Below are 52,816 nucleotides of genomic sequence, written 5' to 3' on the forward strand. Positions count from 1 at the left end.
AAGCCCATCTTCTCCCCCCGCTCACAAAGCACCTTCCTCGAAAACCTCTCGCTCAACGGAAACGTCCGGCTCGCCTGCCGCGCGGCGGGGGTCTCAGCCCAGACCGCCTATCGTGCGCGGCGCGCCTCGCCCGCTTTCACCGCGCTATGGGATGCGGCGCTGCTCTCCGCGCGAGCCCATGCGGAGGAGGTGCTGGCCGACCGTGCGCTCAACGGCGTGGAGGAGGCGGTGTTCTACCACGGCGAGGAGGTCGCCACCCGGCGGCGCTATTCCGACCGGCTGTTGCTGGCGCATCTGGCGCGGCTCGACCGCCTGGCCGAGCGGGCGGAGGTCACCTCCGCGCTCTCCGCACTCGACGATGTGATCGCTGCGCTTGGGCGGGGGGAGGAGCTTGGGGAGAGAATCCCTGAATCCGTTCATGCCGAGCCCTTCGACAGCGCTCAGGACAGGCCTGTCGAAGCATCGTCCTTTACTTCCTCCGTCAGTGCGAAGGGAAAAACGGCCCTTCGACAGGCTCAGGGCGAACGGGAGGGGGGACAAGCTCAGCCCGAACGGGGAATGGAAAAGGGCGAACGGGGCGGGGAACAAGCTCAGCCCGAACGGAAAAGGGGGCGAGCGGACGAACGGAATTTTTCCGATATGGACCCTGTTCCATGTGTTCCATCGAGTAGGATTTCCCCCTGTGAGAATTGCGGCGGGAAGTGCGGCGATCCCCGCGCCCGGCTGAGCGAGGAGGATTGCCAGTGGCTCGGCAACAGGCTCGCGGCGATGGATGCGGCGCGGCCGCGCGGCGCGAAGCCTCCATATGAACTGGCGCAGGAACTGGAGCTCGCCAATCCGCATATCGACGCCGAGATGATCGAGGAGGTCCAGCTCGCCGCTTTCGAAGCGGGCGAGGCCGAGTGGTGGCTGGTTGTGCCCACGCCCGAGGACCGGGAGGAGGCCTCCGATCCTTTCTACGCTGCCGGCCTTCGGCCTGGTTGAGCGCGGGTTACTCCGCCGCCGGTGCAGCTTCGGCGGGGGTCGCCGGGCCGGTGCCGCCGTTGAAGTCGGACGCGATCTTCCAGCTTCCGTCGTCCTGCTTCTGCCACACGGTCAGGTTGACGCCTTCAACGCTCATCGGATTGCCGTCGTCACCGGAGAAGGTGAAGGTGTAATGTGACTGGGTTACCGCCAGCTCGCCGCTCCCGGCCACCCAGCTCTTGTCGCGGGTGATGCTGATTCCGCTGTTGGCATCCTTGAACATGCCATCGAATTCGGCGTTGATCGCTTCGCTCCCATCCGCGGGCGCGCCGCCGGCATTGAAGAAGGTGGCGTCGGGGGCATAGACCCCCGTGGCTCCGGCAAGATCGTCGGCATTGAAGGCGGTTTCTTGCCCCTGCTCGACCTGGGCGATCGCGTCGAGCACGGCCTGCGGATCGGCAGCGGGGGCTTCGGCCGCCTGATTGCAGGCCGCCAGCATCAGGGCGGGGGCGAGTGCCCCCAGGGTCATGGCACGCATAGTCTCATCCTCCGGACAAGGAGCGCGACCCGATGGCGCGCTATCAGCACCCATTTTGCCGCGCGGTCAATGGGGCATTGCCCGGGGAGCCCGGCGCCGGGCGCCGCGCCACTACCCCAGCAGGGCCTGGAGCGCCTTGAGGCCTTCCTGCTCCTCCTCGCTCAGTTCCTGTGCGGGGCAGCGCGGATCGGTCTTCTGCAGCGCGCGGATCATCGCGTCGTTGAGCGGGATCGGGTCGCAGCCGTGATCGGTGCTGCAGATCAGGTCCCATTGCGGCTCGGCCTTCTCGTGGCACTCGAGGCAATTGCCGCCGAAGCGGTTGACCACGTCGGCATGGCCGCGGGTGAGGATTTTCGTGCCTTCGGGCGAGATGTCGAGGTCGAAGAACTCCCAGTCCTTCGTCTCGGCGCTGAAGCCGGGCGCGCGTTTCACCATGGCTTCGGTCGGGACGAGCTGGACCACCGAGCCTGCGGGATACGTCCCGCCGGTGTCCGATTGCGCGACGGCTAGCGTCGCATCGAGATCGCCATTGAGGTTGCCGACGAAGAAGCGGCCGACCGCGGTAAGCTCGCTGATGCAGCCGAAGCTGTCTGCATTGAGGTTTTCGGAGGCGAGTGTGGTGGAGGCGGCGGTCGCATCGGCCTCGTCGCTCGCGGGTTCGCCGCATCCCGAAAGCATGAGGGCGAGCGGGGCGGCGAGCAGGATGGGGCGGCGGGTCATGGTGTAAACTCTCCCTGTTGTGTGGTGGCAGTTGAGCGCGTCGGAGTGGGCGGAGTCAAGCGGGTGAGGATTTGCGCAAGAGGAAAAGGAACTCGCGCACCGACTTGTCGCGATTGGCGAGATTGCGGCAACCGCGGAAGGTGGGATATTCCTGGCTCGTCACGCGCAGGGTTCCGAAGCGCTGGAGCATTTCCGTCATGGTGTCGGGCGCGATGAAGCCTTCCGAATTATACGAGATGACGACGAAGCGCGCCTTTACCTGTTCGACGCAATGGGTCAGCGCCTCGAGGGCTGTGGCAGGACGATTGAAGGAGGAGCGGTTCCAGCCTTTTGGAATGCCCGAGACGCGGCTGGTCTCCTGCGGCTCGGTATATTGCGCGATGGCGTTCAGCATGAAGTAGTTCGAGCCATAGGGGTGCTGGTTATAAGGTGGATCGAGATAGGCGCAGTCGAGCGGCTCCATCTCCTCGACCAGCCGCTCGGCGGGTAGCGAAGTGATGCGGATCTCGCACGGCGCCTCGAAGAGGACGGGGCGCTCTATGCCAATGGGGGCGAGGATCCGCTCGAGCGCATTGCGGCCCGTTCCGCCATATTGCCCCTTGCCCGTGCGGTCCTTGTAAAAGCCCTTGAACACGCCGGCCGTGTTCACATGGCGCGAGCAGGCTGAGAGGAACGGGCCCATCAGGAGGTCAGCATAGGGGGCGGGCAGGGCGCGGATCGCCGGGGCGCAGGAGTCGATGATCTCGGCATTGCGCACAGTGTAGAAGACACGGTCGCTGGCGGTGATCTCCGCTTCGCTGGCGGGGGCGTAAAGTCGCCGGACGAAGCCGTGGCGGGAGGAGCGCTCTTGCGCCAGCGCGGCGATCGCATCGGTGTGACGGGCGAGTGCGGTCTCGTCGATGGCGGATGGATTGGTGAGGAAGCAGCGGTTGATCGACCGGGAATAGTCTTCGAGGTCGTTGGCCCAGACAAGCGAGGCGCGCGCTTTCATCAGCCGGGCGACGACCCCGCTACCCGAAAACAGGTCGAGCATAGTCAGGCGGCGCGGGCCGAGCTCCTCCTGCACGGTGGCGAAGGCGCAGTCGATGAGCGGGAGCAGTGCGCGCTTATTGCCGATATAGGTGATGAGCTGGCGGGTCAGGAACTCATCCGGCGCAGAGGCATAAGGCAGAGCATCGAGTGCGGGATCGCGAACTTGCCTGGCCATGTGCATCGGGTGGTTATGCCACGCTTGCTGCGTGCGCGGCAATCTTGCTTCCCCGACTCGCTGCTGAATTGTATAGGGAAACCATCGGGGCTGGCCTGCGGATGATGGGTGTCAGCGGGGATGGTCCCTATAGGAGAGGGACTATGCAACGTGCGATCATTGCGACGATGGCGGTAGGATTGGGCCTGATGGGCACTACGGCCATGGCGCAAGACAATCTCGCCTATATAGGAACCAGCCTGTTTGGTGAGCTCGAGGCAGGTGGCAAAGGCGCTGGCAAGGATGCAAGCGGCGATTTCTCTGCCGAAATGAATCTCGCCACCGGGCGCTTCTGCTACATGCTCGAAGTCGTGGGGCTCGACGTATTCAGTGCAGCACATCTGCACGAAGGCGCGAAGGGCAAGGACGGCCCGCCGGTTATCGAATTGCAGCTGATGGGCGATGATGGGGAAGACATCTGCGTCGATGTCGATCCAGCGTTGCTCAAGAAGATCGCGAAACGAAAGAGCAATTATTACGTGAATGTCCACACGGTGGAGTTCCCTGCCGGCGCTATCAGGGGGCAGCTCGACGAATAGGCGCGCGGGCGAAGCGCAAGGCTCTGCCGCGTTGCGCGGTGGTGCCGAAGGGTCCGGTCAGACTTCTTCGCGTGGTCTCGTCTGGCTACCCTGAAAACGCAGCAGGTGTATCGCAGCATCGATATGTGCCGCTGCGACATGCGCGCCCAGTTCATCCAGTTGCGAAATCTGTGTTTCGAGCGCTGCGACGATCGGCCCGAACGCCTCCGCCGCGCGCGTGTTTGCGCCGTTTTCCAATGCTCTTCCCCCAGTGCGACCGCGTTTATTCAGTTCTTAACGCAATTCACCCGTTACAATAGGCGAAAATCCGCAATGCTCAAGAGCAATGCGACCGGGCGGGCCCCGGCGAGCGCGCGCGATTTCCACCGATTAGCGAGGCTTAAATTGCGTCTGCAGAGCCGACTCAGCGTCGCAACCAAGGTCCAAGTGCAAGGATTAGTTGGCGAACTTCTGTTGCAGTTCGTACATGGCGAGAGCTGCCTTGGCCGCCTCGCCCCCCTTGTCTTTCTGAGCGGGATCTGCCCGAACCAGCGCCTGATCCTCGTTCTCGACCGTCAGGATGCCGTTGCCGATAGCGATTCCGTCCATCGTCAGCGCCATGATTGCGCGTGCGCTCTCTCCGGCGACAATCTCGAAGTGATAGGTCTCGCCTCGGATCACCACGCCGATTGCGACGAAGCCATCGTAGCGATCGCTTTCCACCGCCAGTGCAATGGCACCGGGGATCTCCAGCGCACCCGGCACAGTGATGATTTCGACCTCATGCCCGGCCGCCTTCAAGGCATTGGTCGCGCCTTCGACCAGCATATCATTGAGATGGCCGTAGAAACGGGCCTCGACGATCAGGAAACGTGCCATCTTGTCACTCCGGAATGGGCATATGGTCGACGATATTGAGGCCGTAGCCTTCGATCGCGACAACCTGGGGCTGCGTGTTGCTGAGCAGGATCATCTCGTGGATGTCGAGGTCGGCCAGGATTTGCGAGCCGATGCCGACATTCCGCACCTCTTCATCCTCGCTGTAGCCTGCACTTGTTGCAGGGCGGCCAGTGATAATGACGATCACGCCCGAGCCGTGTTCCCCCACCGCCTGCATCGCGCGCTGCAGAGTGCGCTTGCGTGGCCCCGGCTGGCCCAGAACGTCGTCCAGAATCGAGATCGGGTGAACGCGGGTCAGGGTCGGCTTGCCAGGAACGACATGCCCCTTCTGCAAGACGTAGGACTCCGCCCCATCCACCTTGTTGCGGTAGGTGATGAAGCGCCATTGGCCCCCATAATCGGATTCGAAGGCGCGTTCACTGATCCTCTGGACCAGATGGTCGTTGCGGCTGCGATATTCGATCAGGTCGCGGATCGTGCCGATCTTGAGGTCATGCTTGCGAGCGAAGGTGATCAGGTCGTCGAGCCGGGCCATCGTCCCGTCCTCGTTCATGACTTCGCAGATCACACCTGAGGGATTGAGGCCCGCGAGGCGCGAGATATCGACGGCAGCCTCGGTATGGCCGGCGCGCACCAGCACGCCGCCATCGCGCGCCGTAAGCGGGAAGACATGGCCCGGAGTCACGATATCGTCCGGCCCCTTGGTCGCATCGATCGCAACCGAGACCGTCCGCGCGCGATCAGCCGCGGAAATGCCGGTGGTTACGCCTTCTCTCGCTTCGATCGAAGTGGTGAAGGCGGTCTGCATGCTCTCGCGATTATTGCGGCTCATCGGCTGCAGACCAAGTGAATCGACCCGCGCGCGGTCGAGCGCGAGGCAGATCAGGCCGCGGCCATGCGTCGCCATGAAATTGATCGCATTGGGCGTGGCCATTTGCGCGGGGACGATGAGGTCGCCTTCATTCTCGCGATCCTCGTCATCGACCAGGATATACATTCGGCCGTTGCGCGCTTCGTCAATGATCTCCTCGATCCCGACAAGCACTGGGCGCTCATCGTTATGGAGGAGGAAGTTTTCCAGCTTGGCGAGGGTCTCGGCGGTCGGATTCCAGCCATCTTCGCCGCAATCGCGCAAGGTATTTGCATGAAGGCCGGCCGCCCGGGCGAGGCCGGCGCGCGTCATCTCGCCTGAAGCGACGAGATCGCGGACTTTTTCAAGGGTGGATGTGCTCATACGCACCAGGTATCACATTATAATGTGATGTCAATGACAGAGAATCACATTAGAGTGATTCATTATGTCCATCGACCAGGGTAAACATGCCGCCCGAGATCGAAGCGGGCACCCTTCTCAAGCCGACATGGTTGATGTGGTCGCCTACCTTCGCTGTTGGGAGGAAGATGGCACTTGGGCGGCCACTCTAGGCTACTGCCGGGAAAGGGTGGAAAGCAAACATCGCGGTCTTTATGCTATAGGAATGAAGGCCGCTTCAATTTGTCGACCCGTCGTCGGGCTACTTCTTGCGCTGGCAACAGTCGCGTGTGGCAGTGCCACGTCGAAGCCGCCATTTACAGTCGACGAGTTTATCGCACAGATCGATCAACTGGACGGCCATACGGTCGCGGTTACCGGCTATCTTGGCGAGTGCGAGGCGCTTAGCTGCATGCTCTACCGGAACAAGGCGGAGTCTGACGACGTGGATCGCGCGATGTCGGACATACGCGCTGCATTGGATGATGGGGCCATTGATGTATCAGGCTTTCCGTTCCCCGATCATCCATCCGTTTCAATCGGCCCCGGATCGCCAACGTCATTTTTCGACTTGCGCGCCCATTTTTACAAGAACGGGTATGTGGTGATTAGAGGAGAAGCGACTAATCGATGTCGTTCGAGAAACAAGGCCTGCTTCGATAGGGTGGGCGATCTTCTACCAAACTCCATTAGCTCAGCATCCGCGCCATCCTAACGAAGACTGGGTTGAGAAGGTCCCCAGTTGGGTCATTAGCGCACCTCGGTTCAAAACCTGAAGGTGGCTAGAAATACGCTAGATAGTACGCGGCATCGTGGAATGCACGCCTTGCGTATTCCTATTAAATGTTTGTTTTTTCGTTAGAAAAATGGTGGACGCACTAGGGCTCGAACCTAGGACCCGCTGATTAAGAGTCAGCTGCTCTACCAACTGAGCTATGCGTCCACTCCGATGCATCACAGTCTTGCGATGAAGCGGCGCCGGATCGGCGTCCGAATCGGAAGAGGCGCTGCATATAACGCCCCTTTTCGCAAAGGGAAGGGGTGATGCGCACCGCTCGGCAAATTTAGCCCAGAAAGCGGCGCGGAGCCTCCCTGTTCCAGCGGTTGATCATCATCAGCACGCCGATGCAGATCATGTTGGTCATCATCGATGAACCGCCGTGGCTCATGAAGGGCAGGGGGATGCCGACAACGGGCGCAAGCCCCATCACCATCATCAGGTTCACCGCGACATAGAAGAAGATCGTCGCGACCATGCCGAAACCCAGCAATTGCGAGAAGCGGTCCTGCGAAGTGCGGGCAACGCCGATCCCCCAGCGCAGGATCAGGGCGAATGCCACCAGCACGAATACTCCGCCTATCAGGCCCCATTCTTCGGCCATCGTGGCAAAGACGAAATCGGTGTGCGGCTCGGGCAGATATTGCAGGTGGCTCTGCGATCCTTCGTTGAAGCCCTTGCCGGATATCCCGCCCGATCCGATCGCGATCTTCGATTGCGTGATGTGGTAGCCCGCACCCAGCGGATCGCTCTCCGGATCGAGGAAGGTGAACACGCGCCGCTGCTGGTATTCCTTCAACCCGAAGAAGAATGCGAGCGGGGCCGCCACCGCGCCGAGGGCTCCGCCAATCATGAACCATCGCATCGGCAAGCCGGCGATCAGCATCACCACCGCACCGCCGAAGCCGATTGCCAGCGCGGTGCCCAGATCGGGCTGCATCAGCACCAGCCCCATCGGCATTCCCACCAGCAGCGCCGCGGGGATGAGCGCGCGCCAGGATCCGATCATGCCGGCCGGAAGCGTGTCATAGAACCGCGCCAGCACGAGGACGATCACCGGTTTCATCAGCTCGGATGGCTGCAGGACGACCGGGCCAAGATTGAGCCAGCGCTGGCTGCCGCCGCCAATCGCCCCCATCACCTCAACCGCCAACAGCAACAGAAGGACGCCGACATAGGCGGGATAGGTGAGGAATTTGACCAGGTCGCGCGGGAAGATCGCAATCACAGATGCAGCGACAAGAAAGACCGCGAACCGGATCAGATGGGAGGCCGCATAGGGCTGCATCGAGCCGCCTGCCGCTGAAAAGAGCACCGCTCCGCCAAACGCCACCAGCAGCGTAAGCGGGATCAGCATCTGCCAGGGCTGGCGCGCTACGGGATCGGGAATGATCGAGTTCACTGGCCGGTGCGCTCCGTATCGGAAGCCGGCGGCGCCGCATTCGGGTGGGGAGGGCTCACTCCATTGGGATCGGTGCGCGGCTCGACCGCGGTGTCCGCTATCTCTGCCGATTGAGCGGCGGCAATACGTGCCTCGGCCTCAACCATTTCGAAGATTTCCTCGTCGCGGCGGGGCGGGGCGGTGACGATCTGGCCAGCTTCGGCTGCATAGGCCGCGTACTTCGCGGCGAGCCTCTCCTGCGCAGTGCCGCCCCATTCCCTTTCGAGAGCATTGAGCGCGTCGATCCCCTTTTGCGGGTCGAACAGGAAGGTCATCACGTCGCGCGCGATCGGATAGGCAGCGCCCGACCCGCCGCCATGTTCGATCACCACCGCGCCGGCATATTTCGGTTTGTCGAATGGCGCGAAGAAGATGAACAGCCCGTGGTCGCGATATTTCCAGGGTCCCGACTTGCCGTTCGAGAGGTTGAGCCCGACGACCTGCGCGGTGCCGGTCTTGCCGGCCATCAGCACATCGGGGATCGGCAGGCGCGCACGGCCCGCAGTGCCGGGGCCGTTGATCACGTCGCTCATCGCCTGGCGGACGATGTTGACATGTTCGGGCGAAAAATCGGCCGGAGCAAAGGGTTCGCGCCCGCTCGATTTGACCAGATGAGGCTGGAGATGACGGCCCGATGCGATACGTGCCGCATAGACTGCCAGCTGCAGCGGGTTGAACAGCATGTATCCCTGGCCAATCGTGGCGTTGACCGTGTCGAAGGTCTGCCATTCGCGCCCGTATTTCTTGAGCTTCCACGCCGGATCGGGAACCGTGCCGTAGAACTGGCTGGTAACGGGCAGATCGAACTTCTGGCCCAGCCCCACACGGTGGGCCATTGCCGCGATCGGATCCATCCCGATCCTCTGGGCGAAATGATAGAAATAGACGTCGCAGCTTTGGTAGATGCCCTTGGCCATGTTGACCTGGCCATGGCCGCCGCGTTTCCAGCAATGGAACACGCGGTTGCCGACGCGTAGACCGCCGCCGCAATAAACGCTTTCCTCTGGATCGAGACCTTCCTTCAGGAAAGAGAGCGAGACCATCGGCTTGACGGTCGAACCGGGCGGATAGAGGCCCTTCAGCACCTTGTTGCGAAGCGGTACGCGCTCGTCATCGCGCAGCATCGCATATTCGACTCGTCCGATCCCTTGCGAGAAGCTGTTGGGATCGAAGCTGGGCATGGACGCCATGCAAAGCAGATCACCGCTTTCACAATCGACGACCACGACCGATCCGCTCTGGAGCCCGATGCGGCGCGCGGCATAGTCCTGCAGCGGCCCGTCGATCGTCAGCCGAACGGGATTGCCCTGGACGTCCTCGCGCGAATCGAGGTCGCGCACTATCCGACCGGAAGCCGTGACTTCCACGCGCCTTGCGCCGGGAACGCCGCGCAGGGTTTGTTCGAACTGCTTCTCAAGCCCGTCCTTGCCGATCTTGTAGCCCGGCGTGACCAGCAGTGGGTTACGATCCGCTTCGTATTCCTCGGCCGAGGCAGGGCCGACATAGCCGATCAGGTGCCCCACCGAAGGGCCGGTGGGGTAGAAGCGCGAGAAGCCCCGTTGTGGAACCACGCCCTGCATATCGGGCAATCGCACGCTTACTGCGGCGAATTTCTCATATTCCAGCCCGCTCGCAACCTCGACCGGCTGGTAGCCGCGCGCATCCTTGACCCTTTGCTTGATGTCCGAAATGCGGTCCGGTTCAAGATCCAGCAGGTCTCCAAGCTGGTCGATGACACGTTCGGGATCCTGCAAGCGTTCGGGGATCACATCAACGCGGAAATCCGCCCGGTTGGATGCGAGCGGCGCGCCATCGCGATCGAGGATCCAGCCGCGCCTGGGCGGAATGAGCGTCAGATTGACGCGGTTGCTTTCCGACTCGGTGCGGTACTTGTCGTTCTCGGCGATCGCGAGATAAGCCATCCGCGCCGCAAGCAACATGCCCACGCCGCCCATGCCCGCGCCGACAACAAAGCTGCGCCGGTCAAAGGCATAATTGAGGGTCGAGGCATTGACGATCTGCCGCTTCTTCGCTCGCGGCATCAGCCAATCACCCTGATCCGCGTCAATCGCAACGTATCGAGCCAGGCCACCATGCGGGCAATAATGGGATAGAGAAGGACAGACAGCAACACTTGCGGAAGGCTCGCGAACAGCAGGTGGATATTGGGCGTCGCGCCCGAAACCGCGATCGACAGAAGCAGATAGAGCGTGGTGGTTATACCGGCGGTGAACCAGTCCTGCCAGAACCCGCGCCAGGGAAAACGTGCCTCGATCAGTTCGATCACGATCATGGCAAGCGACCAGAACAGGATCGCGCTGCCGAATGGCTGCCCACTGAACAGATCGTCAAACGCGCCCAGCGGGAATCCTGCCCATAACGGAAGCATGCCGGGCCGCATTATCCGCCACCCGATAAGCATCAGGAAACCAAGCGGCGGCAGGATCGGCATTCCCACGGCCAATGGCAGGGCCGGGACAAGCGAGCCAAGCATGATCGAAAGATAGGGCAGCGAATAGGCGAGCCATGGTGCCTGTTCGCGGTTGATCCGTCTGCCGTACTGGTCCGCGCGGGATCTAGGGTTGATCCGTTCCATCAGGCGTCGTCGTCTTCTTCGCTCAGCCTCTGCTCGGCCGGTGTTGCCGAGCTCGTGACGGCTTCGGGCTGCCAGATCGGCTCGATCGAGACGAAGTCGGCCGCTGCCGGGTCGGCGACGATCCGCGCTACCGCTCCGTCACTGGTTACCTCGGTTGCAATGGCGACGGATACGCCCGGTCGGTAATAACCGCCCGCACCGCTGGTTACGAAGACATCGCCTTCCTTGATCGGGTTGATGCCCAGATTGATCAGCCTGATGCGAAGCAGGCCATCGCCGCGTCCTTCCGCAAATGCGACTGTGTTGTCAGCCGCGCGGCGGACCGGAAGCACGCTTTCGCTGTCGGTAAGGAGCAAAACGCGGGCGCTGCTGTTTGACACTTCGAGAATGCGCCCGACGACGCCATCGGGGGAGCGCACCGGCATGCCGATTGTCACCCCTTCGTTGCTCCCCGCACCGACATAGGCGAAGCGGCGCGTACTTGAAGCTGATGAGCCGACCAGTCGTGTAATTGCGACAGGTTCGACTTCGCTTTCGCGCAGGCCGAGCAGGGCCTTGAGCCGTTCGTTTTCCTGTTCGACCGCTTTGGCTTCTGCCAGTCGCACACGTGCAAGCTCAAGCTCGTCGCGCAACTCGGCATTCTGCTGCCCGGCGCGGAAATAGCCGCTGATGGTATCGACCAACCCGCCGCGAGCTTCGCGCACCACGGCCGTGCCCTGTCCGGCCGGTTCCGCTGCATCTCGCGCCACGCCTCTCAATCCGCTGAAGGCCGCCGGATGCCACAGTGAAATGCCGAGCAGAAGCGCGCCGATGAGCGCACCGATTCCGGCAATGACGTAGCCGGTAAAGACAGAGAATTGCGCCCTGCGCGAATGGCCCGAGCGCCGGGATGAGAGCGGCGCCACGCGTCCGATCCCCTTACGCGGTCATCAGCACGCCGCGATAGATCGGATCCTCCATCGCGCGGCCGGTTCCGATTGCAACACAGGAGAGCGGATCTTCGGCGATGCTGACCGGCAAGCCGGTCTCTTCGCGCAGATGCTCGTCGAGCCGCTTGATCAGCGCACCGCCGCCGGTCAGCACAATGCCCTGATCGACGATATCCGCCGCCAGTTCGGGCGCTGTGTTTTCCAGCGCAATCCGCACGCCCTCCACGATGGCCCCGATCGGCTCGTTGAGCGCTTCGGCGATATGCGCCTGGTTGATGGTGATTTCCTTGGGCACGCCGTTGACCAGGTCGCGGCCCTTGAGCGTGATGGTCTCACCGATCCCGTCTTCGGGCGGCATGGCGATGCCGTAATCCTTCTTGATTCTCTCAGCCGTGCTCTCGCCAATCAGCAGATTGTGGTGGCGGCGGACATAGGAGACGATTGCTTCGTCCATCTTGTCACCCCCGGTGCGAACCGAGGTGGTGTAGGCAAGGCCGCGCAGCGAAAGGACCGCAACCTCGGTCGTGCCGCCGCCGATATCGACAACCATCGAGCCAACCGGCTCGGTCACCGGCATGTCCGCGCCTATAGCAGCGGCCATGGGTTCGAGGATCAGATAGACTTCCGAAGCGCCCGCATTCGATGCAGCGTCGCGGATTGCACGCTTTTCGACCGAAGTTGCGCCCGAGGGAACGCAGATCACGATTTCGGGATAGCGGAACAGGCTACGCTTTCCATGCACCTTACGGATGAAGTGCTTGATCATGTGCTCGGCAATTTCGATGTCGGCAATCACGCCGTCACGCAGCGGACGGATGGCTTCGATACTGTCGGGCGTCTTGCCCATCATCATCTTCGCATCATCACCCACGGCTTTCACGCGCTTGAAGCCATCGATCGTTTCGATCGCCACCACGGAAGGCTCGTTCAGGATGATCCCCTGATCCTGCACATAGACCAGCGTATTGGCCGTACCGAGGTCGATGGCCATGTTCTGCGAACCGAATTTCAGGATATTGGAAAGGAAGCTCATTCTAAGGGTTGTTCCATAAATATTTGATGCGTGCTTGAGATCTGTTGGCCGCACAAACCGAGCGACCGAACTGACCCTAAATGCAGGATGGCAGGTCTCTAACCAATGCGTAGGGAAAAGGCCAAAATATTTGTTTACACTAGACAGGATTTTCCACCGCTGGCCTCGAATTTCCCGCAGTCCACCGCTAGCCTTGAGTTCATGCCCCAAATTCGCCGCCTTCCCGAGAGCCTGGTCAACCGCATCGCTGCGGGCGAAGTGGTTGAACGACCGGCCTCTGCTCTCAAGGAACTGGTCGAGAATGCGGTGGACGCAGGAGCCCGCCGAATCGGGGTGAAGCTGATCGAAGGCGGGCTGGGACGGATCGAGGTGACCGATGACGGTTGCGGCATGACGCCCGACGACATGGCGCTCGCGCTGGAACGCCACGCGACCTCCAAACTTCCGGATGAAGCGATCGAACAGGTGATGACGCTGGGCTTTCGCGGCGAGGCTTTGCCGTCGATCGCCAGCGTCGCGCGGGTCACGATCGAGAGTCGCGTGAAGGGCGCCGAGCAAGGCTGGAAGCGCGTTGTCGATCATGGACAGGTGGTGGAAGAAGGACCCGCTGCCCTGCCTCCCGGCACGCGCGTCCGGGTCGAAAACCTCTTCGCCAAAGTGCCTGCCCGGCGCAAGTTTCTGCGCACCGCGCGCAGCGAATATGCCGCCTGCCTCGACGTTGTGCGGAGGCTGGCGATGGCGCGGCCCGACATTGCCTTCTCGCTGGAGCACGGGGACAGGCGGATTTTTGCGACCCAGGCCGATGAGCCATTGGCAGACCGCGTTGCCGGGATCGTCGCGCGCGAGCTGAAAGAAAACAGCGTCGCGATCGATCTCGAGCGCGAAGGGCCGGGCGGCACCATGCGCCTGACCGGGATCGCGGGACTGCCAACCTACAATCGCGGGGTTGCCGATCACCAGTATCTGTTCGTCAACGGACGACCGGTGAAGGACCGGTTGCTGGTCGGTGCGGTGCGTGGGGCCTACTCGGACATGCTGGCCCGCGATCGCCATGCAGTGCTGGCGCTATTCCTCGATCTGCCGTGCGAAGATGTTGACGTGAACGTCCACCCCGCGAAGACGGAGGTGCGCTTCCGCGATGCCAGTGGTGTGCGCGGTTTCATCGTCTCGGGACTGCGCCAGGCGCTCGCCACGGGCGACCGCCGCAGCGCGCAATCGCCCGACGCAGCGGCAATGGGAAGATGGCAGCAGGAGCCAGCGTCACCGTCAGAGCCGGCACCCGCACTCCGTTCCATTTTTGCTGGGCGCGACTGGACCGGGCCGAGTGCGCAGGTGCGCGAAGCGCGGGAGAGCTGGCGCGGTGCCGAAGCCGATGCACTGACTCAAAGCGACGCGGGACTTGCGCCCATGGGCCGCGCGGAGGAAGCCGCTCCTGCCGATGGTGGCGATGCCGTGGATTTCCCGCTTGGTGTCGCGCGCGGACAGGTCGCCAATACCTATATCGTCGCCGAAGCGAAGGATGGGCTGGTGCTGGTCGATCAGCATGCCGCGCACGAGAGGCTTGTGCTTGAGCGCTTGCGCGCAGCCGGTGCAGACGAAGCGGTGGCGCGGTCGCAGGCCTTGCTGGTGCCCGATGTCGTGGAACTGGACGAGGCCGATTGCGACCGGCTGGAGGATGCCGCCGAAGGTCTGGCGAAATTCGGTCTGGTGATCGAGCGTTTCGGCCCTTCCGCCATGCTGGTGCGCGCAGTGCCGCATGCGCTGGGCAAATCCGACCCGCAGGCGCTGCTGCGCGATCTGGCGGACGACATTGCCAAGCATGGTGAAGCGCTGTTGCTGACGGAGAAGCTCGAGCATGTGCTCGCAACCATGGCTTGCCACGGATCGGTGCGGGCAGGGCGCGTGCTCTCAGTTGCGGAAATGAACGCTCTGCTGCGCGAGATGGAGCGCACTCCGCGCTCGGGCCAGTGCAATCACGGCCGCCCAACCTGGGTCAAGCTCTCGATGGATGACGTCGAGAAGCTGTTCGGGCGGCATTAGTGGGCGAGGCCGCCCGTTAGCGGGGTTCTCCACCGCCAAATCAGTTGACCGTTGCCAGCCTGTTCCGTTTGGTTCATCATTCGCCCGACAAGGTTTTGAGGGGGTGTCGATAGGGCTAAGAGGGAGAGAGCCATGCGTAGACGTGCGATAATGATGGCGACCGTTATTTTGGCGGCCTGCTCTGGAGGACCAGCGGAGGATTCCGCTGATACCGGGACTGAAACGGCGATGACCCTTGCCAATGGGTCGCCCGCAGGGACCTATTATGTAGCGGCTGCAGACGGCACCGCATCCCTGGTTACTGTCAATGCCGATGGAACCTATTCGCAGGTTACGCCGGAAGGGACCGATGCCGCGCAGGGAACCTTTGAGGTTGTCGACGGCAAGACCTGCTTCAAGACTCGTTCCGTGGGAGCAGTTCCGATCTGCTACTCCGAAACCGAGCCGGCTGAGGACGGTTCCTACACCGCGACACCGGATGGTGGAGAGCCGCTTTCGGTCAAGCCCTATACCGCGGCTGATGCAGCCCCGACTGATTAGGCTCTAGACGAGCAACCTAAACGTTGAACTTGAAGTGCAGCACGTCGCCGTCCTGCACCAGATATTCCTTGCCTTCCTGGCGTAGCTTGCCAGCTTCCTTCGCGCCGCTTTCGCCACCAAGAGTGACGTAGTCGTCATAGGCGATGGTCTCGGCGCGGATGAAGCCCTTTTCGAAATCGGTGTGGATCTCGCCTGCCGCCTGGGGAGCTCTGGCGCCTTTATGGAAAGTCCATGCGCGCGCTTCCTTGGGCCCTACGGTGAAGAAGGTCTGCAGCCCCAGCAAATCATATCCGGCGCGGATCACACGGGCGAGGCCGGTCTCGCTGAGGCCGAGCGATTCGAGATATTCGCTGCGGTCTTCCTCCGGCATGCCGACAAGTTCGGCTTCGATCGCGGCTGACACCACAACGGCCTGCGCGCCTTCCGCCTCTGCCTTGGCGAAGACCTTGGCTGACAGTTCGTTGCCTTCCGCCGCGTCTTCCTCGGCCACATTGCAGACATAGAGGACGGGTTTTGCGGTAAGTAGCTGCGCCTGTTCGAACAGCCGCGCTTCCTCGTCATCCTTGGGCTCTGTCAGGCGGGCAGGCTTGCCATCGCGCAACAATTCGAGCGCCTGGCCCAGCACCGATGCCAGTGCCTTGGCTTCCTTGTCGCCGCTGGTTGCGCGTCGCTTGGCATTCTCGACCCGCTTTTCGAGGCTTTCGAGGTCCGACAGCATCAGCTCCGTCTCGACCACTTCGGCGTCGGCGATCGGATCGACTGTGTTGCTGACATGCTGGATATCGTCATCCTCGAAGCAGCGCAGCACATGCACGATGGCATCGACTTCGCGGATATTGCCGAGGAACTGGTTGCCCAGGCCTTCGCCCTGGCTCGCGCCCTTCACCAGGCCCGCGATATCGACGAAGGCGAGCTGGGTGGGGATGATCTTGGCCGAACCGCCGATCTTCGCGATCGTGTCGAGCCGCGCATCGGGCACGGAGACCTGCCCGACATTGGGCTCGATCGTGCAAAAGGGATAGTTCGCGGCCTGCGCGGCCTGCGTCTCTGTCAGTGCATTGAATAGGGTGGACTTGCCGACATTGGGCAAGCCGACGATCCCGCAACGGAAACCCATCGAAAACTCCGGAATAAAATCTTGGCGCGCGCCTTAGCGGGCGGGGAGCAGGAACGCCAGAGGGCTTGCGAGCTAGAGTTTGTGAACCGCTTTCATGATCGGGCCGAGTGGACTGCTTCCCAACCATGCGGTCTGAACGCGAGCCGTGACCTCATTGATCGGTATTTGCGGAATGAACCCGCCGCTCACTGGAAGACGCAGGGGCCGGGTACCGGGTGCCATCGCGATCGTTCGCGCGATAGCGCGCGGCACGTCCATCGGATCGGCGGTGCGGCTCGATCCGTCCTCCATTCCCATGCTCGCTACGGCTGCGGGGTAGCCTGCCTTGTGCAACTCGGCAGCACGTTCCTTCAGCGCGGCGGTGTAGCGGTTGCGATTGACCCAGACCTTGGTCGGATAGCCGCCGGGTTCGATGATAGTGACGTCGATATTGTGCTCCACGAGTTCATAGGCCAGCTGTTCTCCCATCGCTTCGAGTGCAAATTTGGTGGCGGAATAGTGCCCCGCGTTGGGGACGATCACGCGACCCAACTGGCTCGAAATCTGGAAGATCTGTCCCGAACCCTTTGCCCGCATGGCGGGCAGCACAGCGCGTGCCATGCGGTGCGGCCCGAATACATTGGTTCCGAAGATCAGTTCGGTCGCTTCCATGTCCTGCACTTCTACAGGCGAGGTGATCCCAATGCCGGCGTTGTTGACCAGAACGTCGATTGCCCCACCGGCGAGTTCCTCCGCCCTCGCAACCGCCGCGTCGATTTCTTCCTGCTTCAGCACGTCGAGTTGAAGCACGTGCAGGTCGAGTCCATCATTTGCCGCGAGTGATTCAAGCTGCGTGGATTCGGGCCGCGGCATGTTGCGCATCGTGGCAAAGACCTTCGCCCCAAGCCTGGCATAGTGTTCTGCACCTAACCGTCCAAATCCAGACGAACAGCCAGTGATAAGTATCGATATGCCAGACAGGTCCGGCGCGACCTCAATGCTGTCGTCCTGAGCGGCAGTAGCTGTTGCGGCCAATGCTCCGGTCGCGGCGGCTCCGGCCAGAAGAGTTCGGCGGTCGACGGTAGGCATAACGGTTCTCCTCTCAGGAGAGAGACGCTAGCACATCATTCCTGCATCCGCAGCGAGACATCGCTCATGAAACGTGCGTCATCGCCCTGGGCCAGCCATTCGGCCTCAGCACCGATTGCACCCAGCATATGGACGAGATCGTCCTGCTCGCTCTTGGCGTAATTGCCCAGCACATGGCCGTGCACGCGGTCCTTGTGGCCGGGATGACCGATCCCGATCCGCACCCGGCGGAAATCGGGGCCGAGGTGGCGGTCGATCGAGCGCAGTCCGTTGTGCCCGGCGGTCCCGCCGCCGCGCTTCACCTTGACCTTGAACGGAGCAAGATCGAGCTCGTCATGGAACACGGTGAGCGCCTCCACGCCGAGTTTGTAGAAGCGCAGCGCCTCGCCCACCGAACGGCCGCTTTCGTTCATGAAGGTGGCGGGTTTGAGCAGCAGGATCTTCTCGGTTCCGATCCGGCCTTCCTGGACCCAGCCCTGGAACTTCTTCTGGGCGGGGCCGAAGCTGTGCATTTCCGCGATCACGTCAGCCGCCATGAAGCCGACATTGTGCCGGTGCATGGCATAGCGCGGTCCGGGATTTCCAAGGCCAACCCAAAGTTGCATGCGGAGCCTTTAGACAGACATCAGAACCTCGTCACCCCTGCGAAGACAGAGGTCCAGATGACTCTTGCGGATGTTATCTGGATTCCCGCCTTTGCGGGAATGACGAATGGAACCCAAAATCAAGAACGCCGGAGTTCATGCGAACCCCGGCGCCTTGGTGATTTCTCGCGATTGCGAAAGCGGGATTACTCTTCGCCGCCCTCTTTTTCGCCTTCGCCTTCGGCTTCATCGCCGCCCTGTTCGGTGGCTTCAACCTCGTCGGCATCGACCTCTTCGCCTTCGGCTGCTTCAGCACCTTCAGCCTTCTTGAGCGCCGACGGAGCAACCAGCGTGGCGATGGTAAAGTCGCGATCGGTGATCGCGCTTTCGCTGCCTTCGGGCAGGCTCAACTCGCTGATGTGGATCGAATCGCCAACTTCCTTGCCGGTCACGTCGATGACGATTTCGGCGGGGATCTTGTCGGCTTCGCAAACCAGGTCCAGCTCGTGGCGGACAACGTTCAGCACGCCGCCCTTCTTGAGGCCCGGAGAATCTTCTTCGTTGATGAAGACGACGGGCACGTTGACTTCAACCTTGGCGCCCTTGGCCAGGCGCAGGAAGTCGACATGCTCGGGACGATCCGTGACCGGATCCAGAGCGACGTCCTTGGGCAGGGTGCGGATAGTCTTTCCGCTCAGTTCGATCTCGACGATCGAGTTCATGAAGTGGCCGGTGCCAAGCTGGCGTGCCAGTTCCTTCAACTCGACGTGGATCGTCGTGGGTTCTTCCTTGCCGCCATAGATTACGGCGGGGACGCGGCCTTCGCGACGCAGTGCACGGGAGGCTCCCTTGCCAGCCCGTTCGCGCGCTTCGGCCGGCAGTATCAGAGCGTCGCTCATGTCACGTACCTTTCAAATTGCGTGGGTTTACATTTCGCGCGCCACGCCTCCAGGGATGACCATGACGCCGAAGGGCGGGCCTTTAGTCCGATGCGCCCGCCTTTGCAAGGGCAAGCTTGCCGGCGGCTATTGCAGGCGCGTGAGGGTATAGTCACGCATCTCCAGCATGGCGGGCAAGCCGTCATCGCCCAGCAGATGGGCGGTGCCAACCGCGACCAGAGGGCGCTGACCCGATTGCAGCATGGGATCGAGCTGTTCGACCCACGCCCGGTTGCGATTGACGAGCAGTGCCGCGCGCAGTTCGGGGTCAGCCAGGATTCCCTCTCGCGCAGCCTGCTCGATCGCCTCTGCATCGCCCGCCAGCCATGCCTTGCGTAGCAGGTCAGGGTCCTGCGAGCGCCGTTTGCTCTCCTCCAATACGCCAAGCAGCAGGTCTGCCTGTTCGATCTCGGGCAGAGTATCGAAAATGCCAAGCTGGCGTTCGGTACCCTCAAGCTCGACGACGTCGCGCCCCGCGAAATCGTGGAGTAGCGCGCGATCCGCCCCATTTGCTGCATTTCCGGTGTCGTCGACCTGCGCCAGCATCAGTGCGGCCGCCCAGGTTTCGATATCCTTGAAGTCGCTCGCCTTGAAACTTGAACGGTGGATCAGGTCGAACAGGGCAGGGCGATCACTGGCCGGGATCCGTTGTGCGATGTCCGGCTGGTCGGGCGTGATGGCAAGCGTGGCAAATACCTTCCTGAGTGCGGCATTGTCATCGAGATCCTTGATTTCGACCACCAGCAGGCCGGCCTCATCGATGGCCTTGTTCAGTTGCGGCGTGCGCCATTTCGTCCCGTCGGGCAGCGAGTGGATTGTGCCGAACAGCCACCCCCGCACCGCACCGCTCGCGTCGCTCACCTGATAGAGGATCGGCGATGCGCCGGTTTCGCTCCCGTCCGGCTGCGCCTGCTTCTGGCAGGATGCGAGCGCAAGCGCGCCCGCGAGCATCAATGCGAGTTGGGCGAGGCGGCGTATCACTGGACCCGCTGAGTCTCGATTCCAATGTCCTCGAGCGCATCCTGCACACTCTTGTCGCCTGCAAGGTGACCCGCGCCGACCGCCACGAAGACCGTGCCAGGTGTGTCGAGCCGCTGGTCCACCCACTGCGCCCAGTTGCGGTTGCGGGCGTAAAGGAGCTGTTCGGCCAGCACTTCATCGGTCAGGCCTTCGTTCATCAGTACAGCAAGGTCCCTGGCATCGCCTGCCAGCCATTCCTTCACCATCGCGTCGAGCGTCGGCTTGATGTCGTCGATCGTGCTCGCCGTTTCGACCAGGAATGCGATCTGCGACTCTATCGGGAGTTCGTCGAACAGCCCGATCTGGAAATCGATCGTCTCCAGCGCATCGCGCTGGGCGCTGGTGGCTTTGGAGAGCAGCACTTGCTCGACTCCCGAATCGGGCGAATAGCCCTGTTGCAACAACGGCAGCATGGTCAGCAGCATTCCGGCATACCAGGGTTCGAACTGGTCGAGCGCGCCAACCGGCATACCCAGCTTCGTCATCGCGGTTTCGTAGGCACCGCGCTGATCGTCATCGAGCAGGCTGCGCAATGTAGTGCCTTGCGGCAGCATACCTTTGGTCATGACCAGTTCCTGCATTTTGGCAGGCATTGAATCGTCCATCGTGATCTCGGTCACGATCGTGCCTGAGGATGCGAGCGCATCGGCAATGTCGCCCTTGTACCATTCGACGTCCTTGGGCAGCGCGTGCACCGTGCCGAACAGATAGATCGTGGTATCCTCGTCAGCCACTTTCCACAAAGCGGGGCCGGCGGATTCGCCCGTTTCGGCTGGCGCTTCAACTTCGGCAGCGACGACCGCAGTGGTGGCAGCATTGTCTTCCGCCAGTGCGGGAGCAGCGAATGCCGTCGATACAATCAGCGCCAGCGGCGCAGCGAACAGGTGCTTCATAAATAACGCTTTCGAATCTTCATGCGGCCGGTCGTGGCTGCTAACCGGATAAATGCGAACAGAGTGTGAATGATGCAAGCCTGAAGCGGCGATATCGCATGCTAATTGCACGGCGCGGCATTGACGGTGTGGGGCGCTTACGCCATGGGCGCTGCCCATGAGTTTCGAGCCGCCAAAGCGAAACCCCAAGGGGTCTTTCCAGGACATGATCCTTGCCCTCCACGATTACTGGAGCGCGCAGGGCTGCGTCATCCTGCAACCGCTCGACATGCGGGTTGGCGCCGGTACGTTCCATCCGGCAACGACCTTGCGCTCGCTTGGGCCGGAGCCGTGGAATGCGGCCTATGTCCAGCCAAGCCGCCGCCCGACCGACGGGCGCTATGGCGAAAACCCCAACCGGCTGCAGCATTATTACCAATACCAGGTCATCATGAAGCCGAGCCCGCCGGACCTGCAGGACCTCTATCTCAAGAGCCTGGAAGTTATCGGGATCGACCCGCTCAAGCACGATATCCGTTTCGTCGAGGACGATTGGGAAAGTCCCACGCTGGGCGCATGGGGGTTGGGCTGGGAGGTCTGGTGCGACGGGATGGAAGTCACCCAGTTCACCTATTTCCAGCAAATGGGAGGCTTCGACTGCAAGCCGGTCGCGGGCGAGCTGACCTATGGGCTCGAACGGCTGGCGATGTATATTCAGGGCGTCGACAACGTCTATGATCTCAACTTCAACGGCCACGGCACGGCTTACGGCGATGTCTTTCTCGAAAACGAACGCCAGATGTCGAAGTGGAACTTCGAAGTCGCTGATACCGATGCGCTGTTCGACCTGTTCAACAAGGCAGAGGCCGAGTGCCAGAATTGCCTGGCCAACAACGTGCCCATCGCCGCTTACGAGCAGGCGATCGAGGCGAGCCACTATTTCAACCTGCTTCAGGCGCGCGGCGTGATCAGCGTGCAGGAACGCGCCAGCTACATGGGTCGCGTGCGCGATCTTGCGCGTGGCAGTTGCGAAGCCTTCATCAGGAAGGAAAGCGACCGATGGGCAGCCGAATACCCGGGGTGGCAGCCATGAGCGGTTCCGATTTCCTCCTTGAACTGCGTTGCGAAGAAGTCCCGGCGCGAATGCAGGCTGGCGCTCGCGCCGAGCTGGAGAAGCTGTTTCGCCGCGAGATGGACGCCGCAGGCGTCGCGCTTGGCGAAATCACTGTGTGGTCGACCCCGCGGCGGCTGGCGCTGATCGCGCGCGGCCTGCCCGAAGCGACCGAAGCGGTGCGCGAAGAGGCCAAGGGTCCACCCGAGGGCGCTCCCGACCAGGCGGTGGACGGATTCTGCCGCAAGAATGGCGTCACACGTGACCAGCTCGAGCTGCGTGACGTCAAGGGTCGCAACACCTATTTCGCGGTGATCGAGAAGCCGGGCCGGGAAGTGAAGGATCTGCTTGCTGACGCCATTCCGGCAATCATTCGCGACTTCGCCTGGCCCAAGTCGATGCGCTGGGGCGCAAACTCGATCAGCACCGAAAGCCTGCGCTGGGTGCGCCCGCTGTCGGGCATCGTCGCGATCCTGGGCGAAGACCTGGTCGAGTGTCAGGTGGACGGGATCCAGTCCGGCTACGCCACGCATGGGCACAGGTTTCACTGTCCGGGCGAGATCACCATCGGTTCAGCTGACGATTATGCGGAGAAGCTGCGCGCCTGCCATGTGATCGTCGATCACGAGGAACGGCAGGATTCAGTCCGCGAGGGCGCGAAGAAGGCCGCTGAAGCGGCGGGTCTCACGCTGGTCGAGGATGAAGGTCTGGTCATTGAGAACGCCGGACTGACCGAATGGCCGGTGCCGCTGCTTGGCCGTTTTGACGAGGACTTCCTCGACGTCCCGCCCGAAGTGATCCAGCTCACAGCGCGGGTGAACCAGAAATATTTCGTCTGCGAGGACAAGGCAGGGAAGCTCGCCAACGCATTTGTCTGCACCGCCAATATCGCGGCAGAGGATCCGGCAGTGGTGGTTGACGGGAACCGCAAGGTGCTTGCTGCGCGGCTATCCGATGCGCGGTTCTTCTGGGAACTCGACCAGAAGACCACGCTGGCTGAACATGCGAAGAAGCTGGAGCGGATTACTTTCCACGAGAAGCTGGGCACCGTGGCCGACAAGGTCGAGCGCGTGGCCAAGCTGGCGCGGTGGCTGTGTGAGGAAGGCATTGTAAAGGGCGCCGACCCCGACCTTGCTGAGCAAGCTGCACGTCTGTGCAAGGCCGACCTCGTCACTGAGATGGTCGGAGAATTCCCCGAACTACAGGGCGTGATGGGCGGATATTACGCCGAGAAGGAAGGCCTGCCCCAGGAAGTCAGCGACGCGATCCGCGATCACTACAAGCCGGTGGGGCAAGGCGATGAAGTGCCTACGGCTCCGGTGACGGTGGCAGTGAGCCTTGCGGATAAGCTGGATACGTTGGCCGGATTCTTTTCGATGGGTGAGACGCCGACAGGCTCGAAGGATCCATTTGCGCTTCGTCGAGCCGCGCTTGGCATCTTGAGATTGCTGACAGAGAATGAACTCAGGTTATCTCTCCACAAACCAGAGCTGTTTATTATCAATAACCTGCTTGAACACCACCAGGCTGATGAAGAGATTTTGCAACGGCGCGACATTTTCGATTGGATTTCCGATGTAGCGGATATCGAACCGCGGGGCGAACAGGGCGACTACGCGCTGGCGGAGATAAGGGGTGAAGTAGAAGCACCGCTGGATGTGGGCTACATGTATGATCTCCTCGACTTCTTCGCCGACCGCCTCAAGGTTCAGCAGCGCGAGGCAGGCGTCCGCCACGACCTGATCGACGCGGTCTTTGCGCTTGGCGGGGAAGACGATCTTGTCCGCCTGCTCGCCCGCGTCCATGCGCTGCAATCCTTCATGGACACCGAAGACGGCGCTAACCTGCTCGCCGGCTACAAGCGCGCCGCCAATATCCTCAAGAAGGAAGACTGGCACGGCATCGAAGGCGAGATCGCGCAGACCGGCGAGGAAGACCCGCTGTCCGAAGTCGACGATCCCGATCTCAAGGAAGTCGTGGCTGCCAAGATGGCGGATCGACACGCAAGGCAACTCTCCTACTCGCCCGAACCGGCCGAAAAGGCGCTGATCGAAGCGCTCAATGCGGCTGAGCCCAGTGCGGCGCAGGGCATAGCTGCAGAGGATTTCGAGGCAGCCATGGCTGCTCTCGCATCTTTGCGTGCACCGATCGATCGCTTCTTTGATGAAGTGACTGTCAATGATGATGACCAGAATAAACGCACATCGCGGCTCGATATGCTTGCACGCTTTCGTGCTGCAGTGCACAACGTGGCGGACTTTAGTCGTATCGAGGGCTGACGCCGTCTTCATTATCCGTTCGTCCTGAGCTTGTCGAAGGACTGCTTTTCCTTCGGCGTCGCGTTGCATAAGGAAGGGCGACCCTTCGACAAGCTCAGGGTGATCGGATAGGTAATTATGACGCAAACAGTTTTCACTTTCGGCGGTAATGCGCTGCATACGAATGCGCGCCAGAGGGACAAGACCGTCACCGGCGGCAAGGGCGCGAATCTGGCCGAGATGGCCAGCATCGGCCTGCCGGTGCCTCCGGGTTTTACCATCACGACCGAAGAATGCGTCAGCTACCTCCAGCATGGCGCGGACTTTTCCGACGGGCTGAAGGCCGCGGTTGCGGAAGCGCTCCAACATATCGAAGCCACGGTGGGCAAGGGATTTGGCGACGCCTCCGATCCTCTGCTTGTCTCGGTCCGTTCCGGCGCGCGTGTGTCCATGCCGGGCATGATGGATACTGTGCTGAACCTCGGCCTCAATGACGAGACGGTTGAGGGGCTGGCCAATGCCTCGGGCGATGCCCGCTTTGCCTGGGATAGCTACCGCCGATTCATCCAGATGTATTCCGATGTGGTGCTCGGCCTCGATCACGGGCTGTTCGAGGAAGCGCTCGAAATCGCGAAGGAAGACAAGGGCTACTACGCCGATACCGAGATGGAGCGCGAAGACTGGCAGGCGCTGGTCAGCCAGTATAAGGGAATCGTCGATGACGAGCTGGGTCGCCCGTTCCCGCAAGACGTTACCGAACAGCTTTGGGGTGCAATCCGGGCCGTGTTCGATAGCTGGGATTCGGATCGGGCCAAGGTCTATCGGCGGCTCAACGATATTCCGTCCGACTGGGGCACGGCGGTCAACGTCCAGGCCATGGTGTTCGGCAATATGGGCGATACCAGCGCTACCGGCGTTGCCTTCACCCGCGATCCGGCGACGGGCGAGAAAGCCTATTACGGCGAATATCTGATCAACGCGCAGGGTGAGGACGTGGTGGCGGGCATCCGCACGCCGCAATATCTCACCAAGGCTGCGCGCGAAGCCGCCAACGCCAAGCAGCCGAGCATGGAAGAGGCGATGCCCGATGCCTATGCCCAGCTCGCCCATGTCTTCGAACTGCTCGAGAAGCATTACAAGGACATGCAGGACATCGAATTCACCGTGCAGCAGGGCACGCTGTGGATGCTGCAGACGCGCAGCGGCAAGCGTACCGCCAAGGCGGCGCTCAAGATGGCGGTCGATATGGTCGGCGAAGGGCTGATCGACGAGGAAACTGCGATTGCGCGGGTCGATCCCATGGCGCTCGACCAGTTGCTCCACCCCACGCTTGATCCCGATGCGCCGCGCGATATTCTGACCAGCGGCCTGCCTGCATCGCCGGGCGCTGCGAGCGGCAAGATCGTGCTCGATGCCGATACGGCCGAGCAATGGGCCCAGCGCGGAGAGAAGGTGATCCTGGTCCGGGTCGAGACCTCGCCAGAGGATATTCACGGCATGCATGCGGCGCAGGGTATCCTGACTGCGCGCGGCGGGATGACGAGCCATGCGGCAGTGGTCGCGCGCGGCATGGGTCGGCCTTGCGTCTCTGGCGCATCGGCCGTCTCCATCGACCGCAAGGCGAAGACACTTCGGATCGGAAACCGAGAGCTGAAAGAGGGCGATACGCTGACGCTCGATGGCGCCAATGGGCAGGTGATGGCGGGTGAAGTCCCGACCATCGAGCCTGAACTGGCGGGCGATTTCGGCACGTTGATGGAATGGGCGGACAAGCATCGGCGGATGCGCGTGCGCACCAATGCTGAAACGCCGGAGGATTGCCGCATGGCGCGCCAGTTCGGCGCGGAAGGCATCGGGCTGTGCCGTACCGAGCATATGTTCTTCGACGCAGGACGGATCAGCGCGGTGCGCCAGATGATCCTGGCGGAGGACGAGAAGGGCCGCCGCGCGGCGCTGGAAAAGCTACTGCCCGAACAGCGCAAGGATTTCCGCGAGATTTTCGAAGTGATGGCAGGGCTGCCTTGCACCATCCGCCTGCTCGATCCGCCGCTGCACGAGTTTCTTCCGCATGCTGATGCCGAGTTCGAGGAGCTTGCCAATGCGACCGGCTATGGCGTCGATCACCTCAAACGCCGGGCGGACGAGCTGCACGAGTTCAACCCCATGCTGGGCCATCGCGGCTGCCGGTTGGGCATCACCTATCCCGAGATTTACGAGATGCAGGCGCGCGCCATCTTCGAGGCAGCTTGCGAAGTGGCGAAGGATTCTGGCGAGGCACCCGTGCCGGAAATCATGATCCCGCTGGTTGCTACCAAACGCGAGCTGGAACTGCTCAAGGCGCTGGTCGACAAGGTGGCGGTGCAAGTGTTCGGGGAAACCGGCTGCACTCTCGAATATCTGGTCGGCACCATGATCGAATTGCCGCGCGCCGCGCTGATGGCGGGCGAAATTGCCGAAGAGGGCGCGTTCTTCTCATTTGGCACCAATGATCTGACTCAGACCACGCTGGGCGTGAGCCGCGACGATTCGGCGCGTTTCCTCAATGTCTATGTCGACCGGGGCATTTTTGCCCGCGATCCCTTCGTCAGTCTCGATGTCGACGGCGTTGGCCAGCTGGTCGAGCTGGCGGCGGAGCGGGGCAGGGCAACCCGGCCCGATATCAAGCTGGGCATTTGCGGCGAGCATGGCGGGGACCCGGCGTCGATCGCTTTCTGCGAAGGGGTCGGGCTCGATTACGTCAGCGCTTCGCCCTACCGCGTGCCGATCGCGCGGCTGGCTGCGGCGCAGGCTGCATTGAACTAGTCAGCGCCAGCCCGTCAGGGTCAGGATTTCGAAGGTCTCGTTTACGCGGCCCTCGCTGTCTTTTAGCGCATCGAAAGCGTCGCGGGCGCGGGCGAGGCCCGCCTTGCCAAGCGGGGGTGGCGGATCGGCCAATACGTTGGTGAGCCCTTGTTCGCGCAAATCGGCGACGAGGCGGTCCAGGCTGCGATAGGACACATTGAGGCTTTGCGAATCGACTACCTGGCGTGCAAATCCGGCGCGTTCGAGCAGCGCGGTTGCGGCGCGATTGTCGACCTGCGGATGGATACGCGCGGCGGGTCGTTCGGCATCGGCGGCGAGCATCAACTGGCGCAGCATCGGCAGGCTTCCGGCACCAACCATCTGCCCGATGAAAAGCCCCCCTTCGTTCAGTGCCATGCGTGTATGAAGCAAGGCCCCCGGCAAGTCGTTGACCGTATCGAGCCTGGCAAGGCTGACAATGAGGTCGAACGGTGCATCGACGATCGGTTTTTCCTCGTCATACTGCGCAATCAGGGAAACTTCGGCGCCTCGGTCGCTCAAGACGCTGCCGAGCGCGGAGGATGCGGGGCCCGCAAGCAAGGCGCGAGCAGGTTCGAAGCGCATGAATTCGAGCCGTTCGATGCAATCCTGCTCCATCTCCTCGAACAGCCAGCGCGCCGGTGATTTTCCGCGGGCGAGCGTGAGCGAACGGGCCAGCCTGTTGGCACGCCTCGGGACAGAAAAAATGCGTGGAACCCTTTGTTCGTTCATCGCGCGCACCCCTGCCGCGCTTGCAACCGGAGTGCAAGATGTGCAGCAATGGCGAGATGACGATCGGGTCGCACATTGCCCAGGGCCTCACGCCTCTGATCGACCTGATCTATCCCCCGCGTTGCCCGATTTGCGGTGAAAGCGTGGCGCAACAGGGTGGGCTTTGCAGTAGCTGCTGGAGCGAGCTCGTGCTTCCATCCGAACCGGCCTGTGCAAGTTGCGGGCGACCCTTCGGCAGCGATGTCATCAGCCAGGGCAGCCAATGCGCGCCGTGCCTCGCCAATCCGCCGCGCCATGCCGGGATTTCCGCTGCCACGCTCTACAACGATCCGTCGCGCAGACTGGTGCTGGCCTTCAAGCATGGAGGAAAGCTTGGGCTTGCGCCGATGCTCGCCCGGCTGATCGCGGCGCGGCTGCCAGAGCGCGATGAAGGCGATCCGCCACCATTGCTGGTGCCTGTCCCGCTGCATCGCTGGCGCTTGTGGAAGCGCGGTTTCAACCAGGCGGCGCTGCTGGCGCGCGAACTGGAGAAAGCGGGCAAGGGTGAACTGGCTGTCGATCTGTTGATCCGGCGCAAGCCTACGCCTTCGCTGGGCGGGTTGGGCCGTAAGGCCCGCGAACGTGCTCTTAAGGGGGCATTGGCGATCAATCCGCGCCGAACCGGCTTGATTGCAAACCGTGATGTGACCCTGGTGGATGACGTGCTGACGAGCGGTGCAACCAGCGATGCCAGCGTCGCGTTGCTGCTCAAGGCTGGTGCTCGCTCTGTCCGAATCGCCTGTTTTGCACGGGTGCTGGAGGAAGCGCTCAACGCGCCAAGAACCGCGCCAGCTCTAGATACCGAAACGCCCGAGGTTCTTGGAACCTCGGGCGCCACGTGACGAATATACTCGAATCCGCTCTTGGAGAGCTCAGGTGACCACCCCCTATTTGGCCACCAGGATTCAATCCCTCATCGTTCTACCAGGAGAGCCGACACCCTGCGGGCGGCTCTGTCCCGATTACCCCTGAACCTGGCGCTCTGATGGCACCGTTGTCCGGTACGCAAGCCTTCTGGCCTGCGAACGGGTGTTTCTCATCCGAAGCCAGATCGTTAAAGTGCCATCTGCATCCGTGTTAGATTTTGATCCGTATCTGTGGTTATCGTGCAACAAACTATCGCAGCCCTGCGCCCGTTCATCGAAGCTTGTTACATAGCCAACTGACGACTTTGTCAGAGTTTATACCGAAGAAGAGGAATTAGCCCGCATGTCATCCCACGATCCCGAGAGAGAAACGGGAACCGCGTTCATGCCCAAATTCGACGATCGCGGCCTGCTGACCGCAGTAGTTACTGACGCAGGTTCGGGTGAGGTGTTGATGGTCGCCTTCATGAACGAGGAAGCGCTCGCCATGACTCGGGAGACCGGGTTGGCGCATTTCTGGTCTCGCTCGCGCCAGTCGCTGTGGCAGAAAGGCGAAACCTCCGGCAATGTCCTGAAGGTGGAACGGATCCTGGTCGATTGCGACCAGGATGCGCTGGTTGTGCAAGCGATACCGGCGGGACCTGCCTGCCACACGGGTGCGCGATCATGCTTCTACCGCCACCTGGAGGGTGACGCTCTCGTAAAGGGAAGGGGTTGACGCTAACGTAAGGTTTCGCTAATTCTGCTGCATGGCTACAGCACCAGCAAACCGACCGAATAGCGAAGATCAGCGCAAGCATGAGGGCGCCCATCTCGACCGCCCCGACAAACACGAGCGTGAGCAATATTCGATCTCCGACCTGACTTCGGAGTTTGACTGCACTGCCCGCGCGCTGCGCTTTTACGAGGACGAAGGGCTGATCTCGCCCGCACGCGTCGGCCTGACGCGCGTCTATTCCAAGCGTGACCGGGCCAGGCTGGCCTGGATCATGCGCGCCAAGAATGTCGGTTTCAGCCTCAATGAAATCCGCGAGATGATCGATCTCTACGATCTCGACGACGGCCGTGTCGAGCAGCGCCGAGTGACCATAGAAAAGTGCAAGGCTCACGTCGCCAAGCTGAAACGCCAGCGTGCCGATATCGATTCGTCGATCAAGGAGCTGAGCGAATTTATCAGGCTGGTCGAACAAATAGACCTCGGCTGAATAGGGCAATAGCCCAGCCTGCCGAGGCCAGAGAGAAACACCCCCCAAGAGGACAAGCAATGCCCATCTACACAGCCCCTACGCGCGATACACGTTTCATCGTCAATGAACTGCTCGACCTGGCGAGCTACGGCAATCTGCCAGGTTTTGAATCCGCTACGCCGGACATGATCGACACGGTCATCAATGAAGCGGGCAAGTTCTGCGCCGAAGTTCTGGCGCCGCTGAACAAGGTTGGCGACGAACAGGGCTGTACTCGCCATGACGATGGCTCGGTCACGACGCCTGACGGCTTCAAGGAAGCTTTCGCGCAATATCAGGAATCGGGTTGGGGCACGATCTCGCAGCCGGAAATTTATGGCGGGCAGGGCATGCCGCATGTGCTGGGCTTCGTTGTCGAGGAATTCATGGCGACCAGCAACCAGGCCTTCGCCATGTATCCGGGCCTGACCACTGGCGCGGTCTCCGCTCTGACTGTCGCCGGGACGCAGGAGCAGAAGGACACCTACCTGCCCAAGATGATTTCTGGCGAATGGCTTGGCACCATGAACCTTACGGAGCCGCATTGCGGCACCGATCTAGGCATGATCCGCACCAAGGCGGAGCCGCAGGGAGACGGTTCCTATGCCATTACCGGCACCAAGATTTTCATCTCGGCGGGCGAGCACGATCTGACCGAGAACATCATCCACCTCGTGCTGGCGAAGACGCCGGGCGCACCCGACAGCTCGAAGGGTATCTCCCTTTTTGTAGTGCCGAAGGTGCTGGTCAACGAAGACGGTTCGCTGGGTGAGCGCAATGGCGTGTCATGCGGCTCGATCGAAGAGAAGATGGGCATTCACGGTAATGCCACCTGCGTGCTCAATTATGACGGCGCGAAAGGCTGGATGGTTGGCGAAGAAAACAAAGGCCTGGCCGCCATGTTCGTGATGATGAATGCCGCGCGCCTTGGTGTCGGCATCCAGGGCCTGGCGCAGGCGGAGGTCGCTTACCAGAACGCTGTTGCCTATGCGCTCGATCGCCGTCAGGGCAGGGCGCTGACCGGTCCCGCGGATCCCGAAGCGCGGGCCGATCCGATCTTCGTCCACCCCGATGTGCGCCGGATGCTGATGGATGCGAAGGCATTCACCGAAGGTCAGCGTGCACTGTGCCTGTGGGGAGCGCTACTGGTCGATCTATCGCACAAAGCGCAGACCGAGGAAGAACGCGCGGAAGCCGATGCACTGCTCGGCCTGCTGACTCCGGTTATCAAGGGCTATGGCACCGACAAGGGCTATGACGTTGCGACCAATATGCAACAGGTCTTCGGCGGGCATGGTTACATCGAGGAATGGGGCATGAGCCAGTTCGTGCGCGATGCCCGCATCACCATGATCTATGAAGGCACCAATGGCGTGCAGGCGATGGATTTGTGCGGTCGCAAGCTACCCAGCAAGGGCGGCGCGGCGATCCAGGCCTTCTTCAAGCTGGCGGGCGAGGAAATCGCCGCGGCCAAGGGTGACGATGTGCTTGGCCCGCTGGCTGAAAAGCTCGAAAAAGCGCTGGGCCAGCATCAGGCTGCGACCATGTGGTTCATGCAGAATGCGATGCAGAACCCCAACAATCTGGGCGCGGGCGCTCATAACTACATGCACATCATGGGCATCGTGACGCTCGGCCTGATGTGGCTGCGCATGGCCAAGGTGGCACAGGAGAAGCTCGCTGGCGATCCCGAGGACAAGGGTTTCTATGAGGCCAAGATCGCGACGGCGCGCTATTACATGGATCGCTACTTGCCCGATGCCGGTGCGCTGCGCCGCAAGCTCGAAACAGGTTCGGAGAGCATGATGGCTCTGGGTGAAGAGGCTTTCGCCACCGCCGCGTAGTTCGGGCTGCGGGGTGCATCGTACCCGGCAGGATGCTATCTGATCTCAGGGGTTTTCGTCACCTTTGGGAGGCATCGTGTCCGCGCGCATTGTCCAGATATATCTGCCTGAAAGCGAAATTGCGCGGCTGGAGGACATCCTGCCGCGCCACTCGCGGCGCTATTGGCGCGAGGCGGTGCCGGGAGGGCAGGAGAAATACTGCTGTATCGTCCAGCAGCGCTATACCGAGCGATTGCTTGATGAGCTTGAGGATGCCTTTGCATCGGTTCCGACCTTTACGGCATTCGTCGAACAGCTCGAGGCGGTGCTCCCGCTGATCGAGGAAACGCCCGCGACCGAATTGCCGCTGCCGGAGGACCTTTCGCCGCCGAGCGCCATCGAGCGCTTCTTCAGCCGGGATCGCCTGAGCACTGACGAGCTCTATGATGATATCGAAGAGAGCCTTCACATCCGGCCCAGCTACCTGCTAACCGTCACGCTTTCGTCGATCATTGCCGGTCTGGGCATGGTCAGCGGGCAAACCGCCGTGGTAATCGGTGCGATGATCATCGCACCGCTGCTGGGGCCGACTATGGGTGTGGCGCTGGCCGCAACGGTGGGCAATCGCAAGCTGGGCCAGCAGGCGGCAATCACGCTATTCATCGGCTGTGTGTTCTCCGTCCTCGCCGGGCTGGCACTAGGCTATCTTACGACCGTCGACCCGCTGGTTCCGGAGCTGAAGAACAGAACCGTGGTGCAGTTGGCGGATGTGGCGCTGGCTTTGGCGTGCGGTGCGGCGGGAGTGCTGGCTTTCAGCCGCGGCTCCTCGCTTTCGCTGGTCGGGGTCATGATCGCAGTCGCGCTGGTCCCTCCGCTTTCCGCAAGCGGAATCTATCTGGGAGCGGGGTATCCCGATGCGAGCGCTAACGCCATGTTCCTGTTCGCGGTCAATCTGGTCTGCGTGAATGTCGCGGGGATTGCGATGTTCCTGATCCAGGGTCTTCCGCCCAAAAGCTGGCGACTGACTGGCGGCATTTTGGCGATCTGGGCATTCCTGCTGGTCCTGCTGATGTCGATGATGGCCGGTCGGATATTCCTCGGCTTCGGGTCGTGGGATGCAATTCTCGACCGCCTCAGTGTCGGCGGCTGAATTATCCCAGAACTTCGTCGAACAAGCCCAGCATAGCAGCCCAGCTCTGGCGGTCGGCGCTGGCATCATATCCAAGCGCGTCGATCCCGTGGCTGTTCGCTTCGGGATCGGTGAAACCGTGCTTCACCCCCGAATAGACATGCAGGTGCCAGTTGGCCCCTGCGCGGTCCATTTCTTCCTGGAAGCCGCGCACTTGTTCGCGCGGGACAAGCGGATCGGAATCGCCATGGCAGACGAGAATGCGCGGATGGATCGTGTCGCCCTCTGTGGCCGGTCGGTCGCTCGATAGAATGCCGTGGAAGCTTGCGACTGCTCGAAGATCCGCACCCATGCGCGCAGCCTCGAGCACCGCCTGCCCGCCCATGCAGTATCCGATGGCTGCCATGGGCAGTCCCCGGGCTTCGGGCTGTGCCTTCAATGCCTCTATCGCTGCCCCAATCCGTCCACGGTAGGTATCGACATTGTCGCGCAGTTCGGTGCCTAGTCGGTGCGCAGTTTCGCGATCCGGCACGTCCTCGCCATAGAAGTCGGCCATGAAGGCGAGGAATCCTTCGCTCGCCAGCATGGGCATCCGCCGCAGCACATTGGGTGCCGGGTTCATGATGGTCGGGAACACCACAATCGCGGCACGAGGCGCACCATCGGGGCGCGCCAGATACCCGCTCAGCGCGGTATCCCCGTCACGATATGCAACCTGCTCCAGGTTCATTCGGTGGGCAGGAAGTCCGGCACGGAGAGATAGCGCTCGCCGGTATCGTAGTTGAAGCCCAGCACGCGCGAACCCGGTGCGAGATCAGGCAGCTTCTTGGCGATGGCCGCCAGCGTGGCGCCCGACGAAATGCCGACCAGCATGCCTTCCTCACTCGCGGCGCGGCGGGCCATTTCCTTCGCATCCTCAGGTTCGACCTGGATTGCGCCGTCGATCGCCTGAGTATGGAGGTTGGCAGGGATGAAGCCCGCGCCAATGCCCTGGATCGGGTGCGGAGCGGGCTGGCCGCCGCTGATGACGGGCGAAAGACTGGGTTCGACGGCATAGGCCTTCATGTCGGCCCAGCTACGCTTCAGTTCCTCAGCGCAGCCGGTCAGGTGGCCGCCTGTGCCAACCCCGGTGATGAGCACATCGACAGGGCTGTCTGCAAAGTCGGTGAGGATTTCCTTCGCCGTCGTGCGCGCGTGGACCTTCCAGTTCGATTCATTGTCAAACTGGCTCGGCATCCATGAATTGTCGGTCTGCTCGATCAACTCGGTCGCGCGTTCGATCGCGCCCTTCATGCCCTTTTCCTTGGGCGTCAGATCGAATGTGGCGCCATAGGCCAGCATCAGCCGCCGCCGTTCGAGCGACATCGATTCGGGCATGACCAGCACCAGTCTGTAGCCCTTGACCGCCGCGACCATGGCGAGGCCGATACCGGTGTTGCCGCTGGTGGGTTCGATAATCGTGCCGCCCGGCTTGAGCGCGCCCGACGCTTCGGCATCTTCGATCATGGCGAGGCCGATGCGGTCCTTGATCGATCCGCCGGGGTTGCTCCGCTCAGACTTCACCCAGACTTCGTGATCGGGAAACAGTCGTGAAAGGCGGATATGCGGCGTGCCGCCGATTGTCTCGAGGATATTGTCGGCTTTCATCAGGTCCTCTCCTCTTCGGAATACTGGGTCTCAAATGTCTTTACACGGCGCAGCTCAGGGAAGATCCACGCCCAGATTGCGGTTACCACTATGGCACCAGCGCCGCCGAACACAACTGCTCCGGTTGCACCGAGCAGCGCAGCGGCGAGGCCGGATTGCATCTCGCCCAGCTCATTCGAGGCGGAAATCGCCAGCCCCGAAATGGCTGAAACCCGGCCTCGCTTGTCGTCAGGCGTTTTCAACTGAACCAGCGAATTGCGGATGAAGACCGAGATCATGTCAGCCGCCCCGATCAGCGCCAGCAAAGCAAGGCTGAGCATGAAATTGCGCGACAGCGCGAAGCCGATGGTAGCTGCGCCGAAGATGACGACGGCCCATAGCATCTTGGGTCCAACCTGTGTTTCGATCGGTCGGAAGGACAGCAGCAGCGCCATCGACGTAGCACCGACTGCTGGCGCGCCGCGCATCAGCCCCAATCCCTCAGGCCCGACCATCAAGATGTCGCGCGCAAAGACCGGCAGCATCGCCGTCGCTCCGCCCAGCAGGACCGCAAACAGGTCAAGCGTGACGCAGCCAAGCAGGAAGCGGTTGGTCCAGACAAACACGCCTCCATCCATGATCTGCCGCAAGGGATGAGCATTGCGGCTATCCTGGCTGGCCTTGATGGGCCGGATGCTTAGGGTCAGTAGACCGGACAAGATCAGCATCCCCGCCGAGACGAAATGCGGCAGTGACGGGCTGATCGAGAACAACATGCCCCCTGTCGCGGGCCCCGCCATCGCAGCCACCTGCCATGCGGTGGAAGACAGGGCGATCGCCCGTGGCAAGAGTCTTGGCGGGACGATATTGGGTGCGATCGAGTTGAGCGCCGGGCCGTTGAACACGCGCGCCGTACCGTGCAGCACCGCCAGCGTGAACAGCAGCGGCAGGTTGAGCGCATCTTCCAGTGTCAGCAGTGCCAGCGCCAGCGCGATGATGCCGTCAATCGAGTTGGCGAAGAGAACGACTTTGCGCCTGTCGAACCTGTCCGCTGCCAGTCCCGCAACGGGCGTCAGAAGGAACAGCGGAATGAATTGCGCCAGGCCGAGAAGCCCGAGTTGCAACGCGGCCTCTGGCCTGTCCATGCCATAGTCGCTGCGGGCAACGTCATAGGTTTGATATCCGATAAGCACCACCAGCGAGAGGGTGGAGAATGACGCCAGAAAGCGAGCTGCGATGAAGCGCCTGAAATCGGGAATGGAAAGTGGGGTCGCCGGTTCGCTCACCCATGTGCAATGGCAGGCCGCAAAGGACCTGCCAAGGCATCAAAATCTACTGAGTTTGGAAGGGCCCGTTTAGGGGGTGCTGATCAGGCCCGGTACAGGCCTTGCCTGTCAACGCGGGCGGCGCAGGCGCGGGTTGGGCTGCAGCGTATCGATCATCGCCATGAAGTCGTCCACGCGGATGATGCGCTCGAACTGGAAGCCGGCACGTGTGTCGCGCGTCCAGATGACATAGGCTTCGATGCGGCCGACAACCGGGAGCCGGATGATCACGCGGTCGCCGCGCTTCAGCGTGGCGGCGTCGTCGACCATGAATCCATGCGCCGAGATGTTGGAGACATGCAATTCCATATCCCCATGCGCGTAATGTTCCACGATCACCGGGAAATCGACCGGGTGCCGCGCGGCGCGGCGCAGGTCAGTTACACTCAAATTGGCTCCGGCTGACACGGCTGTCGACCTCCGAAAGGTTGTTCTGATGCCGCACTTAATGGCGCATAAAGGCTGACATTTAGTAAAGCCCGATTGTCCGGAAATGGGACAATTCCGCCCCTTCCAGCAAACTATCGCGGAATTTCAATCCGCCCGCTGCAAGTGCCGTGCGGCGCAATCAGCGCGTGATCAGGCCGTGTTTCTTCTTGCCGAGGCTCAGCTTTAAGGTTTCGCCCGGTGCAGGCAGCACCAGCAGGCCCGGATCGGAAACCACGGTTTCCTCCAGCTTGACCGCGCCCTCCGCGATCTTGCGCTTGGCCTCGCCATTGGAAGCGGTGAAACCGATCTCGGTCAGCGCGGCACCGATGCGCATGCCTTCATCGCCCACGGCCAGCGTCGGCAGGTCTTCTCCAGCACCACTACCGGCAAAGGTTTCGCGCGCGGTCGCTTCGGCGGCCCTGGCGGCTTCTTCGCCGCGAACCATGGCAGTCACCTCGTTGGCGAGCAGCACTTTCGCGTCGTTGATCTCCGCGCCCTCGAGCGCTTCGAGCCGCGCTACCTCGTCCAGCGGAACATCGGTGAACAGGCGCAGGAACTTGCCTACGTCGCGGTCGTCCGTGTTGCGCCAGTACTGCCAGAAGTCATAGGCCGGAAGCTGTTCTTCATTGAGCCAGATCGCGCCCGAGACGGACTTGCCCATCTTCTGCCCATCGGCGCGAGTGACTAGCGGCCCGGTGACGCCATAGACTTCCTTGCCGTCGATCCGGCGTGTCAGCTCGATCCCGTTGACGATATTGCCCCACTGGTCGCTGCCGCCCAGCTGCAGCTTGCAGCCATGGTCGCGCGACAGCTTGAGGAAGTCATAGGCCTGCAGGATCATGTAGTTGAATTCGAGGAAGGTCAGCGGCTGCTCACGGTCGAGCCGCAGCTTGACCGAATCGAAAGTCAGCATCCGGTTGATGGTGAAGTGCTTGCCGACATCGCGCAGCAGCTCGATATAGCCGAGTTGACTCAACCAATCGTCATTGTTGATCAGCAGCGCGCCCGTCTCGCTCTCATCGAAGCGCAGGATCTTCTCGAAGCTGCTCCTGATTGAAGCGATATTGCTGGCAAGCTTCTCGTCGGTCAGCATCTGGCGCGTCTCGTCCTTGCCCGATGGATCACCGACCTTGGCCGTGCCGCCGCCCATGATCACGATCGGGCGATGGCCCGCCTGCTGCACGCGGCGCAGCAGCATGATCGAAGCGAGGTTGCCGATATGAAGCGAAGGCGCGGTTGGATCGAAACCGACATAGGCCGTCACCACTTCCTTTGCCGCAAGCGCATCGAGCGCTTCGACATCGGTGATCTGATGGATATGGCCGCGCTCTTCGAGCAGGCGCAATAGGTCGGATTTGTATTCGGACATGGCACTCACTTGCGTTTGGATCGCGCGGTTAGCATGGGGAGGGGACAATGCAAGCATATCGCCTGATTCCGCATCCTGCGCACCCCAGCGAATCGGTCACCGCGATCGAGGCGCGGATCGGCGATGACGATCCGAATTGGCTGCTGTTGCGCTGGCGGGTGGAAGATGCGGGCGCGCTAATCCTGCCTGCGATAGGCTCCAAGAGCCGGGCAGACGGGCTGTGGCAGACAACCTGCTTCGAGCTGTTCCTGCGCCCGGACGGCGGCGAGGAGTATCACGAGTGGAACCTTTCACCCTCGCGCCAGTGGAATGCCTATCGTTTCACCGGCTATCGCGAAGGGATGGAGGGGCTGAGTGTCGCCCGCGCACCTGATTGCATGATGCGGCCCGGATCGAAATTCGCCATATTCGATGCGGCAATCCCGCGCGCGGCGCTCCCCATGGGGCCATGCGTGGTGGGGCTGAGCGCGGTGATTGAGGAGCAGGGCGGGGCAAAGAGCTATTGGGCGCTGGCGCATCCCCAGGGCAAGCCCGATTTCCACGACTCCGCTTGCTTTGCTGCCACGCTTGATCCACGCAACACCGCATGAAATTCGGTATCGATCGCCTGCTGGCAGAGCCTGAACTGCGCAAACCGCTCGAGGGCAAGCGCGTAGCGCTGATCGCGCATCCCGCCTCGGTCACGCTCGACCTGACGCATAGCCTGGATGCCCTGATCGCTGCGGGGGTGAACGTCACCAGCGCCTTTGGCCCGCAGCACGGGCTGAAGGGCGACAAGCAGGACAATATGGTCGAAACGGCGGACGAGGCGGATCCGCATTACGGCATCCCCGTATTCAGTCTCTACGGTGAAGTGCGCCGCCCCACGCCTGCAATGATGGACAGCGCGGATGTGTTCCTGTTCGACCTGCAGGACCTCGGTTGTCGCATCTACACCTTCGTCACCACGCTGCTCTACCTGCTGGAAGAGGCGGCGAAGACTGGCAAGAGCGTGTGGGTTCTCGACCGGCCCAATCCGGCGGGTCGCCCGGTGGAAGGCACACTGCTGCTGCCTGGGCAGGAAAGCTTCGTCGGCGCAGCGCCAATGCCGATGCGTCACGGGCTGACTATGGGCGAGATGGGGCACTGGTTCATCCGCCACTTCGGGCTTGATGTCGATTACCGCGTGGTGGACATGCATTACTGGCTGCCTGAGGCGGAGCCCGGTTTCGGCTGGCCCGAAACACGCATCTGGATCAATCCCAGCCCCAATGCCGCCAACCTCAACATGGCGCGCGCCTATGCCGGTACGGTGATGCTGGAAGGAACGACGCTAAGCGAGGGCAGGGGCACGACCCGCCCGCTGGAGGTGCTGTTTGGCGCGCCCGATGTCGATGCCAAGGCAGTGCTGGCTGAGATGCACCGGCTCGCACCCGATTGGCTGGCGGGCTGCGCCTTGCGCGAATGCTGGTTCGAACCGACCTTCCACAAACACTCAGGAATGCTTTGCAACGCATTGATGATCCATGCAGAAGGCGGGTTCTATTCACACGAGGCATTCCGGCCCTGGCGCTTGCAGGCGCTCACCTTCAAGGCGATCCGGCGGCTCTATCCAGACTATCCAATCTGGCGTGACTTCCCATATGAATACGAGCTCGAACGGCTCGCGATTGACGTGATCAATGGCGGACCTGCCTTGCGCGAATGGGTTGACGATGCGGCGGCTGAGCCGGGAGATCTCGATGCTCTGGCCGCCCGCGATGAAGCGCAATGGCGCGAAGAAATCAGCGACCTGCTGATCTATTAGAGCCCTGCCGCCAGCGCCGCGTCACCATACAGCACTGACGTCATCGAAAGCGCGCCATCGAGCGTGTCGTTGAACAGCGTCACATCGTCATCGGCCCGGCGCGCACCGAGTGAATAGAGCAGAGGAACATAGTGCTCGCCGCTGTTGATCGCCGCTGAGGCCGCCCGGTCATCACTGGCAAAGCGGGTGAGCGCATCATCCCGCCGGTCAATCAGCGCCTGGTTCGTCCTTGCGCGGAAATCCAATGCCCAGTCGGGCTGTGTACCTATCGTCTGACGATAGAGCGCCAGATTGTGGATCACATTGCCGCTGCCGACGATCAACACGCCCTCATCGCGCAGTGGCGCAAGCGCCTCGCCCAGTTGGCGGTGCCCTTCGGTATCAAGCGCCATGTCGACGCTCATGGCGACAGCCGGAATATCCGCATCGGGGAACATCGGCAGCAGCACACCCCATACGCCGTGATCGAACCCATGCGCATCGTCGAGCACCGCGCGCTCGCCCAGCAGTTCCGCTGCGCGTCGCGCGAGTTCGGGCGATCCCGGAGCCGGATAGGTGATGTCATAGAGTTCCTGCGGGAATCCGCGAAAGTCATGGATCGTGTGCGGATTGGCACCACTCGTCAGGCGCGTTTCGCCACGGGTTTCCCAATGCGCCGTGATCGCCAGAATAGCTTTAGGACGCGGCAGGCGCTGGCCGAGGCGTTCCATCCCCGTGCGCTCGGCGTTTTCGGTGATCATGGTCATGGGCGAACCATGGCCGACGAATAGGGCGGGGAGCGTGGTCATGCCCACCACATGGTGCCGCTAGCATCCGCAACAAGAAGGCACATCGGTGTGCCTAGGCCACGGGACTCGCTCTGGTTCAAAACACCTCGACGTAGCGCTTGTTTTCGGCGTCCCAGGCGAAGTGGTGGCCCGGTTCGCTGTCGATCAGGTCAATCCAGCTATCGTCCACGTTCAGGACTGCGCCAAGAGCGATATATCGCGGCGCGTCGCCATTCGCTGCATCTTCGTCGATCGCTTCCTGCGTGCCCCTGATCCGCCAGCCGCTGTCGGGATAGGCGTCGCCCTCCTGCGTCATGTCGGGCTCTTCTCGGTAAAGATAATCGATGTGGCTGCGGCCTTCGACGACGCAGGCATCGACGAAGCAACGGTCCCAATATTCGCGGCGTGGCGGGGTTTCCGGTCGCGGATTGTCCTTATGGAACGCGGTGGAGATGACATGGGTAAGCGGCACGGCAACCGGCATGCCCGCCTCTATCAGCGGCATGTCCGCTGGATCGCTATCGAGCGCGCCATAAACCACGCCGTCTTCGATCCGTTCGATCAGCACCCACATGCGCTCTGTATCGTACTTGGTTTCGCCTTCGGTCTGGCGGAAGATCGCCTTGATTCCGTCGCCGGGTTTCAACGCTGCCAGCTCGTCGGGATGGGGCATATCGAAGGTGTAGGGTGCCCGGGCCGCGATCGGCCGCGGATCGTTCAGCGCAATTCCGGGCGGAAGGCCGGCTTCGCTCAATGCCCCTGCTTCCGGCTCAATTCGCGCATCGCGTCATCCAGCCCTTCGAGTGTCAACGGATACATCCGATCCTCGACAAGCTGCTTCATGATCTTGGTCGATTGCGAATAGCCCCACTGCTTTTCAGGCACGGGGTTGAGCCAAACGGTCGCAGGATAGGTGTTGGCCATGCGCTGCATCCAGATCGCGCCGGCTTCCTCGTTCATATGCTCGACGCTGCCGCCCGGATGGGTGATTTCATAGGGACTCATCGCCGCATCGCCGACGAAGATCACCTTGTAGTCATGCCCGTATTTGTGGAGGATGTCCCAGGTCTTGGTCCGTTCCTGCCAGCGGCGGCGATTGTCCTTCCAAACGCCTTCGTAGAGGCAGTTGTGGAAGTAGAAGAACTCGAGGTTCTTGAACTCGGTCGTGGCCGCGCTGAACAGTTCCTCGCACAGTTTGATGAAGGGATCCATCGACCCTCCGACATCGAGGAACAGCAGCAGTTTCACTGCGTTGTGCCGCTCCGGGCGCATGTGGATGTCGAGCCAGCCCTGCTTGGCGGTGCCGTCGATCGTTGCGTCGAGGTCAAGTTCGTCGGCGGCGCCTTCGCGCGCGAACCGGCGCAGGCGGCGCAGTGCCATCTTGATGTTGCGCGTGCCCAGTTCCTTGGTGTTGTCGAGATTCTTGAACTCGCGCTTTTCCCACACCTTGATCGCGCGCTTGTGCTTGCTTTCGCCGCCGATTCGCACGCCTTCGGGGTTGTAGCCCGAATTGCCAAAAGGCGAAGTGCCGCCGGTGCCGACCCACTTGCTGCCGCCCTGGTGGCGCTCATGCTGCTCCTCAAGCCGCTTCTTGAGCGTTTCCATGATCTCGTCCCAGTCGCCCAGGCTCTTGATCTGCTCCATCTCCTCGGGGCTGAGGAACTTCTCGGCCACGGCCTTGAGCCAATCTTCGGGGATATCGACCGGATTTTGCCCGTAATCGGTCAGGATTCCCTTGAAGACCTTCTGGAACACCTGGTCGAAGCGGTCGAGCAGCCCTTCGTCTTTCACAAAGGTCGCGCGGCTGAGGTAATAGAACGCTTCGGGCGATTGCTCGATCACGTTCCTGTCGAGCGCCTCAAGCAGTGTGAGGTGCTCCTTGAAGCTCGCGGGAATGCCCGCTTCGCGTAGCTCGTCGACGAAATTGAAGAACATGCACAGGCTTTAGCGTGGTGGTTCTTCCAACGCCAGCGGCTCGTCGCAATTCCCGCCGGGCTTAAGCATTCGATAACCATGGTCGGTTACCGCATCACACATCAAATAGGGATCGCATCGAATGAAGCCGATTGAGATAGACAGGGACAGCGCCACGGCGATCGACCAGATCCCGGCCAGTTGCGGCCAGGTGGCGATCGGATGCACCGATGTCGCAGGTATTGTCGACGCTGTTATCGCATCCTCGAGCAAGCTGCGTGAAGAACACGATGCCTTGCGCGGCACGGTTGCGGAGCTGGAAGCCGACCAGGGCAGGGTTTCGGAAGCCAGCGATGAAGCCCGCCTGCTTTCCGAACGAGCGATAGAGCGCCTGGGCGAAGGCACCGCGCTGATCGAATCCTCGCTCAGCAAGATCAATTCGGTGCTGGTACTGGTCGAATCGCTCTCGCAGCATGTCACCAGCTTTGCCGCAGCGATGGAACAGGTACGCCGCTGCTCGAAGGATATCGAGGAGATCGCGGACACCACCAACATCCTCGCTCTCAACGCGACGATCGAAGCGATGCGTGCAGGCGACGCCGGGCGCACCTTTGCGGTGGTCGCAGGCGAAGTGAAGAGCCTGGCCAACGATACGCGCAAGGCAACTGACGAGATTTCCGCGACTGTCGACGCGCTGGGCGCTGAGGCGCAACAGGTGATCGAACGGGTTGAAGCCGGATCGCAGGCAAGCGCAGAAGCGAAACAGTCGGTAAGCCAGATAGAGCAGACCATCAGCAATGTCGGCGAGCTGGTCGAGGAAGTCGATCGCCAGAACGATCAGATTGCTCGCTCGACCAGCACGATCAGCGGCCATGTCGGCCGGGTGCAGAACGTGCTCGACAATTTCGACAAGGCGGCGGTCGAAAACGAATCCAAGCTCAAGACCGCGCACACGCGGATGAACGACCTGGAGCTTACCGCGAGCGAGATGTTCGACAGCATCGTGAAGGCCGGGCTTTCACCGCAGGACAGCGAAATGGTCGAAAGGGCGCAGAGCTTTGCCGCGCAGATCATTGGCCGCGCCGAAGAGGCGGTAAAGGATGGCAAGCTCTCGATGAACCAGCTGTTCGACCAGAATTATCGCGAGGTCGATGGCACCAATCCCAAGCTCTACCGCACGTCTTTGAGCGACTGGGCCGATGCAAACTGGCGTCCGCTCAACGATATGGTGGTCGCGCAAGGCGGTGCGATCATGATGTGCTCTCAGGCGGACATGAATGGCTTCCTGCCGACGCATATTACCGACCGCTCGCGCAAGCCGACCGGCGAACTCGCGCACGACACGACCTATTGCCGGAACGGACGCATCATGCTCGAAGGCGTCGATGTCGCCGCAAAGAAGAGCACGGACGCCTACATGATGGCGGTCTATCGCCAGGAAGGCGACGGCAAGAACTATGTCATCGTCCGCAACGTCTATGTCCCGCTGGTGATCAACGGGCAGCGTTGGGGCGATTTCGAGCTAGCCTACTCGTTCGGCTGAGCGCTTATCCGAAGCGAAGCTCCTCGCGGCCGACTATTGCGGGGGTGCCTTTGGGAAGTGCGGTAGTTTGGGGTCGAAAGTAGCCCATGGCGGCGCGCTTTCAGTCCAGATAACCGCTTGCGGAGCGATGAGGTCTTTCTCGTCGAGCATACCCATCCGTACTCCGGTATATTCCGGGCGCCCCGATCCGCGTGTGAAGACATGCGTTCCGCATTGGGGACAGAACGCCCGCCAGGTCGTGTTCCCGCTGTCTGCGACTTTTTCGAACCAGGTGAGCTCCCCAGTATGGGTGATGCTGTCGGCCGGAAAGAAGGCATTGGTCGTACCGTTTCCGCCGCCGAACTTCTGGCAATCGGTGCACCAGCATGTCCTCGACCCGATTGGGTCGGAGTCTATCGCCAGGGTAATATGCCCGCACAGGCATTTGCCGGTATGGGTCATTTCAAACTCCGGTCAGGTTTGCCGACGCGCCATGAATGCGAGGCGTTCGAACAGCATCACATCCTGCTCGTTCTTGAGTAGCGCGCCGTGCAGTGGCGGGATGGCGCTGTTGGGATTGCTGTCCTGCAACACTTCCAGCGGCATATCCTCGTTCAGCAGAAGCTTGAGCCAGTCGAGCAACTCGCTGGTCGAAGGCTTCTTCTTCAGGCCCGGCACATCGCGCAGCTCATAGAAGATATCCATCGCCTTTTTCACCAGCACCTTCTGGATATTGGGGAAGTGCACGTCGATGATATCGGCCATCGTCTCGCGGTCGGGAAACTTGATGTAGTGGAAGAAGCAGCGGCGCAGGAATGCGTCGGGCAACTCCTTCTCGTTATTCGAGGTGATAACCACGATCGGGCGTTCCTTCGCTTCGATCCGCTCATGCGTCTCGTAAACGTCGAAGCTCATGCGATCGAGTTCCTGCAACAGGTCGTTGGGGAATTCGATGTCGGCCTTGTCGATCTCGTCGATCAGCAGCACGGGTAGCTCGGGCGAAGTGAAGGCTTCCCACAGCTTGCCCTTCTTGATGTAGTTGGAAATGTCGTGAACGCGCTCGTCGCCAAGCTGCCCGTCGCGCAGGCGCGCAACGGCGTCATATTCATAGAGGCCCTGCTGCGCCTTGGTGGTGCTCTTGACGTTCCATTCGATCAGAGGGGCGCCGATCGCCTTGGCAATTTCGTGGGCCAGCACCGTCTTGCCGGTGCCTGGCTCGCCCTTGACCAGCAGCGGACGGCGCAGCGTAACCGCAGCGTTGACGGCAACCTTCAGGTCTTCGGTGGCGATATAGGAACTGGTGCCCTCGAAGCGCTGGGGGGACTGGTCGTTCATCGGTTTCCTCTTGCAACTTGACGCTGGCGTTAAGCGCGCGCGCCTTATGTGGCAAGGGTGACGCTACGGAAGGTCCTGCGCTCAATCCTCCTTCAGGATGCGCTTCTTGAGGTGGTGAATGCCGAGTCCGGTAACCAGCATGATGACAGGGACCGCCAGCGCAAGGATCGCCGAAGTCGGGGGCAGGGGCACCGCGTGTTCGATGCCGTGAAGCAGATAGGACAGCAGGCCGACGCCGTAATAGGTCAGCGCGATGATGGAGAGCCCTTCGACCAATTGCTGCAGGCGCAATTGCAGGTCTGCGCGCCGTTCCATCGATTCGAGCAATTGCGCGTTCTGGTTCTCGATCCGCGTCTCGATCCGTGCGCGTAGCAAGGCGGTGAGGTCGGCCGCGCGCTCGGTCAGCCGCCCCAGCCGGTCGCGGTGCGCGGCGCAGGTCCGCAATGCCGGGCGAAAGCGCCTGCGGGCGAAATCGCCGAGCGAATGGAAGCCGGGGATTGCCTGGGGCTGCAAGTCCTCGAGCCGCTCGCTGACAAGCTCGCCATAGGCCCGCGTTGCATCAAGCCGGTAGCCGACTTCGTTCGAGAGATTCGCCAGTTCCAGGGAAAGGGCGGATACGCGCTCAAGCAATTCGTCGTCACGGACCGACGGATCGGACACGTCTGCGGCAAAGGTACCAAGGCGAGCTTCAACCTCGTCCAGCTCGCTCCACTGGCCGCGCACGACCGGCAGGCCAAGCAACGCCATGTTCCGGTAGTTACCCAGTTCCTGCAGTTGCTGGACCGTGCGCGACAGAGTGATGGGATCGGCTCCGCTGGCAGCAACTAGAACCCGTCCGAATGCCTGGTCATGCAGGCGGAAATCGGTCCAGAAGCGCAGGCTTCCGGCAATATGCGATGAGACCAGCTCACCGCGGCTGAAGGGCAGCGAGGGCAGCAGCGCTTCTGCCTCGGCTTCATCCGAAACGAGTGTGATATGCGTGGCGCGAACCACCTCACCCGGCAGTTCGGCAATCCATTGACGGGCTTGCACGATCTGCTCATCAGAATGGTTGCGGGCGGCGAAAAGCGTAATGCTCGATCCTTCGGTGTGCCGTTCCCAGGCGAAGGGGAGGCCGCTCTCGAGCACGCCGGAGACATGGCGCGTACCGGCTGTCACTGTGCCCTTGTCCGCGCCCAGCGCCGCCTCGATCTGGGCCAGCTCCTGTTCCCGGTCCTGAGTCGCCACCACCCGCATGATCTGGAACACGCCGCCCGGCGCGCTGATTCCGGGCCAGCGCCGCAGGTGCATTTCCTCGATCAACTGCCTTCGATGCGGGTGTTCGCGCATATTCGTGCCCCTATCGTCGCCTGGTCGCCGCGTGGTGTTCGCTTCGGTACAATACTGCGTGGCGGCTGGGTTGCACATTACCCAATATGCTATTGGCTATCGTATTCATGGGGCTTCGGGTCTCATTTGCAGGGGGAGCTGGATGAATCCGGAAGACCAGATCGAGGCCATGCGGCTGGCGAAAATCGACCAGACCGATTCCGCACTGGCGCTAATCGACGAAGCCCTGGCCAGGGACCCTGACGATTTTCCGGCGCATCTGCTGCGAATCAAGACAATGCGTTTCGGCGGGCGGCTTGAGGGCATCATGGATGTTATCGACCAGGCGGAGGAGGTGGCGCGCCGGAACAGTCTCAAGGGTGCGGAGGCGGAGCTCAGCTTCGAACGCGGCTGGATCTTGCAGTCCGAGGACCGTCTGGTGGAGGCACTGGATTACTTTCGCAAATCGGCGGAGATTGAAAATCCGAAGGTCGATTATCTCAGTGCCGTCTGTTCGATGCTGTGCAAGCTCGGCCGCTATGATGAAGCGGTGGAGTGGCGCCATCGTATCCTGCGCATGCGCAACGCCGAAGTTGGCTGCCCCCCAGAACAGGTGATTACGGCGGGCCGTCCAAAGCGCTTCGATCCCTCTACGCCTGAACGCAACATCGTGTCCTACAGCCTGTTCGGCCAGGACAGATATTATCACGAATGCGCCATCACCAATGCGCGCATGCACCCGGTCATATTTCCGGAATTCACCGCGCGTTTCTATTGCGCGCCAGACCTGCCTGAAGAGGTGCTGCTGGCGCTGCGGGCATCGGGTGCGCAGGTCATGCTTGCGCGTAAGGAAGACAACGCCAGCTCATCGCCCATGGCGGGGACATTCTGGCGCTTCCTCACATTCGATGATCCGAATGTCGATGTGGTCCTGTGCCGCGATGTCGATTCGCCGGTGCTTCCACGAGAGCGCGCCGCGATCGAGATGTGGTTGGCGAGCAGTGAGCCATTCTATTGCATGCGCGATCACGCAATCCATGCGGAGCTGATTCTGGCGGGCCTGTGGGGCGGGTTCACCGGCGTCCTGCCTCCGCTGGGGCCATTGGCGGGCAGTTTCGTGTCGCAGGATTTCTCGCGCTTTTCGGACCAGAAGTTCTTGCGCGCCAACATCTGGCCGCGGCTACGCGAAGGCGCGATCATGCAGATTGACGATTTCGCATCGCTTGACGGGTCTGTGCCCTTTCCCGATGGATTTCCCAAGCATGGGCGGCAGCATGTCGGCGTGTCATGGACCCGAACGCAGATCCTCGGGCCACCGCTCAAGGCCGATCAATAGGCGGAGATCGCATATGATTATCATAACCGGATGCGTCAGATTCAGGCCGGAGAACTGCGATGAGGGGGCCAGGATCTGTCACGAGCATTCGGTCCGGTCGCGCAAGGAGGAGGGCTGCATTTCCCACGATTGCAGCGTGGATATAGAAGATGGAAATCTCGTACGCTTCATCGAGCGCTGGGCAGACATGGCAGCGCTGCAGCAACATTTCGCGGTGCCCGAATCCGGCGCGTTCGTGCAGCAGGTCGCGGCTATGGCCAGTGCGCCGCCAGAGATTGCCATCTATTCGGCGGAGGCGGTTGAGGGCGCTCCGTTCTAGCCCTTAGGCGTCGATCAAATCGCGGTCGACATCGCCCGCGTGGCTCTGGATGAACATGAAGCGGTGTTCGGGATTGCGGCCCATCAGCCGGTCGACCAGTTCCTTCACCGCCGCGCGCTGCTCGAACTCGGGCGGCAGGGTGATGCGGATCAGGCTGCGCGATTCCGGGTTCATGGTGGTCTCGCGTAGCTGCTGCGGGTTCATCTCGCCCAGGCCCTTGAAGCGCGCGACCTCAACCTTCTTGCCCTTGAACACCGTCTCTTCCAGCTCTGCACGATGCGCGTCGTCGCGTGCGTAGCGGCTCTCCTTGCCTGCAGTGAGGCGATAGAGCGGCGGCTGGGCCAGGAATAAATGCCCGCGCCGCACGACCTCGGGCATTTCCTGGAAGAAGAAGGTCATCAGCAGCGTGGCGATATGCGCGCCGTCCACATCCGCGTCGGTCATGATGATGATACGGTCGTAACGCAGGTTCTCAGGGTCACAGTCCTTGCGCGTGCCGCAGCCCATTGCCAGCGTCAGGTCCGCGATTTCGGCATTGGCGCGGATCTTGTCCGCCGTGGCGCTGGCGACGTTGAGGATCTTGCCGCGGATCGGCAGGATCGCCTGCGTCTTGCGGTTGCGCGCCTGTTTCGCGCTGCCGCCTGCCGAATCGCCTTCGACGATGAACAATTCGGTTTCGCCTTCGCCATCGCCCGAACAATCGGTCAGCTTGCCCGGCAGGCGCAGTTTCTTGGCGTTGGTCGCGGTCTTGCGCTTGATCTCGCGTTCCTGCTTGCGGCGCAGGCGCTCATCCATGCGCTCCATCACCTGGCCCAGCAGCGCCTTGCCGCGCTCCATATTGTCGGTGAGGAAGTGGTCGAAATGATCGCGCACCGCGTTCTCGACCAGCCTTGCGGCTTCGGGCGAAGTCAGTCGGTCCTTGGTCTGGCTCTGGAACTGCGGATCGCGGATGAAGACGGAGAGCATCACTTCGCCGCCGGTCATCACGTCATCGGCAGTGATATCCTTGGCCTTCTTCGTGCCGGTGAGTTCACCGAATGCACGCAGTCCCTTGGTCAGCGCGGCGCGGATGCCCTGTTCATGCGTACCGCCATCGGGGGTAGGCACGGTGTTGCAGTACCAGCTGGTCGAACCATCCGAGTAAAGCGGCCAGGCGACCGCCCATTCGGCGCGGCCTTTCTCTTCGGGGAAATCCTGCCGCCCGGTGAAGGGCTGGCTGGTGACGCATTCGCGCTCCCCGATCTGTTCGGCCAGGTGATCGGCAAGACCGCCGGGAAACTTGAACGTTGCCTCTTCCGGCACATCCTCGCTGGCGAGTGACGGCGCGCATTTCCAGCGAATCTCGACCCCGGCGAAGAGATAGGCCTTCGACCGGGCGAGCTTGAACAGTCGCGCAGGCTTGAACTGCCTGCCTTCGAAGATTTCCGGGTCGGGCACGAAAGAGACAGCGGTGCCGCGCCGGTTGGGCGTTGGGCCGAGATCCTGCAACCCGCCCAGCGTCTGGCCCTTGGAGAACTCCTGCGCAAAGAGCTTCTTGTCGCGCGCAACCTCCACCCGCGTGTGTTCGGACAGCGCGTTGACCACGCTCACACCCACTCCGTGCAGGCCGCCCGAGGTGGCATAGGCCTTGCCGGAGAACTTGCCGCCTGAATGCAGCGTCGACAGGATTACTTCGAGCGTCGATTTGCCCGGGAACTTGGGATGCTCGTCAACCGGCATGCCTCGCCCGTTGTCGGTGATCGTCAGGCGATTGCCTTCGTCCAGGCGCACTTCGATGCGGTTGGCATGACCTGCCACCGCTTCGTCCATCGAGTTGTCGAGCACTTCGGCGGCGAGGTGGTGCAGGGCGCGTTCGTCCGTCCCGCCGATATACATGCCCGGGCGGCGGCGGACGGGCTCCAGCCCCTCCAGCACTTCGATCGAGGAAGCATTGTAGTCGCCACTCGAAGCGGGCGCGTTCTCAAACAGGTCGTCGGACATGGGTTGCCAATATCGCCGTTGGGTATCGTGTTACAAGGCAGGCCTACGTCTATCCCCATCTCCGTTCGCCCTGAGCCCTTCGATGAACTCAGGACAGGCTAGTAGGCGGGCTGCGCTTTCTTCTTAACCGAGGGCACAAGAAGTCCAGGGCTTCGACAAGCTCAGCCCGAACGGCTGAAAGGAAATGATTCAGTCCGTGAACTTCGCCGGCGCGGCGGAAACCACCGATACGTCGCCGCTGCGCACTTCGCGAACTTCCAGCGCGCGTTGGATAACGCCGTTGCGGCCGAAGCGGAATGCGCCGTCCACGCCCAGGAAGCCGCCATCGCTATACATGACCGATTTGGGGAAGCGGCTGCCGACGCGCCAATCCCGCGCCACGCGCAGCGTCATCAGAACCGCGTCATAGCCCAAGGTGGAAATCCGGTGCGGCGATCCGCCGAAACGGTTGATATAGCTCTCGCGATAGCGACGATAGCGACCATCGGAAACGGCCGAAAACAGCGCGCCGCGCAGGGCGGAGGCGCGGGTGAGCGCTGCCTCGCCGCTCCAGAGCTCGGTGCCGAGCAGCCGGGTGCCCGCGCCTTCGCCTTCGCGCAAAGCTCCCGCTGCCTGAGTCGCAAGGCGTGCGCCATCGGCGATCAGCACCGTGTCATAGCCGCCGCGAGCCTTGAGACGCTCCGCCGCGCTGACGATCGAGGTGTTGCCGCGCGCATAGCGTTCTTCGGAAGCGAGCAGCCCGCCGTAAGTCCTCAGCGCATTGGTCAAGGCGCTTTGCGCGCGCTGGCCATAATCGCCATTGGGCAGCAGCGCGGCAAAGCGGGCTGCGCCCTGCTGGCGGGCATAGGCCACCGTGCGCGAAATAGACTGTTCGGGGATATGGCCCATCACGAACACATTCGATCCGGCGACGCTGGTATCGTTGGAGAAGGAGATCAGCGGCACATTGGCCGGTGCGGCGGCGGAGAGCACTTGCGGAACATTATCCGCCAGTAGCGGGCCGAGAATCACCTTGTTGCCATCGGCCACGGCCTTCTCAGCCGCGCTGCGTGCGCCCTTCGACGTGTCGTAGGTGGTGATCCGCAGATTGCTCGCATTGGTATCGAGCAGCGCCATGGTGGTCGCGTTGGCGATCGACTGGCCGACATCGCCATTGCCACCCGACATCGGGACCAATAGCGCAACGCGGTGGCGCGTCTGGTCGGTCGGAAGTTCCGTCGCACTCGGCTCGGGCGTGGGCCCGGTGCCGGTTCCGGCGCTTTCCGGCCCCGTCTTGGGGATGATCTGGCAGCCTGCCAGCAGCGCCGCTGTCCCTGCAATCATCCAGTTGCGACGGTTGAACAAATTCCGCTTCATGCTTGCCGACCCTATGTTGCTCGATCAAAAGGCGAGGCGTGGACACCCAATCGCCTGAATCGAACCTCTCAATTCCTCTTGAACCGGGGCTGTATATCGTCGCGACGCCGATTGGCAATCTTGGCGACATAACGCTCCGTGCTGTCGATATACTGCGTCGGTGTGATCGGGTCGCCTGCGAGGATACGCGCGTAACCGGCAAACTTCTCAAGCATTTGGGCATTTCCAGGCCCTTGCATCGCTATGACGACCATGCCTCGCGCAGGGCGCGCGAGCAGCTGGTCGGTGCGATGCGAAGCGAAGCGGTGGCGCTGGTGAGCGACGCTGGGACGCCGCTGGTTTCCGACCCCGGATATCGCCTGGCCCGCGATGCGCGCGAGGCAGGCATTGCCGTGACCACTCTGCCGGGGGCCTGCGCCGCCATTGCCGGGCTAACATTGTCGGGCCTTCCCAACGATCGCTTTCTTTTTGCAGGATTTCTTCCCGCCAAGGAGAAAGCGCGGGCGGATGTGCTGGCGGAATTGGGTTCGATCGACGCCACGTTGGTGTTCTACGAAACCGGTCCGCGCCTGTTGAAAAGCCTGTGGGCAATCGGTGAATTGCCTGGGGACAGGGAAGTGGCGGTCGCGCGCGAGCTGACCAAGCTGCACGAGGAATGCCGCACGGGCAGCGCAGCGGAGCTGGCCGAATATTACGAAGCGCATCCGCCCAAGGGCGAGATCGTGCTGCTGGTCGGCCCACCGGGGGAAGCAGCGCCGACAGGCGATCCTGACCAATTGCTGCGCGAAGCGCTTGAAACGCTCAAACCTTCGCAAGCCGCGGCGCAAGTAGCCAAGGCGACCGGGCTCGACCGCAAGGCGCTCTATGCCCGCGCGATGGAACTCAAGTCCGGATGAGGCGCCAGGAGGCGGAGCGTCAGGGCCGCGAAGGCGAGGCTCGCGCTGCGCTGTGGCTGCGCATGAAGGGTTGGCGTATCCTTGCCCAGCGCGTGAAGACGCCGCTTGGCGAGATTGACCTGATAGCGGGCAGGGGCGGCGTCGTGGCTTTCGTGGAAGTCAAATGGCGCAAGCGGCGCGCGGACCTCGACCATGCCATCGACGAATACCGCTTGCAGCGCGTCGCCGCGGCGGCCGAATGCGTCGCGCATGAATATGCGACGAAGGGCGAGGATATAAGGATTGACGTGATCCTCCTTGCACCCGGCGCCATGCCACGCCACATCGTCAACGCCTGGCAGCCTTGACGGCGTCGCTGCGTCGTCACCCCTGCGAAGGCAGGGCCCCAGATTTATCTGCTGGACATCGCCAGGAAGGGTCGGGATCCGCGCTTTCGCGGGGATGACGGTGT

General features: G+C 61.9%; 51 protein-coding genes and 1 tRNA gene. 20 read left to right on the forward strand and 32 right to left on the reverse strand.

The genetic code is table 11. From position 1 onward, the window contains the following. The coding region (locus ACQY6C_RS11590; RefSeq protein ID WP_427968884.1) for a hypothetical protein at positions 1-984 on the forward strand (984 nt) is incomplete at its 5' end. A gap of 7 nt (positions 985-991) precedes the next feature. Here the strand turns inward: ACQY6C_RS11590 and ACQY6C_RS11595 are convergent. The 3 genes from ACQY6C_RS11595 to ACQY6C_RS11605 all read right to left on the reverse strand — a co-directional run bounded on the left by ACQY6C_RS11595 (position 992) and on the right by ACQY6C_RS11605 (position 3,434). Next, the gene (locus ACQY6C_RS11595; protein ID WP_427968886.1) at positions 992-1,501 is read right to left on the reverse strand and encodes a YybH family protein; all 510 of its coding nucleotides are present in this window, start codon (positions 1,499-1,501) and stop codon (positions 992-994) included. A gap of 111 nt (positions 1,502-1,612) precedes the next feature. After that, the gene (locus tag ACQY6C_RS11600) at positions 1,613-2,221 is read right to left on the reverse strand and encodes a hypothetical protein (protein ID WP_427968888.1); all 609 of its coding nucleotides are present in this window, start codon (positions 2,219-2,221) and stop codon (positions 1,613-1,615) included. Between the two features lie 55 nt (positions 2,222-2,276). Beyond that, on the reverse strand, positions 2,277-3,434 hold the full coding sequence (locus tag ACQY6C_RS11605; RefSeq protein WP_427968890.1) for a DNA adenine methylase: 1,158 nt from the start codon (positions 3,432-3,434) through the stop codon (positions 2,277-2,279). Positions 3,435-3,571: 137 nt separating this feature from the next. Between ACQY6C_RS11605 and ACQY6C_RS11610 the strand changes: the two genes are divergently transcribed. Beyond that, the gene (locus ACQY6C_RS11610; RefSeq protein WP_427968892.1) at positions 3,572-4,006 is read left to right on the forward strand and encodes a CHRD domain-containing protein; all 435 of its coding nucleotides are present in this window, start codon (positions 3,572-3,574) and stop codon (positions 4,004-4,006) included. Between the two features lie 57 nt (positions 4,007-4,063). On the opposite strand, the gene ACQY6C_RS11615 is transcribed toward ACQY6C_RS11610, so the two are convergent. The 3 genes from ACQY6C_RS11615 to ribB all read right to left on the reverse strand — a co-directional run bounded on the left by ACQY6C_RS11615 (position 4,064) and on the right by ribB (position 6,119). After that, positions 4,064-4,243 (reverse strand): hypothetical protein, encoded by a 180-nt coding sequence (locus ACQY6C_RS11615; RefSeq protein WP_427968893.1) that lies wholly within the window; start codon positions 4,241-4,243, stop codon positions 4,064-4,066. Positions 4,244-4,441: 198 nt separating this feature from the next. Next, the gene (ribH, locus tag ACQY6C_RS11620; RefSeq protein WP_427968895.1) at positions 4,442-4,864 is read right to left on the reverse strand and encodes a 6,7-dimethyl-8-ribityllumazine synthase; all 423 of its coding nucleotides are present in this window, start codon (positions 4,862-4,864) and stop codon (positions 4,442-4,444) included. Positions 4,865-4,868: 4 nt separating this feature from the next. After that, on the reverse strand, positions 4,869-6,119 hold the full coding sequence (ribB, locus tag ACQY6C_RS11625; protein ID WP_427968897.1) for a 3,4-dihydroxy-2-butanone-4-phosphate synthase: 1,251 nt from the start codon (positions 6,117-6,119) through the stop codon (positions 4,869-4,871). Positions 6,120-6,183: 64 nt separating this feature from the next. Between ribB and ACQY6C_RS11630 the strand changes: the two genes are divergently transcribed. Then, on the forward strand, positions 6,184-6,852 hold the full coding sequence (locus ACQY6C_RS11630; protein ID WP_427968899.1) for a hypothetical protein: 669 nt from the start codon (positions 6,184-6,186) through the stop codon (positions 6,850-6,852). A gap of 152 nt (positions 6,853-7,004) precedes the next feature. Here ACQY6C_RS11630 and ACQY6C_RS11635 read toward each other — a convergent pair. The 6 genes from ACQY6C_RS11635 to ACQY6C_RS11660 form a co-directional block, all read right to left on the reverse strand. After that, positions 7,005-7,080 (reverse strand) — tRNA-Lys (locus ACQY6C_RS11635). A 121-nt stretch (positions 7,081-7,201) separates the two neighbouring features. Next, a complete protein-coding gene (rodA, locus tag ACQY6C_RS11640) occupies positions 7,202-8,272 on the reverse strand; it encodes a rod shape-determining protein RodA (RefSeq protein WP_427968981.1) in 1,071 nt (356 codons plus the stop codon). 41 nt (positions 8,273-8,313) lie between these two features. Then, positions 8,314-10,398: a penicillin-binding protein 2 gene (gene mrdA / locus ACQY6C_RS11645; protein WP_427968901.1), complete on the reverse strand. Its 2,085-nt coding sequence runs from the start codon at positions 10,396-10,398 to the stop codon at positions 8,314-8,316. Next, positions 10,398-10,952 carry a rod shape-determining protein MreD gene (locus ACQY6C_RS11650; protein ID WP_427968903.1) on the reverse strand — a complete coding sequence of 185 codons (555 nt, stop codon included), beginning with the start codon at positions 10,950-10,952 and terminating at the stop codon, positions 10,398-10,400. The genes mrdA and ACQY6C_RS11650 overlap by 1 nt, the downstream gene beginning before the upstream one ends. After that, positions 10,952-11,857 carry a rod shape-determining protein MreC gene (mreC, locus tag ACQY6C_RS11655; RefSeq protein WP_427968905.1) on the reverse strand — a complete coding sequence of 302 codons (906 nt, stop codon included), beginning with the start codon at positions 11,855-11,857 and terminating at the stop codon, positions 10,952-10,954. The genes ACQY6C_RS11650 and mreC overlap by 1 nt, the downstream gene beginning before the upstream one ends. Before the next feature lie 13 nt (positions 11,858-11,870). Continuing rightward, positions 11,871-12,914: a rod shape-determining protein gene (locus ACQY6C_RS11660; RefSeq protein ID WP_427968907.1), complete on the reverse strand. Its 1,044-nt coding sequence runs from the start codon at positions 12,912-12,914 to the stop codon at positions 11,871-11,873. Between the two features lie 201 nt (positions 12,915-13,115). On the opposite strand from ACQY6C_RS11660, the gene mutL reads away from it, so the two are divergent. Continuing rightward, the gene (mutL, locus tag ACQY6C_RS11665; RefSeq protein WP_427968909.1) at positions 13,116-14,954 is read left to right on the forward strand and encodes a DNA mismatch repair endonuclease MutL; all 1,839 of its coding nucleotides are present in this window, start codon (positions 13,116-13,118) and stop codon (positions 14,952-14,954) included. Positions 14,955-15,086: 132 nt separating this feature from the next. Beyond that, entirely contained in the window at positions 15,087-15,494 is a 408-nt protein-coding gene (locus tag ACQY6C_RS11670) for a hypothetical protein (RefSeq protein WP_427968911.1), read from the forward strand. 16 nt (positions 15,495-15,510) lie between these two features. On the opposite strand, the gene ychF is transcribed toward ACQY6C_RS11670, so the two are convergent. The 6 genes from ychF to ACQY6C_RS11700 all read right to left on the reverse strand — a co-directional run bounded on the left by ychF (position 15,511) and on the right by ACQY6C_RS11700 (position 21,114). Beyond that, the gene (gene ychF / locus ACQY6C_RS11675; RefSeq protein WP_427968913.1) at positions 15,511-16,611 is read right to left on the reverse strand and encodes a redox-regulated ATPase YchF; all 1,101 of its coding nucleotides are present in this window, start codon (positions 16,609-16,611) and stop codon (positions 15,511-15,513) included. 72 nt (positions 16,612-16,683) lie between these two features. Next, entirely contained in the window at positions 16,684-17,679 is a 996-nt protein-coding gene (locus ACQY6C_RS11680; protein ID WP_427968915.1) for an SDR family oxidoreductase, read from the reverse strand. Positions 17,680-17,714: 35 nt separating this feature from the next. Continuing rightward, positions 17,715-18,284, reverse strand: coding sequence for an aminoacyl-tRNA hydrolase (gene pth / locus ACQY6C_RS11685; protein ID WP_427968917.1), 570 nt, complete (start codon positions 18,282-18,284; stop codon positions 17,715-17,717). 185 nt (positions 18,285-18,469) lie between these two features. Next, on the reverse strand, positions 18,470-19,162 hold the full coding sequence (locus ACQY6C_RS11690; protein ID WP_427968919.1) for a 50S ribosomal protein L25/general stress protein Ctc: 693 nt from the start codon (positions 19,160-19,162) through the stop codon (positions 18,470-18,472). Positions 19,163-19,288: 126 nt separating this feature from the next. Further along, the gene (locus ACQY6C_RS11695; protein WP_427968921.1) at positions 19,289-20,182 is read right to left on the reverse strand and encodes a TraB/GumN family protein; all 894 of its coding nucleotides are present in this window, start codon (positions 20,180-20,182) and stop codon (positions 19,289-19,291) included. After that, positions 20,179-21,114, reverse strand: coding sequence for a TraB/GumN family protein (locus ACQY6C_RS11700; RefSeq protein ID WP_427968923.1), 936 nt, complete (start codon positions 21,112-21,114; stop codon positions 20,179-20,181). The genes ACQY6C_RS11695 and ACQY6C_RS11700 overlap by 4 nt, the downstream gene beginning before the upstream one ends. A gap of 157 nt (positions 21,115-21,271) precedes the next feature. Between ACQY6C_RS11700 and ACQY6C_RS11705 the strand changes: the two genes are divergently transcribed. The 3 genes from ACQY6C_RS11705 (at position 21,272) to ppdK (ending at position 27,264) form a co-directional block, all read left to right on the forward strand. Next, the gene (locus ACQY6C_RS11705) at positions 21,272-22,186 is read left to right on the forward strand and encodes a glycine--tRNA ligase subunit alpha (RefSeq protein WP_427968924.1); all 915 of its coding nucleotides are present in this window, start codon (positions 21,272-21,274) and stop codon (positions 22,184-22,186) included. Beyond that, positions 22,183-24,483: a glycine--tRNA ligase subunit beta gene (gene glyS / locus ACQY6C_RS11710; protein ID WP_427968926.1), complete on the forward strand. Its 2,301-nt coding sequence runs from the start codon at positions 22,183-22,185 to the stop codon at positions 24,481-24,483. The genes ACQY6C_RS11705 and glyS overlap by 4 nt, the downstream gene beginning before the upstream one ends. Positions 24,484-24,600: 117 nt before the next feature. Beyond that, positions 24,601-27,264: a pyruvate, phosphate dikinase gene (ppdK, locus tag ACQY6C_RS11715; RefSeq protein WP_427968928.1), complete on the forward strand. Its 2,664-nt coding sequence runs from the start codon at positions 24,601-24,603 to the stop codon at positions 27,262-27,264. Here ppdK and ACQY6C_RS11720 read toward each other — a convergent pair whose 3' ends face one another. Beyond that, a complete protein-coding gene (locus tag ACQY6C_RS11720; RefSeq protein ID WP_427968930.1) occupies positions 27,265-28,014 on the reverse strand; it encodes a methyltransferase domain-containing protein in 750 nt (249 codons plus the stop codon). It abuts the gene before it with no gap. A 56-nt stretch (positions 28,015-28,070) separates the two neighbouring features. On the opposite strand from ACQY6C_RS11720, the gene ACQY6C_RS11725 reads away from it, so the two are divergent. The 5 genes from ACQY6C_RS11725 to ACQY6C_RS11745 all read left to right on the forward strand — a co-directional run bounded on the left by ACQY6C_RS11725 (position 28,071) and on the right by ACQY6C_RS11745 (position 33,118). After that, on the forward strand, positions 28,071-28,895 hold the full coding sequence (locus tag ACQY6C_RS11725; protein ID WP_427968932.1) for a double zinc ribbon domain-containing protein: 825 nt from the start codon (positions 28,071-28,073) through the stop codon (positions 28,893-28,895). Between the two features lie 367 nt (positions 28,896-29,262). Then, the gene (hisI, locus tag ACQY6C_RS11730) at positions 29,263-29,637 is read left to right on the forward strand and encodes a phosphoribosyl-AMP cyclohydrolase (protein WP_427968933.1); all 375 of its coding nucleotides are present in this window, start codon (positions 29,263-29,265) and stop codon (positions 29,635-29,637) included. A 31-nt stretch (positions 29,638-29,668) separates the two neighbouring features. Beyond that, complete coding sequence (locus ACQY6C_RS11735; protein ID WP_427968935.1) at positions 29,669-30,124, forward strand: MerR family transcriptional regulator; 456 nt, start codon at positions 29,669-29,671, stop codon at positions 30,122-30,124. Positions 30,125-30,183: 59 nt separating this feature from the next. Further along, positions 30,184-31,989, forward strand: a complete 1,806-nt coding sequence (locus ACQY6C_RS11740; protein ID WP_427968937.1) for an acyl-CoA dehydrogenase C-terminal domain-containing protein — start codon at positions 30,184-30,186, stop codon at positions 31,987-31,989. Positions 31,990-32,065: 76 nt separating this feature from the next. Beyond that, entirely contained in the window at positions 32,066-33,118 is a 1,053-nt protein-coding gene (locus tag ACQY6C_RS11745; protein WP_427968939.1) for a TIGR00341 family protein, read from the forward strand. 1 nt (position 33,119) lies between these two features. Here ACQY6C_RS11745 and ACQY6C_RS11750 read toward each other — a convergent pair whose 3' ends face one another. The 5 genes from ACQY6C_RS11750 to tyrS all read right to left on the reverse strand — a co-directional run bounded on the left by ACQY6C_RS11750 (position 33,120) and on the right by tyrS (position 37,846). Next, the gene (locus ACQY6C_RS11750) at positions 33,120-33,827 is read right to left on the reverse strand and encodes a dienelactone hydrolase family protein (RefSeq protein ID WP_427968941.1); all 708 of its coding nucleotides are present in this window, start codon (positions 33,825-33,827) and stop codon (positions 33,120-33,122) included. After that, positions 33,824-34,744 (reverse strand): cysteine synthase A, encoded by a 921-nt coding sequence (gene cysK, locus ACQY6C_RS11755; protein ID WP_427968943.1) that lies wholly within the window; start codon positions 34,742-34,744, stop codon positions 33,824-33,826. Before cysK ends, ACQY6C_RS11750 begins: the two co-directional genes overlap by 4 nt. Next, entirely contained in the window at positions 34,744-36,009 is a 1,266-nt protein-coding gene (locus ACQY6C_RS11760) for an MFS transporter (RefSeq protein WP_427968945.1), read from the reverse strand. Before ACQY6C_RS11760 ends, cysK begins: the two co-directional genes overlap by 1 nt. Positions 36,010-36,117: 108 nt before the next feature. Continuing rightward, positions 36,118-36,456 (reverse strand): PilZ domain-containing protein, encoded by a 339-nt coding sequence (locus ACQY6C_RS11765; protein WP_427968947.1) that lies wholly within the window; start codon positions 36,454-36,456, stop codon positions 36,118-36,120. Positions 36,457-36,616: 160 nt separating this feature from the next. Beyond that, positions 36,617-37,846 (reverse strand): tyrosine--tRNA ligase, encoded by a 1,230-nt coding sequence (tyrS, locus tag ACQY6C_RS11770; protein ID WP_427968949.1) that lies wholly within the window; start codon positions 37,844-37,846, stop codon positions 36,617-36,619. A 47-nt stretch (positions 37,847-37,893) separates the two neighbouring features. Here tyrS and ACQY6C_RS11775 point away from each other — a divergent pair, with 47 nt between their 5' ends. Continuing rightward, complete coding sequence (locus ACQY6C_RS11775) at positions 37,894-38,436, forward strand: DOMON-like domain-containing protein (RefSeq protein ID WP_427968951.1); 543 nt, start codon at positions 37,894-37,896, stop codon at positions 38,434-38,436. Further along, a complete protein-coding gene (locus tag ACQY6C_RS11780; protein WP_427968953.1) occupies positions 38,433-39,632 on the forward strand; it encodes an exo-beta-N-acetylmuramidase NamZ family protein in 1,200 nt (399 codons plus the stop codon). Before ACQY6C_RS11775 ends, ACQY6C_RS11780 begins: the two co-directional genes overlap by 4 nt. On the opposite strand, the gene ygiD is transcribed toward ACQY6C_RS11780, so the two are convergent. The 3 genes from ygiD to ACQY6C_RS11795 form a co-directional block, all read right to left on the reverse strand. Then, complete coding sequence (ygiD, locus tag ACQY6C_RS11785; RefSeq protein WP_427968955.1) at positions 39,629-40,420, reverse strand: 4,5-DOPA dioxygenase extradiol; 792 nt, start codon at positions 40,418-40,420, stop codon at positions 39,629-39,631. The genes ACQY6C_RS11780 and ygiD overlap by 4 nt on opposite strands. A gap of 76 nt (positions 40,421-40,496) precedes the next feature. Next, entirely contained in the window at positions 40,497-41,153 is a 657-nt protein-coding gene (locus tag ACQY6C_RS11790) for an immunity protein Imm33 domain-containing protein (protein ID WP_427968957.1), read from the reverse strand. Next, positions 41,150-42,334: a vWA domain-containing protein gene (locus ACQY6C_RS11795; protein WP_427968959.1), complete on the reverse strand. Its 1,185-nt coding sequence runs from the start codon at positions 42,332-42,334 to the stop codon at positions 41,150-41,152. Before ACQY6C_RS11795 ends, ACQY6C_RS11790 begins: the two co-directional genes overlap by 4 nt. Positions 42,335-42,455: 121 nt before the next feature. Between ACQY6C_RS11795 and ACQY6C_RS11800 the strand changes: the two genes are divergently transcribed. Beyond that, positions 42,456-43,856 (forward strand): methyl-accepting chemotaxis protein, encoded by a 1,401-nt coding sequence (locus ACQY6C_RS11800; protein WP_427968961.1) that lies wholly within the window; start codon positions 42,456-42,458, stop codon positions 43,854-43,856. Between the two features lie 33 nt (positions 43,857-43,889). Here the strand turns inward: ACQY6C_RS11800 and ACQY6C_RS11805 are convergent, their stop codons facing one another. The 3 genes from ACQY6C_RS11805 to ACQY6C_RS11815 all read right to left on the reverse strand — a co-directional run bounded on the left by ACQY6C_RS11805 (position 43,890) and on the right by ACQY6C_RS11815 (position 46,499). Continuing rightward, positions 43,890-44,297 carry a GFA family protein gene (locus ACQY6C_RS11805; RefSeq protein WP_427968963.1) on the reverse strand — a complete coding sequence of 136 codons (408 nt, stop codon included), beginning with the start codon at positions 44,295-44,297 and terminating at the stop codon, positions 43,890-43,892. Positions 44,298-44,309: 12 nt separating this feature from the next. Then, positions 44,310-45,170: an AAA family ATPase gene (locus tag ACQY6C_RS11810; protein WP_427968965.1), complete on the reverse strand. Its 861-nt coding sequence runs from the start codon at positions 45,168-45,170 to the stop codon at positions 44,310-44,312. Positions 45,171-45,251: 81 nt separating this feature from the next. Further along, positions 45,252-46,499, reverse strand: coding sequence for a DUF3422 family protein (locus tag ACQY6C_RS11815; RefSeq protein ID WP_427968967.1), 1,248 nt, complete (start codon positions 46,497-46,499; stop codon positions 45,252-45,254). Positions 46,500-46,641: 142 nt separating this feature from the next. Between ACQY6C_RS11815 and ACQY6C_RS11820 the strand changes: the two genes are divergently transcribed. Together ACQY6C_RS11820 and ACQY6C_RS11825 are read left to right on the forward strand one after the other, a co-directional pair. Beyond that, positions 46,642-47,814 (forward strand): hypothetical protein, encoded by a 1,173-nt coding sequence (locus tag ACQY6C_RS11820; protein ID WP_427968969.1) that lies wholly within the window; start codon positions 46,642-46,644, stop codon positions 47,812-47,814. 13 nt (positions 47,815-47,827) lie between these two features. Then, on the forward strand, positions 47,828-48,133 hold the full coding sequence (locus tag ACQY6C_RS11825; RefSeq protein ID WP_427968971.1) for a putative quinol monooxygenase: 306 nt from the start codon (positions 47,828-47,830) through the stop codon (positions 48,131-48,133). 3 nt (positions 48,134-48,136) lie between these two features. On the opposite strand, the gene parE is transcribed toward ACQY6C_RS11825, so the two are convergent. Together parE and ACQY6C_RS11835 are read right to left on the reverse strand one after the other, a co-directional pair. Then, positions 48,137-50,113 (reverse strand): DNA topoisomerase IV subunit B, encoded by a 1,977-nt coding sequence (gene parE / locus ACQY6C_RS11830; protein ID WP_427968973.1) that lies wholly within the window; start codon positions 50,111-50,113, stop codon positions 48,137-48,139. Between the two features lie 189 nt (positions 50,114-50,302). Continuing rightward, the gene (locus ACQY6C_RS11835; RefSeq protein ID WP_427968975.1) at positions 50,303-51,469 is read right to left on the reverse strand and encodes a penicillin-binding protein activator; all 1,167 of its coding nucleotides are present in this window, start codon (positions 51,467-51,469) and stop codon (positions 50,303-50,305) included. A gap of 38 nt (positions 51,470-51,507) precedes the next feature. On the opposite strand from ACQY6C_RS11835, the gene rsmI reads away from it, so the two are divergent. Beyond that, entirely contained in the window at positions 51,508-52,365 is an 858-nt protein-coding gene (gene rsmI, locus ACQY6C_RS11840) for a 16S rRNA (cytidine(1402)-2'-O)-methyltransferase (RefSeq protein ID WP_427968977.1), read from the forward strand. Beyond that, positions 52,362-52,712: a YraN family protein gene (locus ACQY6C_RS11845; protein WP_427968979.1), complete on the forward strand. Its 351-nt coding sequence runs from the start codon at positions 52,362-52,364 to the stop codon at positions 52,710-52,712. Before rsmI ends, ACQY6C_RS11845 begins: the two co-directional genes overlap by 4 nt. Positions 52,713-52,816 lie beyond the last annotated feature (104 nt).

Source organism: Altererythrobacter sp., assembly GCF_050299635.1.
In the GTDB taxonomy this organism is placed as follows: domain Bacteria; phylum Pseudomonadota; class Alphaproteobacteria; order Sphingomonadales; family Sphingomonadaceae; genus Erythrobacter.

Bases quoted from the DNA above. Each gene is read 5' to 3' on its own strand.
- ACQY6C_RS11835 (WP_427968975.1), bottom strand. From the start codon at position 51,469: ATGAAGCGGAATTTGTTCAACCGTCGCAACTGGATGATTGCAGGGACA.
- ychF (WP_427968913.1), bottom strand. From the start codon at position 16,611: ATGGGTTTCCGTTGCGGGATCGTCGGCTTGCCCAATGTCGGCAAGTCC.
- ACQY6C_RS11705 (WP_427968924.1), top strand. From the start codon at position 21,272: ATGAGTTTCGAGCCGCCAAAGCGAAACCCCAAGGGGTCTTTCCAGGAC.
- ribH (WP_427968895.1), bottom strand. From the start codon at position 4,864: ATGGCACGTTTCCTGATCGTCGAGGCCCGTTTCTACGGCCATCTCAAT.
- ACQY6C_RS11630 (WP_427968899.1), top strand. From the start codon at position 6,184: ATGTCCATCGACCAGGGTAAACATGCCGCCCGAGATCGAAGCGGGCAC.
- ACQY6C_RS11815 (WP_427968967.1), bottom strand. From the start codon at position 46,499: ATGCGCGAACACCCGCATCGAAGGCAGTTGATCGAGGAAATGCACCTG.
- ygiD (WP_427968955.1), bottom strand. From the start codon at position 40,420: ATGACCACGCTCCCCGCCCTATTCGTCGGCCATGGTTCGCCCATGACC.
- mutL (WP_427968909.1), top strand. From the start codon at position 13,116: ATGCCCCAAATTCGCCGCCTTCCCGAGAGCCTGGTCAACCGCATCGCT.
- ACQY6C_RS11750 (WP_427968941.1), bottom strand. From the start codon at position 33,827: ATGAACCTGGAGCAGGTTGCATATCGTGACGGGGATACCGCGCTGAGC.
- ACQY6C_RS11690 (WP_427968919.1), bottom strand. From the start codon at position 19,162: ATGAGCGACGCTCTGATACTGCCGGCCGAAGCGCGCGAACGGGCTGGC.
- ACQY6C_RS11780 (WP_427968953.1), top strand. From the start codon at position 38,433: ATGAAATTCGGTATCGATCGCCTGCTGGCAGAGCCTGAACTGCGCAAA.
- ACQY6C_RS11800 (WP_427968961.1), top strand. From the start codon at position 42,456: ATGAAGCCGATTGAGATAGACAGGGACAGCGCCACGGCGATCGACCAG.
- ACQY6C_RS11700 (WP_427968923.1), bottom strand. From the start codon at position 21,114: ATGAAGCACCTGTTCGCTGCGCCGCTGGCGCTGATTGTATCGACGGCA.
- hisI (WP_427968933.1), top strand. From the start codon at position 29,263: ATGTCATCCCACGATCCCGAGAGAGAAACGGGAACCGCGTTCATGCCC.
- ACQY6C_RS11610 (WP_427968892.1), top strand. From the start codon at position 3,572: ATGCAACGTGCGATCATTGCGACGATGGCGGTAGGATTGGGCCTGATG.
- mrdA (WP_427968901.1), bottom strand. From the start codon at position 10,398: ATGCCGCGAGCGAAGAAGCGGCAGATCGTCAATGCCTCGACCCTCAAT.
- ACQY6C_RS11595 (WP_427968886.1), bottom strand. From the start codon at position 1,501: ATGCGTGCCATGACCCTGGGGGCACTCGCCCCCGCCCTGATGCTGGCG.
- ACQY6C_RS11670 (WP_427968911.1), top strand. From the start codon at position 15,087: ATGCGTAGACGTGCGATAATGATGGCGACCGTTATTTTGGCGGCCTGC.
- ACQY6C_RS11820 (WP_427968969.1), top strand. From the start codon at position 46,642: ATGAATCCGGAAGACCAGATCGAGGCCATGCGGCTGGCGAAAATCGAC.
- ACQY6C_RS11825 (WP_427968971.1), top strand. From the start codon at position 47,828: ATGATTATCATAACCGGATGCGTCAGATTCAGGCCGGAGAACTGCGAT.
- parE (WP_427968973.1), bottom strand. From the start codon at position 50,113: ATGTCCGACGACCTGTTTGAGAACGCGCCCGCTTCGAGTGGCGACTAC.
- tyrS (WP_427968949.1), bottom strand. From the start codon at position 37,846: ATGTCCGAATACAAATCCGACCTATTGCGCCTGCTCGAAGAGCGCGGC.
- ACQY6C_RS11805 (WP_427968963.1), bottom strand. From the start codon at position 44,297: ATGACCCATACCGGCAAATGCCTGTGCGGGCATATTACCCTGGCGATA.
- ACQY6C_RS11650 (WP_427968903.1), bottom strand. From the start codon at position 10,952: ATGGAACGGATCAACCCTAGATCCCGCGCGGACCAGTACGGCAGACGG.
- ACQY6C_RS11720 (WP_427968930.1), bottom strand. From the start codon at position 28,014: ATGAACGAACAAAGGGTTCCACGCATTTTTTCTGTCCCGAGGCGTGCC.
- ACQY6C_RS11775 (WP_427968951.1), top strand. From the start codon at position 37,894: ATGCAAGCATATCGCCTGATTCCGCATCCTGCGCACCCCAGCGAATCG.
- ACQY6C_RS11680 (WP_427968915.1), bottom strand. From the start codon at position 17,679: ATGCCTACCGTCGACCGCCGAACTCTTCTGGCCGGAGCCGCCGCGACC.
- ACQY6C_RS11740 (WP_427968937.1), top strand. From the start codon at position 30,184: ATGCCCATCTACACAGCCCCTACGCGCGATACACGTTTCATCGTCAAT.
- ribB (WP_427968897.1), bottom strand. From the start codon at position 6,119: ATGAGCACATCCACCCTTGAAAAAGTCCGCGATCTCGTCGCTTCAGGC.
- ACQY6C_RS11600 (WP_427968888.1), bottom strand. From the start codon at position 2,221: ATGACCCGCCGCCCCATCCTGCTCGCCGCCCCGCTCGCCCTCATGCTT.
- ACQY6C_RS11810 (WP_427968965.1), bottom strand. From the start codon at position 45,170: ATGAACGACCAGTCCCCCCAGCGCTTCGAGGGCACCAGTTCCTATATC.
- ppdK (WP_427968928.1), top strand. From the start codon at position 24,601: ATGACGCAAACAGTTTTCACTTTCGGCGGTAATGCGCTGCATACGAAT.
- ACQY6C_RS11795 (WP_427968959.1), bottom strand. From the start codon at position 42,334: ATGTTCTTCAATTTCGTCGACGAGCTACGCGAAGCGGGCATTCCCGCG.
- cysK (WP_427968943.1), bottom strand. From the start codon at position 34,744: ATGAAAGCCGACAATATCCTCGAGACAATCGGCGGCACGCCGCATATC.
- ACQY6C_RS11735 (WP_427968935.1), top strand. From the start codon at position 29,669: ATGGCTACAGCACCAGCAAACCGACCGAATAGCGAAGATCAGCGCAAG.
- ACQY6C_RS11725 (WP_427968932.1), top strand. From the start codon at position 28,071: ATGACGATCGGGTCGCACATTGCCCAGGGCCTCACGCCTCTGATCGAC.
- pth (WP_427968917.1), bottom strand. From the start codon at position 18,284: ATGCAACTTTGGGTTGGCCTTGGAAATCCCGGACCGCGCTATGCCATG.
- ACQY6C_RS11660 (WP_427968907.1), bottom strand. From the start codon at position 12,914: ATGAGCTTCCTTTCCAATATCCTGAAATTCGGTTCGCAGAACATGGCC.
- ACQY6C_RS11845 (WP_427968979.1), top strand. From the start codon at position 52,362: ATGAGGCGCCAGGAGGCGGAGCGTCAGGGCCGCGAAGGCGAGGCTCGC.
- ACQY6C_RS11605 (WP_427968890.1), bottom strand. From the start codon at position 3,434: ATGCACATGGCCAGGCAAGTTCGCGATCCCGCACTCGATGCTCTGCCT.
- rodA (WP_427968981.1), bottom strand. From the start codon at position 8,272: ATGCTGATCCCGCTTACGCTGCTGGTGGCGTTTGGCGGAGCGGTGCTC.
- glyS (WP_427968926.1), top strand. From the start codon at position 22,183: ATGAGCGGTTCCGATTTCCTCCTTGAACTGCGTTGCGAAGAAGTCCCG.